Raw genomic sequence first — 46229 nt, 5'->3', positions numbered from 1 at the left:
TGGGGTCTGGGTCGGGTGGCGGCGCTGGAACTGCCGGATGTGTGGGGTGGGTTGGTCGATCTTCCGTCGGTGGTGGACGAGCGGGCCGGGCGCCGGTTGGTGGCCGTGCTCGGTGGTCTCGGCGGTGCGGAGGATCAGGTCGCGGTGCGTTCCTCGGGCGTGTACGGCCGCAGGTTCGTGCACGCGCCGCAGCCGGCGGGTCGTGGTGGTGTGTGGACGCCGTCCGGCACGGTGCTGGTGACCGGTGGTCTGGGTGCGCTGGGTGCGTCGGTGGCCCGTTGGCTGGCCGAACGCGGCACGCCGCACCTGGTGTTGACCGGCCGGCGCGGCGGCGAGACGCCGGGTGCCGCCGAGCTGGTGGCCGAACTGACCGGCCTCGGCGCCCGGGTGACGGTCGCCGCGTGCGACGTGGCGGACCGCGACGAGGTGGCCGCGTTGCTGGCGGGGATTCCCGCCGAGCTGCCGCTGACCGGTGTCGTGCACACCGCCGGTGTGGTGGACGACGGCATGCTGGACTCGCAGTCTCCCGAGCGCTTCGAGACCGTCTTCGCGGGCAAGGTCGGCGGTCTGCTGCATCTGGACGAGCTGACCGCCGGTCTGGGCCTGGACCTGTTCGTGGTGTTCTCCTCGCTGGCGGGCACCCTGGGCAGTGCCGGGCAGGGCAACTACGCCGCCGCCAACGCCTTCCTGGACGCCTGGATCCAGCAGCGCCGCGACCGCGGCCTCGCCGGACTCTCGATCGCCTGGGGCGCCTGGGCACAGGACGGCCTCGCCACCGGCGAGGTGGTCGTCGAGCGGCTGCGGCGCGGCGGCGTGGTGCCGATGGACCCGGAGTCGGCGGTCCAGGCCCTGGCCAGGGCCGTCGACCAGGACGAGACCGACGTCAGCGTCGCCGACATCGACTGGCCGCAGTTCCTCGGCGGCTTCACCGGCTCCCGTCCGAGCGCCCTGCTCGCGGACCTTCCGGAAGCCGCCGCACGGCCCGCGGCCGCCGGGGCCGACGCCGCCGCGCCGGTGCGCTCCGAGCTGGCCTCGGCGCCGGCCGGACAGCGCCGCCAGTTGCTGCTCGACATCGTCCGGGCCCAGGCCGCGTCCGTGCTCGGCCACGCCTCGGCCGACGCGGTGGCGCCCGCCAGGGCCTTCCGGGAACTGGGCTTCGACTCGCTGACCGCCGTCGAACTGCGCAACCGGATCAGCGCCGAGACGACCCTGCGGCTGCCGACGACGCTCGTGTTCGACCACCCGACGCCGACCCGGCTCGCCGACCACCTGCTCGGCCTGATGCTCGGCGACGACACCCTGCTGACCGAGACGATGCTGACCGAGGCGATGACTCCCGCCCCGGCCGGGACCGACGAGCCGGTCGTGATCGTCGGCATGAGCTGCCGCTTCCCCGGCGACGTCGGCACGCCCGCCGAGCTGTGGCAGCTGCTGGCCGACGGCGTGGACGGCGTCGGTCCGTTCCCGACCGACCGCGGCTGGGACCTCGACCGTGACGCCGGGGCGTACGCGCCGGAGGGCGGTTTCCTGCGGCACGCGACCGACTTCGACGCGAGCCTGTTCGGCATCTCGCCGCGCGAGGCGCTGGCGATGGACCCCCAGCAGCGGCTGCTGCTGGAGGCGTCCTGGGAGGCCTTCGAATCGGCGGGCACCGATCCGCTGTCCGTCCACGGGGCCCCCGTCGGCGTCTTCGTCGGCACCAACGGCCAGGACTACGGCACCCTGCTCGCCGCCTCGGACGAGGAGGTCGAGGGGCACGTGCTGACCGGCAACGCCGCGTCGGTGCTCTCCGGCCGGGTGGCGTACGCGTTCGGGCTCGAAGGCCCGGCGATGACGGTGGACACCGCCTGCTCCTCCTCGCTGGTCGCCCTGCACCTGGCGGCTCAGGCGCTGCGCCGCGGCGAGTGCGAACTGGCGCTGGCCGGCGGTGTCACCGTGATGTCCACCAACACCGCCTTCGCCGAGTTCGCCCGGCAGGGCGGGCTGGCCGCCGACGGCCGCTGCAAGGCCTTCTCGGCCGAGGCGGACGGCACCGGCTGGTCGGAGGGCGTCGGTGTGCTGGTGCTGGAACGGCTCTCGGACGCGCAGCGGCTCGGGCACCGGGTGCTGGCGGTGGTGCGGGGTTCGGCGGTGAACCAGGACGGTGCGTCGAACGGTCTGACGGCGCCGAACGGGCCTTCGCAGGAGCGGGTGATCCGGCAGGCGCTGGCGAGTGCCGGGCTGTCGGCCGCCGAGGTGGACGCGGTGGAGGCGCACGGCACGGGCACCAAGCTGGGTGACCCGATCGAGGCGCAGGCGCTGCTGGCGACGTACGGCCGGGAGCGGGCGGGCGAGCCGCTCTGGCTGGGTTCGATCAAGTCGAACATCGGCCACACCCAGGCCGCCGCCGGTGTCGCTGGTGTGATCAAGATGGTGCAGGCCATGCACCACGGCGTGCTCCCGGCCACCCTGCACGCGGACCGGCGGACCTCGGAGGTGGACTGGTCGGCGGGCGCGGTGGAGCTGCTGAGCGAGTCCCGCCCGTGGCCGGAGCTGGACCGGCCGCGCCGGGCCGGCGTCTCGTCCTTCGGGATCAGCGGCACCAACGCCCACGTGATCCTGGAGGCCGCGCCGGCGGTGGCGGCCGAGGAGCCGGTGGCCGTCGAGAGTGTGCTGCCGTGGCCGGTGTCGGGGCGGTCGGCCGCCGCACTGGCGGCGCAGGCCGGCCGGCTGGCCGAATCCCTGGCGGGTGAGCCGCGGTTCGGAGCGGTGGAGGTGGCCAGGGCGCTGGTCTCCCGGGCCGCCCTGGACCACCGCGCGGTGGTGTTCGGCGGTGACCGGGCGGCCCTGCTGGACGGCCTGGCCGCGCTGGCGGCGGGCGAGCCGTCGGCCCAGGTGGTCCCGGGCGTCACGGCGGAGGGGCGGACGGCGTTCCTGTTCACCGGTCAGGGCGCGCAGCGGACCGGTATGGGACGCGGGTTGTACGAGGCGTTCCCGGTGTTCGCCGAGGCCTTCGACGCGGTCTGCGCGGAGTTCGACCTGCTGCTGGACCGTCCGGTGAAGGACGTGGTGTTCGAGGGCGCCGAGGATCTGGACCGTACGGTGTGGACCCAGGCCGGGCTGTTCGCGGTCGAGGTCGCCTCGTACCGGATGCTCGAATCCCGGGGCGTGACAGCGGACTTCCTGCTCGGGCACTCGATCGGTGAGATCGCGGCGGCGCACGTCGCGGGGGTGTTCTCGCTGGCCGACGCGTGCGCGCTGGTGGCGGCGCGCGGTCGGCTGATGCAGGCGCTGCCGGGCGGCGGCGCGATGCTCGCCGTACAGGCCGCCGAGGCCGAGGTGCGCGCGGAGATCGGCGACCGCCTCGACGTCGCGGCCGTCAACGGGCCGACCTCGCTGGTGGTTTCGGGCCCCGCCGAGGTGGTGGACGAGTTCGCCGTCCGCTGGAAGGCCGAGGGCCGCAAGACCAGCCGGCTGACCGTCTCGCACGCCTTCCACTCGGCGCTGATGGAGCCGATGCTCGCCGAATTCGCCGCCGTCCTGGCCGAGTTGACCTTCAACGAGCCGGTCGTTCCGATCGTCTCCAACCTGACCGGCTCGACGGCCACGGCCGGCCTGCTCACCACCCCCGACTACTGGGTCCGCCAGGTTCGCGAGGCCGTCCGCTTCGCCGACGGCGTCGAGACCCTGCACAGCGAGGGTGTCACCCGCTTCGTGGAACTCGGTCCGGACGGTGTGCTGACGGCGCTGGCGGGCCGGATCCTCCCTGACGCGGTCTGCGCGCCGCTGCTGCGCAAGGACCGGGACGACCGCGAGACGGCGCTGCGGGCGCTCGCCACGCTGTGGACGGCCGGGGCGGAGATCGACTGGTCCGGGCTGCTGCCCGCCGGCCGTCCGGCCCCGCTGCCGACGTACGCCTTCCAGCGGGACCGCTACTGGCCGAGGGTGGTGCCCGGCGCGGCCGCCGTCACCGACCCGGACGAGGCCCGCTTCTGGCAGGCCGTGGAGAGCCAGGACCTCGGCGAACTCGCCGCCGCCCTGGACATCGCCCAGGCCCCCGAGGAGTTGGGCTCCGTGCTGCCGGTGCTGTCCTCGTGGCGGCAGCGGCGCCGGGTGGATTCGGTGGTGGACTCCTGGCGGTACCGGGTGGTGTGGAAGCCGCTGGCGGCTTCGGCGGACGGGCGGTTGTCCGGTCGCTGGCTGCTGGTGACGGGTGCGGGTGCGCCGTTGGAGGGTGTCGAGGCGGCGCTGGTCGCGGCCGGGGCCGAGGTCGTGCCGCTGGCCGTGGACGGTGCCGGCCGGGAGGAACTCGCGCTCCGGATCGGCGCATTGGCCGCCGAGGGTGAGCTGTCGGGCGTGGTCTCGTCGGCTTCCGGTGAGGAGTCGCACGTCGAGGGCTCGCTGGTCCCTGCCGGGGTGGCCGCCACGCTGACCCTGCTGCACGCCCTCACCGACGCGGGCGTCCGCGCCAAGGTGTGGACGGTGACGGCCGGTGCGGTCTCGACCGGTCGCGCGGACCGGCCGGCCGACCCGGCGCAGGCGCAGGTGTGGGGTCTGGGTCGGGTGGCGGCGCTGGAACTGCCGGATGTGTGGGGTGGGTTGGTCGATCTTCCGTCGGTGGTGGACGAGCGGGCCGGGCGCCGCCTGGCGGCTGTGCTCGGCGGTGCAGAGGATCAGGTCGCGGTGCGTTCCTCGGGCGTGTACGGCCGCAGGTTCGTGCACGCGCCGCAGCCGGCGGGTCGTGGTGGTGTGTGGACGCCGTCCGGCACGGTGCTGGTGACCGGTGGTCTGGGTGCGTTGGGTGCGTCGGTGGCCCGTTGGCTGGCCGAACGCGGCACGCCGCACCTGGTGTTGACCGGCCGGCGGGGCGGCGAGACGCCGGGCGTGGACGCCTTGGTCGCGGAGCTGACCGCGCTGGGCGCCCGGGTGACGGTCGCCGCGTGCGACGTGGCGGACCGCGACGAGGTGGCCGCGTTGCTGGCGGGGATTCCCGCCGAGCTGCCGCTGACCGGTGTCGTGCACACCGCCGGTGTGGTGGACGACGGTGTGCTGGACTCGCAGTCTTCCGAGCGCTTCGAGACCGTCTTCGCGGGCAAGGTCGGCGGTCTGCTGCATCTGGACGAGCTGACCGCCGGTCTGGGCCTGGACCTGTTCGTGGTGTTCTCCTCGCTGGCGGGCACCCTGGGCAGTGCCGGGCAGGGCAACTACGCCGCCGCCAACGCCTTCCTGGACGCCTGGATCCAGCAGCGCCGCGACCGCGGCCTCGCCGGACTCTCGATCGCCTGGGGCGCCTGGGCGGAACAGGGCATGGCCACCGAGCAGGTGGTGGCCGACCGGGTCCGGCGCGCCGGACTGACGCCGATGGACGCGCGGTTGGCGATGGAGGCGATGGCCAGGGCCGTCGACCACGGCGAGGACTTCGTGGCGATCGCCGACGTCGACTGGGCACGGATGCTGCCCGCCTTCGCCGGCGCCAGGACCAGCCCGCTGCTGGCCGAACTGCCCGAAGCGGGCCGGGCCGGGCAGGCCGATCACGCCGGGGCCCAACCGGTCGGAACGCAGGGGCCGGCCGGAGTGCGGGCGCTCGCGGAACTGCCCGCCGCCCAGCGCGACCGGGCCCTGCTGGACCTGATCCGCGCCTGCGCGGCGGCGGTGCTGGGGCATGCGTCGAGCGCGAGCGTCGAACCGGGCCGGGCCTTCCGCGACATCGGCTTCGACTCGCTGACCGCGGTGGCCTTCCGCAACCTGATCGGTGCCCGCACCGGCCTCCAGCTGCCGGCCACCCTGGTCTTCGACCACCCGACGCCGATCGCCCTGGGCGAGTTCCTGCTCGCCGAGCTGTACGGTTCGGCCGACCCGGCGCCGGCGCCGGACACCGCGGCCCTCGCCGCCGAGGACGAGCCGATCGCGATCGTCGGCATGGCCTGCCGGTTCCCCGGCGGTGCCCGGACGCCGGAGGCCCTGTGGTCGCTGCTCTCCGGCGACGGGGACGCGATGACCGGCTTCCCCGCCGACCGCGGCTGGGACCTGGCCGGCCGGTCGGGCTCGTACGCGGCCGTCGGCGGCTTCCTCGACGGCGCCGCGGAGTTCGACGCGACGCTGTTCGGCATCTCGCCGCGCGAGGCGCTGGCGATGGACCCCCAGCAGCGCCTGCTGCTGGAGACGGTCTGGGAGACCTTCGAGTCCGCCGGCCTGGACCCGAGGTCCGCGCGGGGCCGGTCGGTGGGCGTCTTCGCCGGCACCAACGGCCAGGACTACCCGACGCTGCTCGCCGCCTCGGCGGACAAGGTCGAGGGCCACGTCGCCACCGGCAACGCGGCGGCGGTGCTCTCCGGCCGCGTCGCGTACGCCTTCGGGCTGGAAGGCCCGGCGCTGACCGTCGACACGGCCTGCTCGGCCTCGCTGGTCGCCCTGCACCTGGCGGCCCAGGCACTGCGCCGCGGCGAGTGCGAACTGGCGCTGGCCGGCGGTGTCACCGTGATGTCCACGCCGGGGGTGTTCAGCGAGTTCGACCGCCAGGGCGGCCTGGCCGCCGACGGCCGCTGCAAGGCCTTCGCGGCCGGCGCGGACGGGACGGGCTGGGGCGAGGGCGTCGGCGTCCTGCTGGTCGAGCGGCTGTCGGACGCGCGCCGCAACGGGCACCGGGTGCTCGCGGTGGTCCGGGGCAGCGCGGTCAACCAGGACGGCGCCTCCAACGGCCTCACCGCACCGAACGGCCCCGCCCAGCAGCGGGTGATCCGGCAGGCGCTCGCCAACGCCGGGCTGTCCGCCGGCGAGGTGGACGCCGTGGAGGCGCACGGCACGGGCACCACCCTGGGCGACCCGATCGAGGCCCAGGCGCTGCTGGCGACGTACGGCCGGGAGCGGGCGGGCGAGCCGCTCTGGCTCGGCTCGATCAAGTCCAACATCGGCCACACCCAGGCCGCCGCCGGTGTCGCGGGCGTGATCAAGATGGTCCTGGCGATGCGGCACGGCGTGCTGCCGGCCACCCTGCACGTCGGCGAGCCGTCGCCGCAGGTCGACTGGTCGGCGGGCGCGGTGGAACTGCTCACCGAGTCCCGCCCGTGGCCCGAGACGGACCGTCCGCGCCGGGCCGGCGTCTCGTCCTTCGGGATCAGCGGCACCAACGCCCACATCATCCTGGAGTCCGCCCCGGCCGCGGACCCGGCGCAGGCCCCGGCCGCCGTGCCGCCGGGCGGGCTGCCGTGGCTGCTCTCCGCGCAGAGCCCCGAGTCGCTGCGGGCCCAGGCGGACCGGCTCACCGCGCACCTGGACGCCGCGCCCGGCCACGACCCGGTGGACGCCGCCTGGTCGCTGGCCACCGGACGGGCCGGGCTGGCGCACCGCGCCGTCGTGCTCGGCGGCGACCGGGACGCGCTGCGCTCCGGCGCCGGGGCGCTCGCCGCGGAGGCCTTCTCGCCGGCCGTGGTCACCGGCACCGTACGGGAGGGCCGGGTGGCCTTCCTGTTCACCGGCCAGGGCGCCCAGCGGACCGGCATGGGCCACGAACTGTACGAGGCGCAGCCGGTGTTCGCCGAGGCCTTCGACGAGGTCTGCGCCGAGTTCGACCTGCTGCTGGACCGTCCGGTGAAGGACGTGGTGTTCGACGGCGCCGAGGATCTGGACCGTACGGTGTGGGCGCAGGCCGGGCTGTTCGCGGTCGAGGTCGCCTCGTACCGGTTGCTGGAATCCTGGGGTGTGGTACCGGAGTTCCTGCTCGGGCACTCGATCGGTGAGATCGCGGCGGCGCACGTCGCGGGGGTGTTCTCGCTGGCCGACGCGTGCGCGCTGGTGGCGGCGCGGGGCCGGCTGATGCAGGCGCTGCCCGAGGGCGGGGCGATGCTCGCCGTGCAGGCCACCGAGGCCGAGGTCATGGCGGCGCTGGAGGGCCGCCTCGATGTGGCCGCCGTCAACGGGCCTTCCTCGGTGGTGGTTTCGGGCCCGGCGGAGGTGGTGGACGAGTTCGCCGAGCGCTGGAAGGCCGAGGGCCGCAAGACCAGTCGGCTGACCGTCTCGCACGCCTTCCACTCGGCGCTGATGGAGCCGATGCTCGCCGAATTCGCTGCTGTCCTGGCCGAGTTGACCTTCAACGAGCCGGTCGTTCCGATCGTCTCCAACCTGACCGGCACGACGGCCGGGCCAGGGCTGCTCACCACCCCCGACTACTGGCTGCGCCAGGTCCGCGAGGCCGTCCGCTTCGCCGACGGCGTCGAGACCCTGCACCGCGAGGGTGTCACCCGCTTCGTGGAGCTCGGCCCGGACGGCGTGCTGTGCGCGATGGCCCAGCAGTCCGTCTCCGAGGCCGTGTTCGCCCCCGTGATGCGGCGCGACCGCGACGAGGCCGAGACCGCGCTGCACGCGCTGGCCCGGCTCTGGACGGCCGGCGCCGAGGTGGACTGGCCGGCGGTCCTGCCGCGCGGCCGGCGGGTGGACCTGCCGACCTACGCCTTCCACCACGAGCGGTTCTGGCCGACCCCGGCGCCCGCGCCGGCGCCGTCCGGGGACGCCGTGGAGTCCCGCTTCTGGGAGGCCGTCGAGCGCGAGGACCTGGACGAGCTGGCGGGCACCCTGCGCCTCGGCGAGCACGCCCGGGTGCTGGGCGAGATCCTGCCCGCGCTCTCCTCCTGGCGCAGGCTGCGCCGCCAGGACTCGGTGCTGGACAACTGGCGCTACCAGGTCACCTGGAAGCCCGTGCCGGTCGCCGAGCCCGAACTGGACGGCAGCTGGCTGGTGGTCGTCCTCGACGGTGCGGACCCGGAGCTCGCCGAGGGCGTGCGCACGGCGATCCGCTCCGCCGGAGCGGGCACCGTCGACCTCGCGCTGGACCCGGCGGACCTCGACCGGGCCGCGCTCGCGGCCCGGATCCTGGACGCGGTCGAGGGCGTGCCCGACGTCGTCGGCACGGTGCTGCTGGCCGCGCCCGACGGTGCGCCCGACGGCCCCGCCGCCGTGTCGCCGGCCGTGGCGGCCGCTCTGGTGACGGTGCAGGCGCTCGGCGACGCCAACCTGAAGACCCCGCTGTGGACGCTCACCAGGGGCGCCGTCAGGACCGGCCCCGGCGAGGTGCTCGCCGACCCGGCCCAGGCGCAGGTCTGGGGCCTCGGCCGGGTCGCCGCGCTGGAGCACCCGCAGCGCTGGGGCGGCCTGGTCGACCTCCCGGAGAGCCTGGACGCGGCGTCCGGCCGGACGCTGGCCGGGGTGCTGGGCGGCACCCCGGGCGAGGACCAGGTCGCGGTGCGCGGCACCGGCGCGGCCCTCGTCCGGCGCCTCGTCCGGGTCGACGCCACCGACGGCGCGCCGGAGCCCACCTGGGCCCCGGCCGGCCCCGGCACGGTGCTGGTGACCGGCGGCACCGGCGCGCTGGGCGCGGTGGTCGCCCGCTGGCTCGCCGGGTCCGGCGTCACCAGGCTGCTGCTGACCGGCCGGCGGGGACCGGCGGCGCCCGGCGCCGCCGAGCTGGTCGCCGAACTCGCCGGGCTGGGCGCCGAGGCGACCGTCGTGGCCTGCGACGCCGCCGACCGGGAGCAACTGGCGGCGGTGCTGGCGGAGATCCCGTCGGACGCCCCGCTGACCGGCGTGGTGCACGCGGCCGGGGTGCTGGACGACGGCACCCTCGACTCCCTCACCCCGGAGCGGCTGGAGACCGTCCTGGCGGCGAAGGCGGCCGGCCTGGTCCACCTGGACGAGCTGACCGGGGACCTGGACTTCTTCGTGGCCTTCTCCTCGCTGGCCGGCACCGTCGGCAGCGCCGGGCAGGGCAACTACGCCGCGGCGAACGCCTTCCTGGACGCCTGGATGGAACACCGGCACGACCGGGGCCTGCCCGGGGTGTCGGTGGCCTGGGGCCCGTGGGCGCGGGAAGGCATGGCCACCAGCCAGGTGGTCACGGAGCGGCTGCGCCGCCACGGCGTCCCGGCGATGGACCCGCGCTCGGCGGTCCGGGCCCTGGCCAGGGCGATCGGCGAGGACCGGCCCCACCTGGTGGTCGCGGACATCGACTGGCCCACCTTCGCGCCCCGGTTCGCCGGGACGCGGCCGAACCCGCTGATGCGCGACCTGGCGGAGTTCGCGGCGCTGGTCCCGCTGGTCCCCGGCGCCGTCACCCCGGACGGTGCCGCCGGGCTGCGCCAGGAGCTGGCCGCGCTGCCAGCCCCGCAGCGGCAGCGGATGCTGCTCGACCTGATCCGCGCCCGCGCCGCCGCGGTCCTCGGCCGCGGCAGCGCCGAAGCCGTCGCGCCGGACCAGGCGTTCCGGGAGATGGGGTTCGACTCGCTGATCGCGGTGGAGTTCCGCAACCTGCTGCACCACGAGACCGGCCTCAGCCTGCCGGCCACGCTGGTGTTCGACCACCCGACGCCCACCGCGCTCGGCACCCACCTCGGCGGCCTGCTGCTGCCGGAGGAGGCCGACCGGCCGGCCGGCCTCGCGGCGGACCTGGACCGGCTGGAGGCCAGGCTGCTGCGGTTCGACGCCGACGAGCGCGAGCGGGCGGACGTCGCCGCCCGGCTCCAGGGCCTGCTGGCCCACCTGGCCGGGGCGGACGGGACGCAACCGCAGGACGCGCTGGACGACGCCAGTGCGGACGAGGTCTTCGACCTCATCCGGAAGGAATTCGGGGGCCCGGCTTGATCGGCGTCGAGGCACCACTCGTGAAGGGGAAGACCCATGGCGGATGACCAGAAGCTGCTCGACCATCTGAAGTGGGTGACGACCGAACTTCGCCAGGCGCACCGCCGGATCCGCACCATCGAGGACCGCGCGCAGGAGCCGATCGCGATCGTCGGCATGGGCTGCCGCTTCCCCGGCGGCGTCCGGACGCCCGCCGACCTGTGGCGGCTGGTGGCCGAACGCACCGACGCGGTCGGCGACTTCCCCGTCAACCGGGGCTGGGCCGAGGACGAGGACGAGGACTACGCCCGGCAGGGCGGCTTCATCCACGACGCCGACGAGTTCGACGCCGCGCTCTTCGGCATCAGCCCGCGCGAGGCCACCGCCATGGACCCGCAGCAGCGGCTGCTGCTGGAGGCCTCCTGGGAGGCCTTCGAGGCGGCGGGCCTGAACCCGCGCGCGCTGCGCGGCAGCCGCACCGGCGTGTTCACGGGCACCAACGGCCAGGACTACGGGCTGGTCGCGCTCGCCTCCCCGGAGGGCCTGGAGGGGCACATCGCGACCGGCACCACCGCCAGTGTGATGTCGGGCCGGCTCTCGTACGTGTTCGGCCTGGAGGGCCCGGCGGTCACCGTGGACACCGCCTGCTCCTCCTCGCTGGTGGCCATGCACTGGGCGGCCCAGGCGCTGCGCTCCGGCGAGTGCGACCTGGCCCTCGCGGGCGGCGCCACCGTGATGTCCACCCCCGGCGGGTACGCCTCCTTCAACCGGCAGGGCGGGCTGGCCTCCGACGGCCGCTGCAAGGCCTTCGCGGCCGGCGCGGACGGAACGGGTTGGGGCGAGGGCGTCGGCGTGCTGGTGCTGGAGCGGCTCTCCGACGCCCAGCGGCTCGGGCACGACGTGCTGGCGGTGGTGCGGGGTTCGGCGGTGAACCAGGACGGCGCCTCCAACGGTCTGACGGCGCCCAACGGGCCCTCGCAGGAGCGGGTGATCCGGCAGGCGCTGGCGAGCGCCCGGCTGGAGGCCGCCGAGGTCGACGCGGTGGAGGCGCACGGCACGGGGACCAGCCTCGGCGACCCGATCGAGGTGCAGGCGCTGCTGGCGACGTACGGGCAGGAGCGGGCGGGCGAGCCGCTCTGGCTGGGCTCGGTCAAGTCGAACATCGGCCACACCCAGGCGGCGGCCGGTGTCGCGGGCGTGATCAAGATGGTGCAGGCGATGCGGGAGGGCGTGCTGCCGGCCACCCTGCACGTCGACGAGCCGACCCCGCACGTGGACTGGTCGGCGGGCGCGGTGGAGGTGCTGGCCGAGGCCAGGCCGTGGCCGGAGCTGGACCGGCCGCGCCGGGTGGGCGTGTCGTCCTTCGGGATCAGCGGCACCAACGCCCACGTCATCCTGGAGTCCGCGCCGGAGACGGCTCCCGAGGAGCCTTCGGCGGTGCCGGTGCCGGTGCCGGGCCCGCTGACGGGGTCGGTGCCGTGGCCGGTGTCGGGGCGGACGGCCGAGGCGCTGTCGGCGCAGGCCGGGCGACTGGCCGAATTCCTTCGTGGTGAGCGGGAGTTCGCTCTGGCGGACGTGGCCGCGACGCTGCTCTCCCGGGCCGGGCTGGAACACCGTGCGGTGGTGCTCGGCTCCGATCGGGACGGCCTGGTGGAGGGCCTGGCGGCGGTGGCCGAGGGGCGCCCCGCGGCCGGTGTGGTGTCGGGCACCGTGACCGGGGGCCGGACGGCGTTCCTGTTCACGGGGCAGGGTGCGCAGCGGGCCGGGATGGGCCGGGGTCTGTACGAGGCGTTCCCGGTGTTCGCGGCGGCCTTCGACGAGGTCTGTGCGCGGTTCGACCTGGGCAGGCCGCTCAAGGACGTGGTGTTCGAGGGCGCCGAGGACCTGGACCGGACGATGTGGGCCCAGGCCGGGCTGTTCGCCGTCGAGGTCGCTTCGTACCGTTTGCTCGAATCCTGGGGCGTGGTACCGGAGTTCCTGCTCGGGCACTCGATCGGGGAGATCGCGGCGGCGCACGTCGCGGGGGTGTTCTCGCTGGCCGACGCGTGCGCGCTGGTCGCGGCGCGGGGCCGGCTGATGCAGGCGCTGCCGGAGGGCGGCGCGATGCTCGCCGTGCAGGCCGCCGAGGCCGAGGTGCGCGAGGCGATCGGTGAGCGGCTGGACGTCGCGGCCGTCAACGGGCCTTCCTCGGTGGTGGTTTCGGGCCCCGCCGAGGTGGTGGAGGAGTTCGCCGCCCGCTGGAAGGCCGAGGGCCGCAAGACCAGCCGGCTGACCGTCTCGCACGCCTTCCACTCGGCGCTGATGGAGCCGATGCTCGCCGAATTCGCCGCAGTCCTGGAGCAGTTGACCTTCGCCGAGCCGCAGATCCCGCTGGTCTCCAACCTGACCGGCGAACCCTCCGCGCCCGGGATGCTCACCACCCCGGACTACTGGCTGCGCCAGGTCCGCGAGGCCGTCCGCTTCGCCGACGGCGTCGACACCCTGGGCCGTCAGGGCGTCACCCGCTACGTCGAACTCGGCCCGGACGCCGTGCTGGCCGGTCTGGCCGGACAGTCGGCCGCCGACGGGACCTTCGCCCCGCTGATGCGCCGCGAGCGGGACGAGGCCGAGACCGCCCTGACCGCCCTGGCCGTCCTCTGGACCACCGGCGCCGAACCCGACTGGTCCCGGGCCGTCACCGCCGGCCGCCGGACCGAGCTGCCGACCTACGCCTTCCAGCGCGAGCGCTACTGGCCGAAGCCCACCGCCGGCTCCGGCGACGTACGGGCCCTCGGCCAGATCGGCGCCCGGCACCCGCTGCTGGGCGCCGTCATCGCCCTGAACGGCGGGGGAGTGGTGCTGACCGGCCGGCTGAGCCTGGCCACGCACCCCTGGCTCGCCGACCACGCCGTCCTGGACACCGTGCTGGTGCCCGGCACCGCCCTGGTGGAGCTCTCGCTGCGGGCGGGCCGGGAGGCCGGCTGCGAGGTGCTGCGGGAGCTGGTGATCCAGTCGCCGCTGGTGCTGCCCCAACAGGGCGGCGTCGCCGTCCAGGTGAGCGTCGGAACGGCCGACGAGGCGGGGGACCGCACCGTGGAGGTGCTGTCGCGCGCCGAGGCGGAGGACGCCGAGTGGGTGTGCCACGCCGTCGGGGTGCTCGCTCCGGCGGGCGCGCCCGCCGCACCCGCCACGCCCGCCGCCTGGCCGCCCGCCGGTGCCGAGCCCGTCGACCTCACCGGCTTCTACGAGCGGCTGACCGCCGTCGGCTACGGCTACGGCCCGGCCTTCCAGGGCTTGCGGGCGGCCTGGACGGCCGGCGACAGCGTCCACGCCGAGGTCGTCCTCCCCGAGGCGGCCGCGGGCCAGGCCGAGGCGTTCGGCCTGCACCCCGCGCTGCTGGACGCGGCCCTGCACGCGGTGGGCTTCTCCGCCGCCACCGACGAACACCGCGCCGCCCGGCTCCCGTTCGCCTGGACGGGCGTCCGGCTGCACGCGGCCGGCGCGTCCGCGCTGCGGGTGACCCTGACCGTGACCGCCGACGGCATGGCGCTGGGCGTCGCGGACGGCACCGGGGCCCCGGTGATGACCATCGACTCCCTCGTGCTGCGCGAGGTCGAGGCCGCCCAGCTGGGCCCGGCCGTCGACCCCGCCGTCGCCAGGTCGCTGTTCGAACTCGGCTGGACCCCGGTGACGGCGCCGGACGGCACCGTCGAGCCGTCCGCCCTGGCCCTGCTCGGCCCGGACCTCCGGTCGCTCGACGCGCCCCGGTTCCCCGGCCTGGCCGAGCTGCTCACCGCGCTCGACGGCGGGCGGCCCGCGCCGCGGCTCGTCGTGCTGCCCGTCCCCGGCACCGCCACCGCCACCGGCACCGGCACCGACGCCGCCGCCGACCTGCCCGGCCGGGTGCGGGAGACGGCCGGCCGGGTCCTGGCGGACCTCCAGGCCTGGCTGGCCGAGGACCGGCTGACGGACAGCAGGCTGGCGGTCGTGACGCGTGGCGCCGTCGCCGTCGGGCAGGGGCCCGTCGACCCGGTCGCCGCGGCCGTCCGGGGCCTGGTCCGCTCCGCGCAGACCGAGAACCCCGACCGGATCGTGCTGGTCGACCTGGAGCATGACGGCCCGGACGGCGACGGCCCGGGCGACTGGTGCCGGATCGCCGTCCACGGCGACGAGCCGGTCCTGGCCGTCCGTGCCGGCGTGCTCCTCGCCGCCCGGCTCGGCCGGCCCTCGGACGCGCTCGCCGTGCCGCCGGGGCGGGACGCCTGGCGGCTGGACACCCTCGGCCCCGGGACGCTGGAGAACCTCGCCCTGGTCGCCGCCCCGGACGCCGACCGGCCGCTCGGCCCCGGCGAGGTGCGGGTCGCCGTCCGCGCCGCCGGCGTGAACTTCCGGGACGTCCTGATCGCGCTCGGCATGTACCCGGAGCGCGCGCCGATGGGCGCCGAGGCGGCCGGCGTGGTGCTGGAGACCGGCCCCGGTGTCGAGGACCTCGCCCCCGGCGACCGGGTGTTCGGCTTCTTCTCCGGCGGCATCGCCGCCACCGCGGTCACCGTCCGCGACCTGCTGGCCCGCATCCCGGACGGCTGGACCTTCGCCCGGTCCGCCGCCGTCCCGCTGGTGTTCGCGACCGCCTACTACGGGCTGCGCGACCTGGCCGACGCCCGGCCGGGCGAGTCCGTGCTGATCCACGCCGCGGCCGGCGGCGTCGGCATGGCCGCCGTCCAGCTCGCCCGCCACCTGGGCCTGGAGGTGTACGGCACCGCCGGCCCCGGCAAGTGGGACGTGCTGCGCGGCCAGGGCCTCGGCGACACGCACATCGCCTCCTCCCGGGACCTGGACTTCGAGGAACGGTTCCGGGAGAGCACCGGCGGGCGCGGCGTCGACGTGGTGCTCAACGCGCTGGCCGGCGAGTTCGTGGACGCCTCGCTGCGGCTGCTCGCCCCCGGCGGGCGGTTCCTGGAGATGGGCAAGGCCGACGTCCGCGACACCGTCGGGCGCGACGACGTCACCTACCGCGCCTTCGACCTCGGCGAGGCGGGACCGGCACGGATGGGCGGGATCCTCGCCGAGGTCATCGCCCTGTTCGACGCCGGCGCCCTGCACGCCCTGCCGACCACCGCCTGGGACGTGCGCAACGCCGTCGAGGCGTACCGGCACATCGGCCAGGGCCGGCACGTCGGCAAGAACGTCCTCACCGTGCCCGCGCCGCTCGACCCCGAGGGCACCGTCCTGATCACCGGCGGCACCGGCACCCTCGGCGGGCTGCTCGCCCGCCACCTGGTGACCGGTCACGGCGTACGGCACCTGCTGCTGCTGAGCCGGCAGGGCCAGGCCGCCGCCGGGGCCGCCCAACTGGTCGGGGAACTGAGGGAACTGGGCGCCGAGGTGACCGTCGCGGCCTGCGACGCCGCCGACCGGGACGCGCTGGCCGCCCTGCTCGCCGAGATCCCCGCCGCGCACCCGCTGACCGGCGTGGTGCACACCGCGGGCGCCCTGGACGACGGCGTGTTCGGCGCGCTGACCCCGGCCAGGCTCGACACGGTGCTGCGCCCCAAGGTGGACGCCGCGGTCCACCTGCACGAGCTCACCGCCGGCGCCGACCTGGCCGCGTTCGTGCTCTACTCCTCCGCCGCCGGCACCTTCGGCACCGGCGGCCAGGCCGGCTACGCGGCCGCCAACGCCTTCCTGGACGCCCTCGCCGCGCACCGCAGGGCGGCCGGCCTGCCCGCCCAGTCGCTCGGCTGGGGCCTGTGGGAGAAGGCCAGCGCCCTCACCGGCCACCTCGCCGACGGCGACACGGTCGTCAGCGGCGACCGCCTCGGCGGCACCCTGAGCGCCGGCCTCGGCCTGGCCCTCCACGACCGCGCGGCCGCCCTGCCCGCCGCGCACCTGCTGCCGATCGCGCTCGACCTCTCGGCCGCCCGCGGCGCGACCGCCGAACCGCCGTCCCTGCTGCGCGGGCTGGTGCGCTCGGCCCTGCGGCGGGCCGCCGCGGGAGAGCGGGCGGACGGGCAGGCCTCGCTGGAGCGCCGCCTCCAGGGCCTGGAGGAGAGCGCACAGCGCCAGCTGCTGCTCGACCTGGTCCGGACGAACACGGCGACCGTGCTCGGCCACGCCGGGGCCGAGGCGGTCGGCCCGCAGCAGGCCTTCAAGGACCTCGGCGTGGACTCGCTGGCCGCGGTGGAGCTGCGCAACCGGCTGAACGCCGCCACCGGGCAACGGCTGCCCGCGACCCTGGTGTTCGACTACCCGACGGCCACGGCCCTCGCGGACTTCCTCGCCACCCGGCTGCTCGGCACCGCCGCCGAGGCAGCCGGGACCAGGACCGCGGCCGCCGTCGCCGACCCCGGCGAGCCGATCGCCATCGTCGGCATGGCCTGCCGCTTCCCCGGCGGGGTGGCCTCCCCGGCCGACCTGTGGCGGCTGGTGGCCACGGGCCGGGACGGGATCGCCGGCTTCCCGACCGACCGCGGCTGGGACCTCACCGGGCAGTCCGGTGCGTACGCGCCGCTGGGCGGCTTCGTCGACGACGTCGCGGACTTCGACGCCGGGCTGTTCGGCATCTCGCCGCGCGAGGCGCTGGCGATGGACCCGCAGCAGCGGCTGCTGCTGGAGGCCGTCTGGGAGGTCTTCGAGTCCGCGGCGCTCGACCCCGGGGCGCTCAGGGGCGAGTCGATCGGCGTCTTCGCCGGCGCCGCCCCCTCGTACTACGGCGTCGACGTGGAACTGCCCCAGGGCACCGAGGGGCACCGGCTGACCGGTGGCGCGACCAGCGTGCTGTCCGGCCGGGTGGCGTACGCCTTCGGTCTGGAGGGCCCGGCGATGACCGTCGACACCGCCTGCTCCTCCTCGCTGGTCGCCCTGCACCTCGCCGTCCAGGCGCTGCGCGGTGGCGAGTGCGACATGGCGCTCGCGGGCGGCGTGACGGTGATGACCGGCTCCGGGGTGTTCAGCGAGTTCGCCCGGCAGGGCGGGCTGGCGCCGGACGGCCGGTGCAAGGCCTTCGCGGGCGGTGCGGACGGGACGGGCTGGGGCGAGGGCGTCGGCGTGCTGCTGGTCGAGCGGCTGTCGGACGCGCGCCGCAACGGGCACGAGATCCTGGCGGTGGTTCGGGGGAGCGCGGTCAACCAGGACGGTGCCTCCAACGGCCTCACCGCCCCCAACGGCCCGTCCCAGCAGCGGGTGATCCGGCAGGCGCTCGCCAACGCGGGGCTGTCGGCCGCTGAGGTGGACGCGGTGGAGGCGCACGGCACGGGCACCAGGCTCGGTGACCCGATCGAGGCCGGGGCGCTGCTCGCGACGTACGGGCAGGAGCGGGCGGGCGAGCCGCTCTGGCTCGGCTCGGTGAAGTCCAACATCGGGCACACCCAGGCCGCGGCCGGCGTCGCGGGTGTGATCAAGATGGTGGAGGCGCTGCGGCACGGGACGCTGCCGGCGACCCTGCACGTGGACGAGCCGTCGCCGCACGTGGACTGGTCGGCGGGCGCGGTGGAGCTGCTGACGGAGGCCAGGGCGTGGCCGGAGGCGGATCGGCCGCGCCGGGCGGCCGTGTCGTCCTTCGGGATCAGTGGCACCAACGCCCACGTGATCCTGGAGTCCGTGCCGGCCGTCGAGTCCGCCGAGTCTCCGGCTGTCGAAGGTCCGGTGCCGTGGCTGCTGTCGGGCAAGACCCCGGCCGCGCTGGCCGCGCAGGCGGGGCGGCTGCGGGAGTTCGCCGCGGAGCGTGCGGAGTTGGCGGTGTCCGATGTCGCCGGGTCGCTGTTGTCGCGGGCCGCTCTGGAGCACCGCGCGGTGGTGCTGGGCGCGGACCGGACCGCGCTGCTGGACGGGCTCGACGCCTTCGACGCCTTCGACGGCGAGGGTGTGGTGCGGGGCCGGGTGGTGCCGGGTGACGTGGTGTTCGTCTTCCCGGGGCAGGGTTCGCAGTGGGTCGGGATGGCGCGTGAACTCGCCGAGGCCTCACCGGTGTTCGCGGCGCGACTGGCGGAGTGTGAGGCGGCGCTGGCGCCGTACGTGCCGTGGTCTCTGACCGGGGTGCTGCGCTCGGCCGCCGAGCTGGACCGGGTGGATGTGGTCCAGCCGGTGCTCTGGGCGGTGATGGTGTCGCTGGCCGAGGTGTGGCGGGCCCATGGTGTCCGGCCCTCGGCCGTGATCGGCCACTCCCAGGGCGAGATCGCGGCCGCGGTGGTCGCGGGTGCGCTGTCCGTGGAGGACGGTGCGCGGGTGGTGGCGCTGCGGAGCCAGGCGATCATCGAACTCGCGGGCGGCGGCGGCATGGTGTCCGTCGCGGCGGGCAGCGCGGTGGTCGGGGAGCTGATCGCGCCCTTCGACGGCCGGATCTCCGTCGCCGCGTACAACGGCCCGTCCTCGACGGTGGTTTCGGGTGAACCGGAGGCCCTGGACGAGCTGGTGGCGCTCTGCGAGTCCCGTGAGGTGCGGGCCCGCCGGATTCCGGTGGACTACGCCTCGCACTCGGCCCAGGTGGACCGGCTGCGTGAGCGCATCCTGGACGACCTGGCCGAGGTCGCTCCGGTCACCTCCGCGGTGCCGCTCTTCTCGACTCTCACGGGCATGTCGATCGACACGGTGCGGATGGATGCCGGGTACTGGTTCGACAACCTGCGCTCCCCGGTCCGCTTCGAGGAGGCGACGCGTGCGCTGCTGGCCGGTGGCCGGTCGGTGTTCGTGGAGTGCAGTCCGCACCCGGTGCTGACCGTCGGTGTGCAGGAGACCGCCGACGCGGTCGAGGCCGAGGCGGCCGTGCTGGGCACCCTGCGACGCGGCCAGGGCGGCCCCGAGCAGCTGCTGACCGCCCTGGCCGAGGCCTGGACCGCCGGCGTGGCCGTCGACTTCGCGTCGCTGCTGCCCGCCGCCCGCCGCATCGGACTGCCCACCTACGCCTTCCAGCGCGACCGCTACTGGCCGGACCAGGCCCCGGCCGCCGGCCCGCCGGCGACCGGCGCGGCCGACCCGGTGGAGGCCGGCTTCTGGGCCGCCGTCGAGCGCGGCGACCTGGCCGAGCTGGCCGACACCCTCGATCTAGGGGCGAACGCGCTGGACCAGGTCGTGCCCGCGCTCGCCACCTGGCGCACCCGCCGCCGCCGGGACGCCACCATCGACGGCTGGCGCTACCGCGTCGACTGGACCCCGCTGACCGGCCTGCCCGCCACCGGGCTGCTGGACGGCACCTGGCTGGTCGTTGCCCCGCAGGAATCCGAGCTCACCGACTGGGCCGTCACCGCGCTGCGCGCCGCCGGAGCCGAGGTGACCGTCCTGCTCGACCCCGGCACCGGCCCGGATGCGCTGGCCGCCGGGCTCGCCGAGGCGGCCGCAGCACCGGGCGCCGTGGCCGGCGTCCTGTCGCTGACCGCCGCCGTCGGCGCCGCCCTGCCCGCCTCCGCCCTTCCCGAGGGCACCGCCGCCACCCTGGCCCTGCTCCAGGCGCTCGGCCGGGCCGGCATCGAGGCGCCGCTCCGGGTGCTGACCAGGGGCGCCGTCACCACCGGCGGCGGCGACACGCTGGACAACCCGGCGCAGGCCCCGGTCTGGGGCCTCGGCCGGGTGGCCGCACTGGAGCACCCGGAGCGCTGGGGCGGCCTGGTCGACCTGCCGCAGGACGTCGACGCCAGGACCGGCGACCTGCTGACCGCCCTGCTGTCCGAGGACACCGACGAGGACCAGATCGCGATCCGCGCCACCGGGCCGCTCGCCCGCCGGCTGGTGCGCGCCCCGCTGGACCCCGCCCTTCCGGTGCCAGCCGGCTGGCGGCCCACCGGCACCGTCCTGGTGACCGGCGGCCTGGGCGCGCTCGGCGCCGAGTCCGCCCGGTGGCTGGCCGGGCGCGGCGCGCCGCACCTGCTGCTGCTCGGCCGGCGCGGGGCCGACACCCCCGGCGCGCAGGCCCTCGCGGAGGAACTGACCGGGTACGGCAGCCGGGTCACCCTGGCCGCCTGCGACACCGCCGACCGCGACGCCCTGGCCGCCGTCCTGGCAGGAGTGCCGCAGGACCAGCCGCTGACCGCCGTGCTGCACGCCGCCGGAGTCGACGGCCAGGCCCCGCTGGACGAGGCCGGCACCGGCCACCTCGACGCGGTGCTGGGCGCCAAGCTCGGGGGAGCGGTGCACCTGCACGAGCTGACCCTCGGACTCGACCTGGAGCAGTTCGTCGTCTTCTCCTCGGTCTCCGGGATCTGGGGCGGCGGCGGCCAGGGCGCGTACTCGGCCGGGAACGCGTTCCTGGACGCACTGGTGGAGCACCGCCGGGCCCGCGGCCTGGCCGGCACCTCGGTCGCCTGGGGCGCTTGGGCGGGCGCGGGAATGGCCGCCACCGGGGACACCGACGGCCTGCTGCGCCGCGGCGTGACCCCGATGGACCCCGAACTGGGCATCCAGGCCCTCGCCCAGGCCGTCGACCGGGCCGAGCACGGCCTCACCGTGGCCGCGGTGGACTGGGAGGCCTTCGGCGCGGCCTTCACCTCCACCCGGCCCAGCCCACTGCTGGCCGGGCTGCTCACCGGCCCGGCGGAGGCCGGGAGTCCGGAGCCCGCCGAGCCGGAGGACGCCGACGAGGCGGCCGCCCTCGTCGCGCGGCTGACGGCGGCACCGCTGCGGCAGCGCCCGCAGATCCTGGTCGACGTGGTGCGCGCCCAGGCGGCCACCGTGCTGCGCTACCAGGACGGCCGCACCCTCACGGCCGGCCAGGCCTTCAAGGACCTCGGCTTCGACTCGCTGACGGCCGTCGAGCTGCGCAACCGGCTGAGCCGGGTGACCGGGCTGCGCCTGCCGCCGAGCCTGGTGTTCAACCACCGCACCCCCAACGGGGTGGCGGCCTTCCTCGGCGAGCAGCTGGGCGTCCTGACCGAGGACCGGCCGGCCGGACCGGACGAGGCGGCGGTGCGTGCCGCCCTGGCCGCCATCCCGATCGAACGGCTGCGGGAGGCCGGGCTGATGGACACCCTGCTGGGCCTGGCCGGGGCCGCCACCCCCGAGCCGGCCGGCCCGCTGGACGACCCGGGCACCCAGGACGGCCCCGACGGGCCGGACGAGCCGGACGGTCTCGGCGACCTGGACGACCTGGATGCCGACGCCCTGATCGAGATCGCCCTGAACACCGAACGAGACGACGTCTGAGCCATGGAGAAATCGATGAACACCCGCGGTGACAAGGCGGTCGAAGCGCTCCGGGCCTCACTCAAGGAGGTCGACCGGCTGCGCAGGCAGAACCGGGAGATCCAGGCGGCGGCCCGCGAGCCGATCGCGATCGTCGCGCTGGGCTGCCGGCTGCCCGGCGGCGTCACCGGCCCCGAGGACCTGTGGCGGCTGGTCGCGGACGGCACCGACGCGATCGGCGGGTTCCCGACCGACCGCGGCTGGGAGGAGTCCTTCCCCGGGGGCCGGGACTACGCCCGCCGGGGCGGCTTCATCGGCGACGCGACCGAGTTCGACGCCGAACTGTTCGGCATCAACCCGCGCGAGGCGCTGGCGATGGACCCCCAGCAGCGGCTGCTGCTGGAGGTCGCCTGGGAGACCTTCGAGCGGGCGGGCATCGATCCGCGGTCCGTGGCGGGCAGCGAGACCGGCGTCTTCGTCGGCGCCTCCCCGTCCGGCTACGACGGCGTCGGCCGGCTGCCCGACAACACCGCGGGCTACCACCTGACCGGCACCGCGAGCGGGGTGCTCTCCGGCCGGCTCTCGTACGTGTTCGGCCTGGAGGGCCCGGCCGTCACGGTGGACACCGCCTGCTCCTCCGCGCTGGTCGCGCTGCACCTGGCCGTCCAGTCGCTGCGCCAGGGCGAGTGCGGGCTGGCGCTGGCCGGCGGCGTCGCGGTGATCAGCACCCCGGCGGCCTTCGGCGAGTTCGGCAAGCAGGGCGGCCTGGCCGCCGACGGGCGCTGCAAGTCCTTCGCCGCCGCGGCGGACGGCACCGGCTGGGGCGAGGGCGTCGGCGTGCTGCTGCTGGAGCGGCTCTCCGACGCGCGCCGCAACGGCCACGAGGTGCTGGCGGTCGTCCGCGGCAGCGCCGTCAACCAGGACGGTGCCTCCAACGGCCTCACCGCCCCCAACGGTCCCTCGCAGGAGCGGGTGATCCGCCAGGCGCTCGCCAACGCCCGGCTGGAACCGGCCGACGTGGACGCCGTCGAGGCGCACGGCACCGGCACCCGGCTCGGCGACCCGATCGAGGCCGAGGCGCTGCAAGCCGTCTACGGGCGCGGCCGGAGCGCCGAACGGCCGCTGCTGCTCGGCTCGTTGAAGTCCAACGTGGGGCACACCCAGGCCGCGGCGGGTGCCGTCGGCATGATCAAGAGCGTGCTGGCGCTGCGCCACGGCCTGCTGCCGGCCACCCTGCACGTGGACGCCCCGACCCCGCACGTCGAGTGGACGGGCGGCGGCGTCGAGCTGCTGACCGAGGCCCGCCCCTGGCCGCAGGCCGAGCGGACCCGGCGGATCGGCGTCTCCGCGTTCGGCGTCGGCGGCACCAACGCCCATGTGCTCATCGAGGAGAGCCCCGCCGAGGTCGAGGCCGAAGCCGGCACCGGGGCCGGGGCCGAGCCGCCGGCGGCGGCGTCCGGTCCGGTGGCCTGGCCGGTGTCAGCGCAGAGTGCGCAGGCGCTGCGAGCCCAGGCGGCACGGCTGGCCGGATGGCTCGGTCCCGACACCGACCCGGGCGAGGTGGCCTGGTCGCTGGCCACCACCAGGGCCGGACTGGCCCACCGGGCAGTGGTGCTCGGGGCCGACCGGGACGGCCTGGCGGCGCTGGCGGAGGGCCGTCCCGCGGCCGGTGTGGTGTCGGGCGTCGCGGTCGAGGGCCGGACGGCGTTCCTGTTCACGGGGCAGGGTGCGCAGCGGGCCGGGATGGGCAAGGGCCTGTACGAGGCGTTCCCGGTGTTCGCGGGGGCCTTCGACGAGGTCTGCGCCGGGTTCGACCTGGGCGGGCCGCTCAGGGACGTGGTGTTCGGGGGCGCGGAGGATCTGGACCGGACGGTGTGGGCGCAGGCCGGGCTGTTCGCGGTCGAGGTCGCGTCCTTCCGGTTGCTCGAATCCTGGGGTGTGGTACCGGACTTCCTGCTCGGGCACTCGATCGGTGAGATCGCGGCGGCCCATGTGGCGGGGGTGTTCTCGCTGGCCGACGCGTGTGCGCTGGTGGCGGCGCGTGGCCGGCTGATGCAGGCGCTGCCGGAGGGTGGCGCGATGCTCGCCGTGCAGGCGGGCGAGGCCGAGGTGCGTGCGGAGGTCGGTGACCGGCTGGACGTCGCGGCGGTCAACGGCCCGACGTCCGTGGTGGTTTCCGGGCCCGTCGAGGTGGTGGAGGCGTTCGCGGCCGAGTGGTCCGCGCAGGGTCGCAAGACCAGCCGGCTGGCTGTCTCGCACGCGTTCCACTCGGCGCTGATGGAGCCGATGCTCGCCGAATTCGGCGCTGTCCTGGAGCAGTTGACCTTCGCCGAGCCGCAGATCCCGCTGGTCTCCAACCTGACCGGCGAACTCTCCGGGCCAGGGCTGGTCACCACCCCGGACTACTGGCTGCGTCAGGTCCGCGAGGCCGTGCGCTTCGCCGACGGTGTCGACACCCTGGGCCGTCAGGGGGTCACCAGGTTCGTCGAACTCGGCCCGGACGCCGTGTTGTCCGGTCTGGCCGGACAGTCGGCCGCCGACGCCGCGTTCGCGCCGCTGATGCGCCGCGAGCGGGACGAGGCCGAGACCGCCCTGACCGCCCTGGCCGTCCTCTGGACCACCGGTGGCGAGCTCGACTGGCGGTCCGTCCTGCCGGCCGGCCGCAGGCTGGACCTGCCGACCTACGCCTTCCAGCGCGAACGCTTCTGGCCCGACGTGCCGCTCGACGCGCCCGGCTCCCCCGAGGACGCCCGGTTCTGGGCGGCCGTGGAGCGCGCCGACGTCTCCGAACTGGCCACCACCCTGAGGCTGGCGGACACCCCGGAGGTCCTGGACGGCGTCGTCCCCGCGCTCTCCGCGTGGCGGCGCTCGCGCCGGCAGGAGGCGGTCGTCGACTCCTGGCGCTACCGGGTGGAGTGGCAGCCGCTGGCGGTGCCGGAGGCCGCCGGGCCGTCCGGCACCTGGCTGCTCGTCACCGCCGCCGAGGCCGCACCCGACCAGGCCGTGTCCGCCGAGACCGGACCCGCCGAGACCGCACCCGGCCAGGGCGGCCCGGCCGAAGCCGTGGCAGCGGCGCTGCGGGAGGCCGGGGCGCAGGTCACCACCCTGACGGCGGCCGGCGACCGGGCCGCGCTCGCCGAGCGGCTGGCCACCGAGGACCCCGCCGGTGTGGTGTTCCTGGCCGGCTCCGCCGCCGGCGGGCTGCCGGTGCCCGGCGACCTCGCCGCCCTGCTGCTGCTCTTCCAGGCGCTCGGCGACGTGGGCTCGCGGGCCCCGCTGTGGTGCCTGACCCGGGGCGCGGTCTCCACCGGGGACGAGGACGGGTCGCAGGCCCCCGAGCAGTCGCTGCTGTGGGGCCTCGGCCGGGTCGCCGCGCTGGAACAGCCGGACCGCTGGGGCGGGTTGATCGACCTGCCGCCCGTCCTGACCGCCGAGGACGGCCGACGGCTGGCCGCGCTCCTCGCCGCCGCGGGCGAGGAGGACCAGCTGGCCCTGCGCGGGGAACGGGCACTCGTCCGCCGGGTGGTCAGGGCACCGCTGCCCGAGAGGCCCGCCGAGGAGTGGAACACCGGCGGCACCGTCCTGATCACCGGCGGGACGGGCGCCCTCGGCGGGGACACGGCGCGCTGGCTGGCGGGCCGGGGCGTGCCGCACCTGCTGCTGACCAGCCGCCGGGGCCCGGCCGCGCCGGGCGTGGACGAGCTGGTGGCCGAACTGACCGCGCTGGGCGCCCGGGTGACGGTCGCCGCCTGCGACGTGACCGACCGGGAGTCGCTGACCGGGCTGCTGGCCGGCATCCCGGCCGAGTACCCGCTGACCGGCGTGGTGCACACCGCCGGAGTCGGCTCGCCCGGTCCGCTGATGGAGACCGGTCCTGAGGCCGTCGCCGAGGTGATCGGCGGCAAGGCGGCCGGCGCCGCGCTGCTGGACGAACTGACCGACGGCCTCGACCTGTTCGTGGTGTTCTCGTCGATCGCCGGCCTCTGGGGCAGCGGCGGCCAGGGCGCCTACGCGGCCGGGAACGCGTTCCTGGACGCGCTGGTGGAGAACCGCCGGGCCCGCGGCCTGGCCGGGACCTCGGTCGCCTGGGGCCCCTGGGCCCAGGCCGGCATGGCCGACGACGCCGACTTCGAGGACTTCCTGCGCCGCCGCGGCCTGTCCGGGCTGGACCGGACGACGGCGATCCTGGCCCTGGCCGGGATCGTCGACCGGGACGAGGGCTGCGTGGCCGTCGCGGACGTCGACTGGGAGCGGTTCGGGCCCTCGTTCGCCTCCGGCCGGCCCAGCCCGCTGCTGAGCGAACTGGCCGAGACGGCCGGGACCACCGGCACCGGAGGCGCGCCCGCCGTCTCCTCGGAACTGCGGGACGCGCTCGCCGCCGCGCCCGAGGGCGAGCGCTCGCGCCTGCTGCTGGAGGTGGTCAGGGCCCGCACCGCGCTGGTCCTCGGGCGCCCGACCGCCGAGGCGGTGGAGCCGCGCCGGGCCTTCCGCGACCTGGGCTTCGACTCGCTGACCGCCGTCGAACTGCGCAACCGGCTCGGCGAGGAGACCGGCCTGAGGCTGGCCGCGACGCTGGTCTTCGACCACCCGACGCCCGCCGCGCTGACCGAGCACCTGCTCGGCGAGCTGTTCGGCACGGCCGAGGAGGCTCCGCCACGGGCCCCGGTGACGGCCGCGGTGGACGACGAGCCGATCGCGATCGTCGGCATGAGCTGCCGCTACCCCGGCGGCGTCCGTTCCGCCGGGCAGCTGTGGGAGCTGGTGGCCGAAGGCCGGGACGGCGTCGGCGACTTCCCCACCGACCGCGGCTGGCCCGAGGGCGGCTCGTACGTCCGGCGCGGCGGCTTCCTGGACGACGCCACCGAGTTCGACGCCGGCATGTTCGGCATCTCGCCGCGCGAGGCGCTGGCGATGGACCCCCAGCAGCGGCTGCTGCTGGAGGCGGTCTGGGAGGCGTTCGAGAACGCCGGCATCGACCCGTTCTCGCTCGGCCGCTCGTCGACCGGCGTGATGATCGGCGCCTCCTCCTCCGGCTACGGCCTCGGCATGGAGATGCCCGCCAACGTCGAGGGCCACCTGCTCACCGGCACCGTCAGCAGCGTGCTGTCCGGCCGGGTGTCGTACACCTTCGGCCTGGAGGGCCCCGCCGTCACCATCGACACCGCGTGCTCCTCCTCGCTGGTCGCCCTGCACCTGGCGGCGCAGGCACTGCGCCGCGGGGAGTGCGGGATGGCGCTGGCCGGCGGCGTCGCGGTGATGGTCTCCCCCGGGGTGTTCGCCGAGTTCGACAAGCAGAACGGCCTGGCCGCCGACGGCCGCTGCAAGGCCTTCGCTGCCGCCGCGGACGGCACCTCCTGGGCCGAGGGCGTCGGCGTGCTGGTGCTGGAGCGGCTCTCCGAGGCCCGCCGCAAGGGCCACCGGGTGCTCGCCGTGCTCCGGGGCAGCGCGGTCAACCAGGACGGCGCCTCGAACGGCCTGTCCGCCCCGAACGGCCCCTCCCAGCAGCGGGTGATCCGCCAGGCCCTGGCCGACGCGGGCCTGACCACCGCCGACGTGGACGCGGTCGAGGCGCACGGCACCGGCACCCGGCTCGGCGACCCGATCGAGGCGCAGGCCCTGCTCGCCACCTACGGCCGGGAGCGCGCCGGCGAGCCGCTGTGGCTCGGCTCGGTGAAGACCAACATCGGCCACACCCAGGCCGCCGCGGGCGTCGCCGGGGTGATCAAGATGGTGGAGGCGCTGCGGCACGGCGTGCTGCCCGCGACCCTGCACGTGGACGAGCCCTCCCCGCACGTGGACTGGTCGGCCGGCGCGGTCGAACTGCTCACCGAGGCCAGGCCCTGGCCGGAGGCGGACCGGCCGCGCCGCGCCGCCGTCTCCTCCTTCGGCATCAGCGGCACCAACGCCCACATCATCCTGGAGGCCGCACCGGCCGCCGAGCCGGCCGGGCCCGCCGGCTCCCCGGTCGCCGAGGGGCCGCAGCCCTGGCTGCTGTCCGGCAGGACCCCGGCCGCGCTGGCCGCCCAGGCCCGGCGGCTGCGGGAGTTCGCGGCCGGCCGGCCCGGCCTCGGGGTGTCCGACGTCGCTCGCTCGCTGCTGTCCAGGGCCGCCCTGGAGCACCGCGCCGTGGTGCTCGGCACCGACCGCGCCGCCCTGCTGGACGGCCTCGGCGCCCTTGACGGCTCCGAGGGCTCCGACGGTTCCGATGGCACGGGCGGCTCCGGCGCTTCCGGCGGTGAGCGCGTGGTGCGGGGCCGGACGGTGCCCGGCGACGTGGTGTTCGTGTTCCCCGGCCAGGGCTCCCAGTGGGTCGGCATGGCCCGCGAACTGATGGACGCCTCACCGGTGTTCGCCGAGCGGATGGCCGCCTGCGCGGCGGCCCTGGCACCCTGGACGGACTGGGCGCTGACCGAGGTCCTGGACGACGAGGAGCAGCTCGCCAGGACGGAGGTGGTCCAGCCGGCGCTGTGGGCGATCCTGGTCTCGCTGGCCGAGGTCTGGCGGTCGTACGGGGTCGAGCCCTCGGCCGTGGTCGGCCACTCCCAGGGCGAGATCGCCGCCGCGGTGGTGGCCGGCGCCCTGACCCTGGAGGACGGCGCCAAGGCGGTCGCCCTGCGCGGCCTGGCGCTGACCGAACTGGCCGGCGGCGGCGCGATCGCGGCGCTGGCGGTCGACGAGGAGCGCGCGCGGGAGCTGATCGCACCGTACGACGGACGGCTCTCGGTGGCCGCGCACAACGGCCCGTCCTCGACCGTGGTCTCGGGCGAGCCCGCGGCCCTGGCGGAGCTGCTGGCGCTCTGCGAGGCCGACGGCACCTGGGCCCGGCTCATCCCGATGAACTACGCCTCTCACTCCGCCCAGGTCGAGCGGGTCCGCGAACGGGTCCTGACGGACCTCGCCGGGATCACCCCGGTGGCCTCCCGGATCCCGCTGTACTCCACGCTGACCGGCGAGCCGATCGACACCGCGCGGATGGACGCCCGGTACTGGTACGACAACCTGCGCTCCACCGTCCGCTTCGAGCAGGCCGTCCGCGCCCTGCTCGCCGACGGCCGGACGGTGTTCATCGAGTGCAGCCCGCACCCGGTGCTCACCCTCGGCGTCCAGGAGACCGCCGACGCGGCCGGCGTCGACGCAGCCGCGCTGGGCACCCTGCGGCGCGACCACGGCGGCCCCGCCCAGCTGTCGGCCGCCCTCGCCGAGGCCTGGACGGCCGGTGCGGCCGTCGACTTCACCCCCGCGGTGCCCGCCGGGCCCACGGTCGAACTGCCCTCCTACGCCTTCCAGCGCGAGCGCTACTGGCCGCGGTCCGTGGTGGCCGCGGGCGACCTGGCCACGGTCGGCCAGGTCGTCACCGCCCACGCCCTGCTGGGTGCCGCCGTCCCGCTGCCCGGCGACGCCCTGCTGCTGACCGGGCGGCTGAGCGCGGCCGGCCAGGGCTGGCTGGCCGACCACGCGGTGCGCGGCGACGTGCTGGTGCCCGGCACCGCGTTCGTCGAGATGGCCCTGCGGGCCGGCGAGCAGGCCGGCTGCGCCCACCTCGCCGAACTGGTGCTTCAGGCACCGCTGGTGCTGCCCGCGGCGGGCGGCGTCGCGGTCCAGGTGAGCGTCGGCGGCGCCGACGGCACCGGCAGCCGCACCTTCGAGGTGTTCTCCCGGCCGGACGCCGCCGGCACCGAGCTGGTCTGCCACGCCACCGGCGTGCTCGCCCCGGCCGCCGCGCCGCAGGACGGGCCCGACCTCTCGGTGTGGCCGCCCGCCGGGGCCGAGCCGGTCGAGGTCGAGGGCTTCTACGCGGCGCTGACCACGGTCGGCTTCGGCTACGGCCCCGCCTTCCGGGGGCTGCGCGCCGCCTGGCGCGACGGCGCCACCGTCTACGCCGAGGTCGCGCTGCCGTCGGACGTCCCGGCCGACGGCTACGGGGTGCATCCCGCCCTGCTGGACTCCGCCCTGCACGCCGTCTCGCTCACCGCCGAGCCCGGCACCGGCACCCGGCTGCCGTTCTCCTTCGAGGGCGTCAGTCTCCAGGCCGCAGGGGCCACCGTGCTCCGGGTGGCGCTGACGGCCGGTCCCGACGGGATCGCCCTGCACGCCGCCGACCCGGCCGGCGCGCCGGTGGTCGGCATCGCGTCGCTGACCCTGCGCGAACTCGCCGCCGACTCAGTCCGGCGGGCCGGCGAACGCGCCGTCCACGACGCCCTGTTCACCGTCGACTGGTCCCCGCTGCCGCGCCAGGCCCCGGCCCGGCCCGACACCGCGGCCTGGCGGGACCTCGGCGCCGTCGAGGCAGGCGCCGAGCCCCCGGTGGTCGTGCTGAGCGTGCCGCCCGCTCCTGCCGAGGCCCCGGCCGTGCGCCGGACCACCACCGAAGTCCTGTGCGCTGTCCAGGAGTTCCTCGACGCCGACCGCTTCGCCGCGGCCCGGCTGGTGGTCGTCACCCGCGGTGCGGTCCCGGCCGCCCCCGGCCAGCCGGTCACCGACCTGGCCGGCGCCGCGGTGTGGGGCCTGCTGCGCTCGGCGCAGTCCGAGCACCCGGGCCGGGTGCTGCTGCTGGACCGCGACCCGGTCGGCGGGGACGCCGACTGGCAGGCCTGGGCCACCGTCGACGACGAGCCGCAGCTCGCGCTGCGCGAGGGCGGGGCCCGGGTGCCCAGGCTCGCCCGGCAGAGCGCCGCCGAGGTCCTCGCCGCCCCCGACGGGACCGGTGCCTGGCGCCTGGACGTCACCGCCCAGGGCACCCTGGAGAACCTCGCCCTGGTGCCCGTCCCCGAGGCCGACGCCCCGCTGGGCGCCGGACAGGTCCGGGTGGCCGTCCGCGCGGCCGGCGTCAACTTCCGCGACGTCCTGATCACCCTCGGGATGTACCCCGACCACGCGGTGATGGGAGCGGAGGCCGCGGGTGTCGTCCTGGAGGTCGGCGCCGAGGTCACCGACCTGGCCGCCGGGGACCGGGTGTTCGGCCACTTCGACGGCGGCGGCTTCGCCAACCGGGCCGTCACCGACCGCCGGCTGCTGGCCCGGATGCCGGCCCACTGGACCTTCGCCGAGGCCGCCGCCGTACCGGTGGCGTTCACCACCGCCTACTACGGTCTGGTGGACGTGGCCGCCGCCAGGCCGGGGGAGTCGGTGCTGGTGCACGCCGCGGCCGGCGGCGTGGGCATGGCCGCCGTCCAGCTCGCCCGCCATCTGGGCCTGGAGGTGTACGGCACCGCTAGCGCCGGCAAGTGGGACGTGCTGCGAGCCGCCGGACTGGACGACGCCCACCTCGCCTCCTCCCGCGACCTGGACTTCGAGGAGGCGTTCCGCGCCGCCACCGGCGGGCGCGGCGTGGACGTGGTGCTCAACTCGCTGGCCGGCGAGTTCGTCGACGCCTCGCTGCGGCTGCTCGCCGACGGCGGGCGCTTCGCCGACATGGGCAAGGCCGACCCGCGCGACGCCGAGCGGGTCGCCGCCGACCACCGGGGCGCGCGGTACCGGGCGTTCAACCCCGCCGAGGCGGGCGCGGAGCGGGTGCGCGAGATCACCGCGGAGATCGTCGCCCTGTTCGACGCGGGCGCGCTGACCATGCTGCCGGTCACCGCCTGGGACGTCCGCGAGGCGCCCGCCGCGTTCCGCTTCATGAGCCAGGCCAGGCACGTCGGCAAGAACGTGGTCACCGTCCCGGCGCCGCTCGACCCCGAGGGCACCGTGCTGATCACCGGCGGCACCGGCACCCTCGGTGGCCTGCTGGCCCGCCACCTGGTGACCGAACGCGGCGTACGGCACCTGCTGCTGCTCAGCCGGCGCGGCGCCGACAGCCCCGGCGCGGCCGAACTGGTCGAGCAGCTCACGGAGTTGGGTGCCGAGGCGACCGTCGCGGCCTGCGACGCCGCCGACCGGGACGCGCTGGCCGCGCTGCTCGCGCGGATCCCCGCCGAGCACCCGCTGACCGGCGTCGTGCACGCGGCCGGCGTCCTGGACGACGGTGTGTTCGAGGCGATGACCCCGGAGCGGGTCGAGGCCGTGCTGCGGCCGAAGGTCGACGCCGCCGCCAACCTGCACGAACTCACCGCCGGCACCGACCTCGCGCTGTTCGTGCTGTACTCCTCGGCCTCGGCCACCTTCGGCAGCGGCGGCCAGGCCAACTACGCGGCGGCCAACGCCTTCCTGGACGGCCTCGCCTCCCACCGGCGCGCCCTCGGCCTGCCCGGCCAGGCCCTCGCCTGGGGCCTCTGGCAGGAGGCCAGCACGATGACCAGGCACCTGAACCCGGGGGCCGCCGCCCGCCCCGACCGGCTCGGGACCGGCCTGGGCACCGCGCAGGCCCTCGCGCTCTTCGACGCGGCCACCGCCGCGCCCGCGGCGCACCTCGTCCCGACCGTCCTGGACCGCACCGTCGGCGGCGAGGTCCCCGCGCTGCTGCGCGGCCTGATCCGGCCCGCCGTGCGGCGCGCCGCCGAACGGGAGGCCGGCGACGGCGCCACCCTGGCCGGCCGGCTGCGCGGCGCCTCCGCGAGCCAGCGTCGGCAGCTGCTGCTGGACCTGGTCCGCGGCAACGCCGTCACCGTGCTGGGCTACGCCGACGCCGAGGCGATCGGCGCCCGGCAGGCCTTCCGCGACCTCGGCTTCGACTCGCTGACCGCGGTCGAGCTGCGCAACCGGCTCAACAGCGCCACCGGCCTGCGGCTGCCCGCCACCGCGGTGTTCGACCACCCCAACCCCACCGCGCTCGCCGACCACCTGGCCACCCGGCTGCTGGGCGACAGCGCCCCGGCGCCCGTCCCCACCGCCCCGGTGCCGACCGCCGCTCCCGGCGATCCGGTCGCGATCGTCGGCATGGCCTGCCGGCTGCCCGGCGGCGTCGCCTCCCCGGCCGACCTGTGGCGGCTGGTGGCCGCGGGCGAGGAGGGCATCACCGCCTTCCCGGTTGACCGCGGCTGGGCGCAGGACACCGTCGCCGGCGAGGCCGCCAGGGGCGGATTCGTGGACGGCGCCACCGACTTCGACGCCGGGCTGTTCGGCATCTCGCCGCACGAGGCCCTCGCGATGGACCCCCAGCAGCGGCTGCTGCTGGAGACCGCCTGGGAGGCCTTCGAGGACGCGGGCATCGTCCCCGCCGCTCCCGGCAGCCGCTCCACCGGCGTCTTCGTCGGCGCCGCCGCGTCCCACTACGGGCTCGGCACCCGCATCCCGGACGGCGCGATCGGCCACCTGATGACCGGCAACGCGACCAGCGTCGCCTCCGGCCGGCTGGCCTACGTGTTCGGCCTGGAGGGCCCGGCGGTCACCGTCGACACCGCCTGCTCCTCCTCACTGGTGGCCCTGCACCTCGCCGTGCAGGCCCTGCGCAACGGCGAGTGCGACCTCGCGCTGGCCGGCGGGGTCACCGCGCTCGCCACGCCGGGCGTGATCACCGAGTTCGAACGGCAGGGCGGCCTGGCCTCCGACGGGCGCTGCAAGGCCTTCTCGGAGGACGCGGACGGCACCGGGATGTCCGAGGGCGTCGGCCTGCTGCTGGTCGAGCGGCTCTCGGACGCCCGCCGCAACGGGCACCGGGTGCTCGCGGTGGTGCGGGGTTCGGCCGTGAACCAGGACGGCGCGTCCAACGGTCTGACGGCGCCCAACGGGCCCTCGCAGGAGCGGGTGATCCGTCAGGCACTGGCCAGTGCCGGGCTGTCGGCCGCCGAGGTCGACGCGGTGGAGGCACACGGCACCGGTACCCGGCTCGGCGACCCGATCGAGGCCCAGGCCCTGCTGGCGACGTACGGCCAGGACCGGCCCGGCGACCGGCCGCTGCGGCTGGGCTCGGTGAAGTCCAACATCGGCCACACCCAGGCCGCGGCCGGTGTCGCCGGGGTGATCAAGATGGTGGAGGCGATGCGGCACGGCGTGCTGCCCGCCACCCTGCACGCGGACCGGCCGACCTCCCACGTGGACTGGTCGACGGGAACGATCGAGCTGCTGACCGAGGCCAGGCCCTGGCCGGAGGCCGGACAGCCGCGCCGCGCGGGCGTGTCCTCGTTCGGCATCAGCGGCACCAACGCCCACGTGGTGCTGGAGGAGGCGCCGGCGGAGGAAGCGGCCGGGCCGGCCGCACCGGCGCAGGAGCCGACCCCGTGGGTGGTGTCGGCGCAGAGCGCGGCGGGCCTGCGGGCCCAGGCGGCCCGGCTGGCCGGGTGGCTGGAGCCGGACGCCCGCCCGGAGGAGGTGGCCCGGTCACTGGCGACCGGACGCACCGGGCTGGCCCACCGCGCCGTCGTGCTCGGCGGCGACCGGGCGGCGATGCTGGACGGCCTGGCGGCGCTGGCGGAGGGCCGTCCCTCCGGCGGCGTGGTCTCCGGGGTGGTGGCGGAGGGCCGGACGGCGTTCCTGTTCACCGGCCAGGGGGCGCAGCGCGTCGGGATGGGCAAGGGCCTGTACGGGGCGTTCCCGGTGTTCGCCGAGGCCTTCGACGCCGTCTGCGCGGAGTTCGGCCCTGACCTGCCGCTGAAGGACGTGGTGTTCGAGGGCGCGGAGGACCTGGACCGTACGGTGTGGGCCCAGGCCGGGCTGTTCGCCGTCGAGGTGGCGCTGTTCCGGCTGCTGGAGTCCTGGCAGGTGGTCCCCGACCTGCTGCTCGGGCACTCGATCGGCGAGATCGCGGCCGCGCACGTCGCCGGGGTGTTCTCGCTGGCCGACGCGTGCGCGCTGGTCGCGGCGCGGGGCCGGCTGATGCAGGCGCTGCCGGGCGGCGGCGCGATGCTCGCCGTGCAGGCCGCCGAGACCGAGGTGCGTACCGGGATCGGTGACCGGCTGGACGTCGCCGCCGTCAACGGGCCCGCCTCCGTGGTGGTTTCGGGCCCGGCGGAGGTCGTCGACGAGTTCGCCGCACGCTGGAAGGCCGAGGGCCGCAAGACCAGCCGGCTGACCGTCTCGCACGCCTTCCACTCGGCGCTGATGGAGCCGATGCTCGCCGAATTCGCCGCCGTCCTGGCCGAGTTGACCTTCAACGAGCCGCAGTTCCCGATGGTCTCCGACCTGACCGGGGAACTCGCCGAGCCAGGGCTGATGTCCACCCCCGACTACTGGGTGCGCCAGGTCCGCGAAGCGGTCCGCTTCGCCGACGGCGTGGACACCCTGCGCCGCCAGGGCGCCACCCGCCTCGTCGAGGTCGGCCCGGACGGGGTGCTGACCGCACTCGCCGGCCAGAGCGCCCCCGACACGGCCGGCGTACCGCTGCTGCGCAGGGACCGGGACGAGCGGGAGACACTGCGCACCGCCCTGGCCACGCTCTGGACGGCCGGCGCCGAGATCGACTGGCCTGCCCTGCTGCCCGCCGCCCGGCGGGTACCGCTGCCCACCTACGCCTTCCAGCGCGAGCGGTACTGGCCCGAGGCGGCCGAGCCGACGCACACCGCGGCCGACCCGGACGAGGCCCGGTTCTGGGCGGCCGTCGAACGCGAGGACCTGGACGGGCTCGCCGAGACCCTGGACATCGAGGGGGCGCCCGAGCACCTCGGGTCCGTCCTGCCGGTGCTCTCCTCCTGGCGGCGGTCGCGCCGGCAGGACGCGGTGATCGGCTCCTGGCGCTACCGGGCGACCTGGAAGCCCCTCGCCGGGCTCGCCGGGGCCGCGCTCTCCGGCACCTGGCTGCTGGCCGCGCCGGAAGGCTCCGAGCCGGGGGCCGCCCTGGCCGCCGCGCTGCGGGACGCCGGGGCCGAGGTGCTCCCGCTCGACCTCGACGCCCCGCCCGCCGACGCCGCCGGCGTCGTCGCGCTGCTCCCGTCGGACGACGCGGTGGCCGACGCCGTCGGCCTGCTGCGGGCACTGGGCGAGGCGGGCGTCGACGCCCCGCTCTGGCTGGCCACCGCCGGCGCCGTCTCGACCGGCCGCTCCGACCCGCTGCGCGACCCCGCCCAGGCCCGGCTCTGGGGCCTCGGCCGGGTCGCGGCGCTGGAGCACCCGCAGCGCTGGGGCGGGCTGATCGACCTCCCGGCCGTGCTCGACCCGCCGTCGGCCAGGCGCGCCGTGGCCGTCCTCGGCGGCGGCACCGGCGAGGACCAGGTCGCCGTCCGTGGCGCCGGGGTGTACGGCCGCCGCCTGGTCCGCGCCGCCTCCGACACCGTGCCCGCCGCGCCGTGGGTGCCGTCGGGGCCGGTGCTGGTGACCGGTGGGACGGGTGCGCTGGGTGCCGAGACGGCGCGTTGGCTGGCCGGTCGGGGGGTGCCGAAGCTGGTGCTGACCAGTCGTCGGGGCGCGGAGGCGCCGGGCGTCGCCGAGCTGGTGGCGGAGCTTTCGGAGCTGGGCAGTGAGGTGGTGGTGGCCGCCTGCGGGGCGACCGACCGGGAGGGGCTGGCGGCGCTGCTCGCCGAGCACCGGCCGACCGGCGTGGTGCACGCCGCCGGTGTCGCCCAGGGCGCCGTGCCGCTCGCCGGCACCGACCGGACGGAGATCGCCAGGGTGCTCGACGGCAAGGCCGTCGGCGCCGGGCTCCTCGACGAGCTGACCGCCGGGTCGGACCTCGACCTGTTCGTGGTGTTCTCCTCGATCGCGGCCACCTGGGGCAGCGGCGGCCAGGCCGTCTACGCGGCCGCCAACGCCCACCTCGACGCCCTGGTGCAGCGCCGCAGGGCGGAGGGCCTGCGCGGCACCTCGGTCGCCTGGGGCCCGTGGGCCGGCGGCGGCATGGCCGCCCGGGGTGAGGCCGCCGAACAGCTGCGCCGCCGGGGCCTGGCCGCGATGGACCCGCGGCTCGCGGTGCTCGCCCTGGCCCGCGCCGTGGACGGCGACGAGGCCTGCGTGACCGTGGCCGACGTGGACTGGACGCTGTTCGCGCCGCTGTTCGCCACCGCCCGGACCAGTCCGCTGCTCGCGGACCTGCCGGAGGCGGCCGCCGCCCTGGCGCCGGAGGCCGCGGCCGCCGAGGACGCCTCGGGGTTCCCGGCCCGGCTGGCGGCGGCCCCGGCCGCGCGCCGCGAGCGGATGCTGCTGGACCTGGTCAGGTCCTGCGCCGCCGCCGTCCTCGGCCACGCCTCGGCGGAGGCCGTCGACGCCGGGCAGGCGTTCCGCGACCTCGGCTTCGACTCGCTGACCGCGGTGGCCCTGCGGAACCTGCTGACCAGGGACACCGGGCTGGCACTGCCCGCCACCCTCGCCTTCGACTACCCGACGCCGGCCGTCCTGGCCGCCCACCTGGCCGCGGAACTGGCCGGAGAACTGCCGGAGTCCGCGCCCACGGGGGCCGCGGAGGCACCCGTCGGACCGGCCCCCGCCCCGGACGATCCGGTGGTGATCGTCGGTATGAGCGCCCGCTACCCGGGCGGGGTGCGCTCGGCGGCGGAGCTGTGGGAGCTGGTCGCCGCCGGCGTGGACGGCGTGACCGGCTTCCCGGCGGACCGCGCCTGGCCGGTCGAGGGCATCGCCGCCGAGGCGGCGCGCGGCGGCTTCGTCGACGGCGCGACCGAGTTCGACGCGGCCCTGTTCGGCATCAGCCCGCGTGAGGCGCTGGCGATGGACCCGCAGCAACGGCTGCTGCTGGAGGCCTCCTGGGAGGCCTTCGAGGACGCCGGGATCGATCCGCGCTCGGTGCGCGGCGGACAGATCGGCGTCTTCGTCGGCGCCTCCTCCTCGGGCTACGGCGCCGCCGGGGGACTGGAGGAGGCGAGGAACCACCTCCTGGCCGGATCGGCGAACAGCGTGATCTCCGGCCGGGTGGCGTACACCTTCGGCCTGGAGGGCCCGGCGGTCACCGTCGACACCGCCTGCTCCTCCTCCCTGGTCGCGCTGCACTGGGCGGCGCAGGCGCTGCGCGAGGGCGACTGCGAGACCGCCCTGGCCGGCGGTGTGACGGTGATGGTCTCCCCGGCCGCCTTCGGCGAGTTCGACCGCCAGGGCGGGCTGGCCTCCGACGGCCGCTGCAAGTCCTTCGGCGCCGGCGCGGACGGTACGGGCTGGGGCGAGGGCGTCGGCGTCCTGCTGGTCGAGCGGCTCTCCACCGCCCGGCGCAACGGGCACCGGGTGCTGGCCGTGCTGCGCGGCAGCGCGGTCAACCAGGACGGCGCCTCCAACGGCCTCACCGCGCCGAACGGCCCCGCCCAGCAGCGGGTGATCCGCCAGGCGCTGGCGAGCGCCGGGCTGTCCCCGGCCGACGTGGACGCGGTGGAGGCGCACGGCACCGGCACCGTCCTGGGCGACCCGATCGAGGCCCAGGCGCTGCTGGCGACCTACGGCCAGGACCGTGCCGGCGAGCCGCTCTGGCTCGGCTCCGTCAAGTCCAACATCGGCCACACCCAGGCCGCCGCCGGCGTCGCCGGGGTGATCAAGATGGTGCAGGCGATGCGCCACGGCGTCCTCCCGGCCACCCTGCACGCGGAGCGGCCCAGCCCGCAGGTGGACTGGTCGGCCGGCGCGGTGGAACTGCTCACCGAGGCCCGTCCGTGGCCCGAGGCCGAGCGACCGCGCCGCGCGGGCGTCTCCTCCTTCGGCATCAGCGGCACCAACGCCCACGTCATCCTGGAGAGCGTGCCGGCCACCCCGGCCGAGGAGCCGGCCGCCGCACCGGCGCTGCCCGCCTGGACGGTCTCGGCGAAGACCGCCGAGGGCCTGCGCGACCAGGCGGAGCGCCTGCGCGCCTTCGTCGCACCGGGCGCGGACGTCCGGGACGTCGCCTGGTCGCTGGCCGGCAGCCGGGCGGACCTGGACCACCGGGCCGTGGTCGTCGGCGCCGACCACGCCGAACTCCTGCGCGGCCTGGCCGCGCTGGCCGCCGGCGAACCCGACGCCACCCTGGTCACCGGCACGGTCGCCGACCGCCGCACCGCCTTCCTGTTCACCGGCCAGGGCTCGCAGTACGCCGCCATGGGGCGCGGACTGTACGAGACCTTCCCGGTGTTCGCGGACGCCTTCGACGCGGTCCGCGCGGAGCTGGACCTCCGGCTCGACCGGCCGGTCAGGGAGGCGGTGTTCGAGGGCACCGATCTCGACCTGACGGGGTGGACCCAGGCCGGGCTGTTCGCGGTCGAGGTCGCGTCCTTCCGGCTGCTGGAATCCTGGGGCGTGGTACCGGACTTCCTGCTCGGCCACTCGATCGGCGAGATCGCCGCGGCACACGTCGCCGGGGTGTTCTCGCTGGCCGACGCGTGTGCGCTGGTCGCGGCGCGGGGCCGGCTGATGCAGGCGCTGCCGGAGGGCGGCGCGATGCTGGCGGTCGAGGCCGCCGAGGCCGAGGTGCGCGCGGAGATCGGCGAGCGGTTGGACGTCGCCGCCGTCAACGGGCCCACCTCCGTGGTGGTTTCGGGCCCGGCGGAGGCCGTCGAGGAGTTCGCCGAGCGCTGGAAGTCCGAGGGGCGCCGTACCCGCCGGCTGACCGTTTCGCACGCCTTCCACTCGGCCCTGATGGAGCCGATGCTCGCCGAATTCGCCGCCGTCCTGGCCGAGTTGGAGTTCGCCGAGCCGGGCATTCCGATCGTCTCCAACCTGACCGGCACGACGGCCGGGCCAGGGCTGCTCACCACCCCCGACTACTGGCTGCGCCAGGTCCGCGAGGCCGTCCGCTTCGCCGACGGCGTTGAGACCCTGCACCGCGAGGGTGTCACCCGGTTCGCGGAGCTGGGACCGGACGGCGTGCTGTGCGCGATGGCCCAGCAGACCGTCGCGGACGGCGTGTTCGCCCCGCTGCTGCGCCGCGGCCGGGAGGACTCCCTGACCGCGCTGCGGGCGCTGGCCCGGCTGTGGGCCGACGGAGCCGAGGCCGACTGGTCCGCGGTGCTGCCCGCGGGGCGGCGGGTGGAGCTGCCGACGTACGCCTTCCAGCGGCAGCGGTTCTGGCCGCGGACCGGCGCGTCCGGTCCCGTGGCGGCCGCCGGGGACACGGTGGACGCCAGGTTCTGGGACGCCGTGGAGCGCGAGGACCTCGGCGACCTGGCCGAGCTGCTGGACGCCCCCGACCCGGCCGGGCTGCTCGGCGCGGCCCTGCCGGTGCTCTCCTCGTGGCGGCAGCGCCGCCGGGTCGACTCGGTGGTGGACTCCTGGCGCTACCAGGCCACCTGGCGCCCGCTCACCGGCGGGGCGGCCGCTCCGGCGCTGACCGGCCGGTGGCTGCTGGTGCTCCCGCCCGCCGGTGCGGCGCACCCGCTCGCCGAGGCGGTGGCGGCGGCGATCCGCGCGGCGGGAGCCGAGCCGGTGCCGTTCCGGCCCGCCGGCACCGACCGGACGGACCTGGCCGCACAGCTCCTCGACGCGGGCACGGTGACGGGCGTGGTGTCACTCGCCGCCCTCACCGGGGCGCCGGCCGAGGACGCCGCGCTGTCGCAGGGCCTGGAACTCACCCTGGCCCTGTTCCAGGCGCTCGGCGACGCGGGCGTCAGCGCCCCGTTCTGGGCGCTGACCGAGCACGCGGTCTCCGTCGGCCGCTCCGACCCGGCCGCCGACGCCGGACAGGCGCAGGTCTGGGGCCTGGGCCGGGTCGCGGCCCTGGAGTCCCCGGACCGCTGGGGCGGCCTGATCGACCTGCCGTCCGCACCGGACGCCAGGGCGGGCACCCGGCTGGCCGCGGTGCTGGCCGGCGGCACCGGCGAGGACCAGGTGGCCGTGCGCGGCTCGGGCACCTACGGACGCCGGCTGGTCAGGGCGGCCGCGGGACAGGGCGCGCCGTCCGGAACGGGCACCGGATCGCCGTCGGGCTCGCCGTCGGGTTTGCCGTCCGGATCGCCGGCCTGGTCGCCGGCCGTCGAGGGGACCGTCCTGGTCACCGGCGGGACCGGTGCGCTGGGCGCCACCGTCGCCCGCTGGCTGGCCGGGAGCGGCGTGGCCCGGGTGGTGCTGACCGGCCGTCGCGGCGCGGACGCGCCGGGCATGACGGGCCTGGTCGCCGAGTTGGCGGAGCAGGGCACCGAGGCCGTGGTCGCGGCCTGCGACGTGACCGACCGGGCCGCGCTGGCCGAGGTGCTCGCCGCGATCCCGGCGGACCGCCCGCTGACCGGCGTGGTGCACGCCGCCGGCGTGCTGGACGACGGCACCCTCGACTCCCTCACCCCGGAACGCCTCCGGACGGTGCTGGCCGCCAAGGCGGCCGGCCTGGTCGCCCTGGACGAGCTGACGCGGGGCCACGAGCTGGAGTTCTTCGTCGTCTTCTCCTCGCTGGCCGGCACCGTCGGCAGCGCCGGGCAGGGCAACTACGCCGCCGCCAACGCCTTCGTGGACGCCTGGACGGCCGGGCGGCGCGAGCGCGGTCTGCCGGGTGTCTCGGTCGCCTGGGGCCCGTGGGCGAACGAGGGGATGGCGGCCGATCCGGCCCTGGTGCAGCGGCTGCGCCGCGGCGGCCTGCCGCCGATGGACCCGGCGCTCGCCGTCACGGCGCTGGCCCGGGCGATCGGCCACGACCAGGCCACCCTGGTGGTCGCCGACGTCGACTGGACGCTGTTCGCGGCCGGCCTGGCCGGGCTGCGGCCCAGCGCGCTGCTGGCCGACCTGCCGGAGGCCGCCGAGGCCGCCGAGGCCGCCGCCGGCGCCGCCCGGGGCACCGGGCGGGCGGCGGAGTTCAGGACCGAACTGGAGGCCGCGCCGGAGACCAGGCGCCCCGGACTGCTGCTGGACGCCGTACGGTCCTGGGCCGCGGCGGTGCTCGGCCACGGCTCACCGGACGCGGTCGGCGCCGAACAGGCCTTCCGCGACCTCGGGTTCGACTCGGTGACGGCGGTGGAGTTCCGGAACCTGGCGACCGCCAGGACCGGCCTCGCGCTGCCCGCCACCCTGGTCTTCGACCGGCCGACCCCGGCCGCGCTGGCGCGCAACCTGGCCGAGCGGCTGTTCGGCGCGGCCGAGCCCGGCGGTGCCGTCGAGGCGGCGGGAGGCACCAGGGCCGAGGCGGTGGGCGGCGCCAGGGCCGAGGACGAGCCGATCGTGATCGTCGGCATGGCCTGCCGCTTCCCCGGCGGCGCCGGCTCGCCGGAGGCGCTGTGGGAACTGCTGTCCGACGGCGTCGACGCGATGACCGGCATCCCCGCCGACCGCGGCTGGGAGACCGGCTGGACCGGCGTGGACGCGGCCGCCCGGGGCGGATTCCTGGACGGCGTGGCGGAGTTCGACGCAGGCCTGTTCGGCATCTCGCCGCGCGAGGCCCTGGCGATGGACCCCCAGCAGCGGCTGCTGCTGGAGGCGTCCTGGGAGGCCTTCGAGTCCGCCGGAGTGGACCCGCAGGCGATGCGGGGCCGGCCGGTCGGCGTCTTCGCAGGCACCAACGGCCAGGACTACCCGCTGGTCCTCGCCGCCTCCGAGGAGGACGTGGACGGCCACGTCGTCACCGGCAACGCCGCGTCGGTGCTCTCCGGCCGGGTGGCGTACGCGTTCGGGCTCGAAGGCCCGGCGATGACGGTGGACACCGCCTGCTCCTCCTCGCTGGTCGCCCTGCACCTCGCGGGGCAGGCACTGCGGAGCGGCGAGTGCGAACTGGCCGTCGCGGGCGGCGTCTCGGTGATGTCCACCCCGGTGGTGTTCGCCGAGTTCGACCGGCAGGGCGGGCTGGCCGCCGACGGCCGCTGCAAGGCCTTCTCGGCCGCGGCGGACGGCACCGGCTGGGGCGAGGGCGTCGGCGTGCTGCTGCTGGAGCGACTCTCCGACGCTCGCCGCAACGGCCACGAGATCCTCGCCGTGGTGCGGGGCAGCGCGGTCAACCAGGACGGCGCGTCCAACGGTCTCACCGCCCCCAACGGTCCTTCGCAGGAGCGGGTGATCCGGCAGGCCCTGGCCAACGCCGGACTCTCGGCCGCCGACGTGGACGTGGTGGAGGCGCACGGCACCGGAACCCGCCTCGGCGACCCGATCGAGGCCCAGGCGCTGCTGGCCACCTACGGCCAGGACCGCGCCGGTGAGCCCCTGCTGCTGGGCTCGGTGAAGTCCAACCTCGGGCACACCCAGGCGGCGGCCGGCGTCGCCGGGGTGATCAAGATGGTGCTCGCCCTGCGGCACGGCACGGTGCCGCCGACCCTGCACGTCGCCGAGCCGACCCCGCAGGTGGACTGGACGGCGGGCGCGGTGGAGCTGGTGACGGACCGCCGGCCGTGGCCCGCCGTGGACCGGCCGGCCAGGGCGGGGGTGTCCTCCTTCGGGATCAGCGGCACCAACGCCCACGTCATCCTGGAGGCCGCTCCGGCGGCGCCGGCTCCGGCGCCGGCTCCGGACACCACGTCGGATCCGCAGGCCGACGAAGCCGGAGCCGTGCTGCCCTGGCTGCTGTCCGGGCGCTCCGCCAAGGCGCTGGCCGGCCAGGCCGAGCGGCTGCGCGCCTTCACGGCGCGGCAGGCCGGCCCGCGGCCCGAGGACGTGGCCAGGTCGCTGCTCTCCCGGGCCGGGCTGGAGCACCGCGCGGTGGTGCTCGGCGCCGACCGGGACGCCCCGCTCGGCGCCCTGGCCGCCGGCCGGCCGTCCGGCGCGCTGGTGTCGGGCGTCGCGGCCGAGGGCCGTACGGCGTTCCTGTTCACCGGTCAGGGCGCGCAGCGGGTGGGGATGGGCGCCGGGTTGTACGGGGCGTTCCCGGTGTTCGCGGAGGCCTTCGACGCGGTCTGCGGGGAACTGGACCTGTTGTTGGACCGTCCGGTGAAGGACGTGGTGTTCGGGGGCGTCGAGTACCTCGACCGTACGGTGTGGGCGCAGGCCGGGCTGTTCGCGGTCGAGGTCGCGTCCTTCCGGCTGCTGGAATCCTGGGGTGTGGTACCGGACTTCCTGCTCGGGCACTCGATCGGCGAGGTGGCGGCGGCCCATGTGGCGGGGGTGTTCTCGCTGGCCGACGCGTGCGCGCTGGTGGCGGCGCGCGGGCGGCTGATGCAGGCGCTGCCGGAGGGCGGCGCGATGCTCGCCGTCCAGGCCGCCGAGGCCGAGGTGCGCGCGGAGATCGGTGACCGGTTGGACGTCGCCGCCGTCAACGGGCTTTCCTCGGTGGTGGTTTCGGGCCCGGCGGAGGCCGTCGACGAGCTGGCCGAGCGCTGGAAGGCCGAGGGCCGACGCGTCCGGAGGCTGAGCGTCTCGCACGCCTTCCACTCGGCCCTGATGGAGCCGATGCTCGCCGAATTCGCCGCCGTCCTGGCCGGGTTGACCTTCACCGAGCCGCGCATCCCGGTCGTCTCCAACCTGACCGGCACGATCGCCGAACCCGGACTGCTGTCCACGCCGGACTACTGGGTCCGGCAGGTCCGCGAGGCCGTCCGCTTCGCCGAAGGCGTCACGCACCTGGCCGGGCAGGGCGTCACCCGGTACCTGGAACTCGGCCCCGACGGCGTGCTGTGCGGGCTGGCACAGCAGTCCGTCGCGGCGGGCACCTTCGCGCCGCTGCTGCGCAAGGGCCGCGCGGACCGGGACACCGCCGTCGAAGCGCTCGCCAGGATCTGGACGGCGGGCGCCGACGCCGACTGGACGGCCGTCCTGCCCGCCGGGCGCCGGGTGGCCCTGCCGACGTACGCCTTCCAACGGGACCGGTACTGGCCGCGGTTGCCGCTCCCGGCGGCCGGCCGGGCCTCCGGCGCGGCCCCGACGCTGGACGACTGCCTCTACCGGGTCGACTGGAAGCCGGTCGAGGTCGCCCCGGCGCGGCTGGACGGCAGCTGGCTGCTGGTCACCGACGGCTCGGACGACACCACGCCTGCGGACGCCACGTCCGCGGACACCGCGCTCGCCGACTCCGTGCTCGCGGAGCTGCCCGCCGACACCGAACCGGTCCGGCTGGCCATCGGCGACCTCGACCGGGACCAGCTGGCGGACCGGTTGCGCGCCGCCGCCGAGAAGGCGCGCGGGGTCGTCTACCTGCCCACCGGGCTGACCCGCAGCCTCCTGCTGATGCACGCCCTCGGCGACGCGGAGGTGGAGGCGCCGCTGTGGATGGTCACCCGCGGCGCGGTGGCCGTGGACGCGGCGGACCGGGTCACCCACCCCGAGCAGGCGCAGCTGTGGGGCTTCGGCCAGGCCGCCGCGCTGGAACACCCGCGGCGCTGGGGCGGGCTGGTCGACCTGCCCGCCGAGCCGGACTCCGGCACCCTCACCGCCCTCGCGGCCGTCCTCGACGGCGGCACCGGCGAGGACCAGCTCGCCCTGCGCGGCGACCGGGTGCTCGTCCGCCGGCTGACCCGCACCGACGCCGATCGGGTCCGTATCGACGCCGGTCAGGACCGCACCGACACCGGTCAGGCCCCGGCGGCGCCGTGGCGGCCGTCGCGGCCCGGCACGGTGCTGGTCACCGGCGGCACCGGCGCGCTGGGCGCGGTGGTCGCCCGCTGGCTGGTCGACCGGGGCGTCACCGACCTGGTCCTCACCAGCCGGCGCGGCTCCCGCACCCCGGGAGCCGAGGAGCTGACCGCCGAACTCACGGCGGCCGGAGCCCGGGTGACGGTCGCCGAGTGCGACGCCGCCGACCGGGACGCGCTGGCGGCGACGCTGGCCGCCGTCCCGGCCGACCGTCCGCTGATCGGCGTCGTCCACGCCGCCGGGGTCGCCCAGTCGGCGATGCTCGCGCAGACCGGCGCCGAGGACATCGCGAGGATCACCGGCGGCAAGGTCGACGGCGCCGCCCACCTGGACGAGCTCACCGCGGCGGCCGACCTGGAGCTGTTCCTGGTGTTCTCCTCCATCGCGGCCACCTGGGGCAGCGGCGGCCAGGCCCTCTACGCGGCCGGCAACGCCTACCTGGACGCCCTGGCCAGGAACCGGCGCGACCGCGGTCTTGCCGGGACCTCGGTCGCCTGGGGCCCGTGGGCGGGCGGCGGAATGGCGGGCGACGGGGCGGAGGAGTTCCTGCGCCGCCGCGGACTGACGCCGCTGGACCCGCAGTTCGCGCTCTCGGCCCTCGCGGCGGCGGTGGACGGCGGCGCGGCCGCGCTGACCGTCGCCGACGTGGACTGGTCCCGCTTCGCGCCCGCCTTCACCTCGGGCCGGCCGAGCCCGCTGCTGGGCGACCTGCCCGAGGCCGCCGACGCCCTGGCCCCGGCCGGGCCGGCGCCGGCGGAGGACGGCGGGGCGGACGGCGGCGCGCCGCGCGTCCGGCTGGCGGGGCTGGACGCCAAGGAGCGGACGGCCGTCCTGCTGGAGCTGATCAGGGACGTCCTGGTCGAGGTGCTCCGCTACTCCTTGGCCGAAGGCATCGACGAGACCAGGCCGTTCCGCGACCTGGGCTTCGACTCGCTCACGGCCGTCGAGTTCCGCAACCGGCTGGCCGGGGAGTGCGGGGTCCCGCTCCCGGCGACGATCGTCTTCGACCACCCGACCCCGGCCGCGCTGGCGGCCCACCTGCACAGCACCCTGCCGGGCGCCGAGTCGGGCACGGACGTCGAGCCGCTGCTCGGGATGCTCGACGGCCTGGAGGCGGCGATGGCCGTCAGCCCGCCCGACGAGCTGTCCCGTACCAGGGTCGCCGTGCGCCTCCAGGCCTTCCTGGCCCGCTGGGCCACCGGGGCCCCGGCGGAGGAGGAGGACACCATCGCCGACCTCCTGGACGCCGCGGACGACGAGGAACTGCTCAACCTGGTCCGGGAGGAGCTGGGCAACGGCGACCTGGACTGAGCGGCCCGGAGCCGTCCGGCGGCGGTGCGGGGGCGGTGGCCGGCTCGAACCGGCCA

General features: G+C 76.6%; 3 protein-coding genes. All 3 read left to right on the top strand.

Translation table 11 applies throughout. The annotated features are described in order from the left end of the window. Positions 1-15 precede the first annotated feature (15 nt). Genes ACZ7C5_RS35730 through ACZ7C5_RS35720 form a run of 3 tightly spaced genes read left to right on the top strand, consistent with a single transcriptional unit; the run spans position 16 to position 46173 of the window. On the top strand, positions 16-10608 hold the full coding sequence (locus ACZ7C5_RS35730) for a type I polyketide synthase (protein ID WP_470324269.1): 10593 nt from the start codon (positions 16-18) through the stop codon (positions 10606-10608). A gap of 36 nt (positions 10609-10644) precedes the next feature. After that, on the top strand, positions 10645-21696 hold the full coding sequence (locus ACZ7C5_RS35725; protein ID WP_470324268.1) for a type I polyketide synthase: 11052 nt from the start codon (positions 10645-10647) through the stop codon (positions 21694-21696). A gap of 15 nt (positions 21697-21711) precedes the next feature. Beyond that, a complete protein-coding gene (locus tag ACZ7C5_RS35720; protein WP_470324267.1) occupies positions 21712-46173 on the top strand; it encodes a type I polyketide synthase in 24462 nt (8153 codons plus the stop codon). Positions 46174-46229 lie beyond the last annotated feature (56 nt).

This window comes from Kitasatospora sp. NPDC036993 (assembly GCF_055607525.1).
This window is presented reverse-complemented; position numbering and strand designations above follow the sequence as displayed.

What these genes read in the sequence shown, in the direction of transcription:
- ACZ7C5_RS35720 (WP_470324267.1), top strand. Translation starts at nt 21,712, where the DNA reads ATGAACACCCGCGGTGACAAGGCGGTCGAAGCGCTCCGGGCCTCACTC.
- ACZ7C5_RS35725 (WP_470324268.1), top strand. Translation starts at nt 10,645, where the DNA reads ATGGCGGATGACCAGAAGCTGCTCGACCATCTGAAGTGGGTGACGACC.